Below are 52,214 nucleotides of genomic sequence, written 5' to 3'. Positions count from 1 at the left end.
CTGCGTCACCTCGTGTGGTGCTGGCGAAGAGGGGGAGCGCTTAGCGCTTGATCGGTGTCAGCGAGCCCTTGCCCTTGGGCGTCTCGATCTTCTCGCAGGTGCCCTTCTTCACGAGCTTCCAGGCGTTGCCCTGATAGTCGCGGGTGGAGGTTCCGGCGCAGCTGGTGCCGGGACCGGCGGCGCAGTCGTTCTCGCCAGCCTTGGCGACGCCGTAGCACTTCTCCATCGCGGGCTTGCTCTGGGCGGCGGCGGGGGTCGTGGCGAGGCCGGTGGCGACACCGGCGGTAAGGGCGAGGCCGGCAAGGCTGGCGATCGATTTGCTGTTCATGGCGATACTCTTCCAAATGGTTTTCAGGGTCCGTCCGGTGTCGGGGGCGCCGGAACTGGCCTGTCATTCGGAAGCAAAACCGGACCGGTTACGACTTGTCTGAAAATTCTTTTTTGTAACCGCCGGGGCCACGCCGGCGAACGATCCCTCGTGCACCCCCGCACACCCATCCGCGCCGATGCGCACAAAAATAAGGGATTGAATGCCATGAACACTGCCACCCGCAAGACCGCCGCAACCGCTGCTGCAGCCGCCGCTTTCGCGCTCAGCTCGCTCACCGCCTTTGCTGCCGACGCACCTGCCGGAAGCACCGGTCGCGCGCTGAATGCCGAAGACACCGTCCACTGTTACGGCGTTCACAGCTGCAAGGGCCAGGCCGACTGCGCCACCAGCGAAAATGCCTGCAAGGGCCAGAACGAATGCAAGGGCCACGGCTTCAAGGCCATGAAGGCCGGCGAATGCCTGACCAAGGGCGGCACCATCGGCGACCTCGGCTGACCGTTTTGGCGGCCCGGTGATCGGGACCTTTACCCCCCCTTCGTCCCTCCCGTCGCCGGGCCGCCATCACATCAGATCAAGGAAAGCGCAGGACATGACCTCCATCGCACCCTTTCACGGCTACGGCCTCGGCCTTCGCCGGACACATTACGCCGATTTCCTCGAGGGCGAGGTGCCGGTCGATTTCGTCGAGGTCATATCCGAGAACTACATGGTCGAAGGCGGCAAGCCGCTACGCATCCTCGAAGAGGTGCGTGCGAAGCATCCCGTCATCCTCCACGGCGTGTCGATGTCCGTTGGCTCTGCCAGCGGGCTCGATGACGAGTATCTGGCGAGGCTCAAGACACTCGCCCAACGGATCGATCCGCTCTGGGTCTCCGACCATCTGTGCTGGACGCGCACCAGCGCGCACAACAGCCACGACCTCCTGCCGCTGCCGCTCACGCATGAAGCGCTGGATACGGTGTGCGACAATATCGACCATGCGCAGGAAACGCTCGGGCGTACGATGCTGTTCGAGAACCCGTCCAGCTATCTCACCTTTCCCGAAGACGAGATGAGCGAATGGGACTTCATGGCCGCCATGGCGCGGCGCACGGGCTGTTACATGCTGCTCGACGTGAACAATGTCCACGTCAGTGCGCAGAACCACGGGTTCGACGCGCAGGAATACATTGCCGGCCTGCCGCTGGAACGCGTGCGGCAGATCCATCTGGCCGGCCACACGCCCGCGACGCCTGAACGCGATATCGTGATCGACACGCATGACCGCGAAGTCTGCGAGGCCGTGTGGGAGCTCTACGAATGGACCGTGGCCCGAACCGGCCCGGTTGCCACCATGATCGAGCGCGACGACGGTATCCCGCCACTGGGCGAGTTGCTGGACGAACTCGACCGCGCACGCAGCATTGCAGATCGAAGCCTTGAGGCGCGGGCCGCATGAGCGCTCTCGCAGCCCGCCAGACCGCTTTCATGGAGAGCCTGCTGGATGACGAGCGCGCCTTGCCCGATGGCTGGACGCAGCGCCATGCGGCGGGCCTCGACATTTATCGCAACAATTACCGCAGCGCGCTGGTCGAGGCTTTGCGCGCGACCTTCGAGCGGACCGAGCGGCTGGTCGGCGAAGACACCTTCGCGCGTGCCGCAGCACACCACCTCATCATGCATCCGCCATCGAGCTGGACGCTCGACCTCGCAGGTGCGGGCTTTGCCGAGACCTGCCAGTACCTGTTCCCCAGCGATCCCGAAGTCGCCGAACTGGCATGGCTCGAGTGGTCGATGCACCTGGCTTTCGTGGCGTGCGACGCAAGGCCACTGACCAGCGAAGGCTTCCTGGAATCGGCGGGCGACTTCGACGAGGAAGACTGGGCCGAATTGCGCCTCGCTTTCAAGCCCGGCCTGAAGCTGCGGGACACGGCGCATGATCTCAAGCGCCTGTGGTCTTCTCTGGACATAGCGGGCAAGCTGCCGGAGATCGTCCGGCTGACCGAACCCTCGTCCAACATCGTCTGGCGCGAGGGCGAGAGGCCCGTCTTCATCACTGTGTCGCAGGCGGAAGGCCGCGCGCTGACCGCCATGATGGACGGCGCGAGTTACGGCGAAGTCTGCGAGGCGCTGGTGGCGCAGCAAGGAGCCGAGGGGATCGCGCTTGCGGGCACGATGCTCAGGCGCTGGCTTTGTGAAGGGATGGTCGAAGCTATCGCCTAATAGGCGAAGGTCTGTCCGACCATTTCCTCGCTCATCTTCCAAAGGCGCTCGGCATTGCCCTTGTCGATCGCATAGCTGCGCACACCGCCGCCTGTGTCCTCATTGTCCTCGTCAGCGAAGTGGCAGTCTTCGCAGTAAAGACCTCCCGCGCCTTCCAGTTCATCCGCGGTCGCGACCCAACAGGTCGTCGCCGCGCCTTGCGGGATCGTCTTGAAGGGATCGGGCTTCTCGCCGCGTTCCTCGGCAGCCTTCTGGATGCGCGCCATCAGGTTCTGCATGTCCTCCTCGGTCATGTGGCGACCGAGGTTCGTGTGGATCCCGCCGGGGTGCAGCGCATAAGCGTGGATACCCTTGTCGGCGAGACGCTCTTCAAGGCCGACGGCGAAGAGCACGTTGGCGGTCTTCGACTGGCCGTAACTCTGCCATTTCTCGTAAGGGCGGTTCTCGAAATTGGGATCGTCGAAATCGACCGGGGCGATGTGGTGGCCGCGGCTCGACAAGTTGACGATGCGCGGCTGATCGCCTTTTTCGACCAGTGGCATGAGCAGATTGGTGAGCAGGAAGTGCCCGATGTGATTGGTGCCGAACTGCATTTCGAAACCGTCGGCGGTTTTCGCCTCGTCGCAGGCCATGACGCCTGCATTGTTGATCAAGAGGTCGATCTTCTCGAAGCGGTCATTAGCCTCGGCCGCGGCCTTGCGCACGCTGTCGAGGGAGGCGAGGTCGCACACCAGCGTATCGATTTTTGCGCCCGTACCCTCTGCGATCGCATCGGCCGTTGCCGAAAGCTTGGTGGCATCGCGGCCCGAGAGGATCACATGTGCGCCCTTGGCCGCCATCGCCCGCGCGGTCTCCTGCCCCAGTCCCGAATAGCCGCCGGTCACCAGTACGGTACGACCCTTCAGGTCCTTGTCCGCGAGGACCCCGTCTGCGGTGCTCGAAAATCCGAATTCGCTCATTGGTCGTCACTCCCGTTGTCGTCTGCGGTCTGGTCGGTCCGGTAGCGTTCGAACCAGACGAGGATATTGTCGGCCTTGGCCACCAGCCTCGAGGGGCGCGAGGCAATGCCATGCGGGCTTTCGGGAACGCGCACGAGGACCGTGTCGATCCCGCGTAGCTTCAACGCCTGGTAGAACTGCTCGCTTTCCGTGATCGGAGTGCGCTGGTCCTCTTCGCCGGTCAACAGCATGGTCGGGGTGTTCACATTGCCGACGAGGCTGAGCGGCGAACGCTCCCAGTAATGCATCGGCACCTCCCACGGCAGGCCGGGGAACTGGTGGTAAGTCTGGAAGATGTAACTGTCCGCCGTCAGCGTCTTGCTCAGCCAGTTGATCACCGGCTTGGCGGCTGCTGCCGCATTGAACCGATCGGTCAGGCCGACGAGGTATGCGGTCGCAATGCCCCCTGCTGATCCGCCGGTCACGAAGAGGTTGTCCTCGTCGATGAAGCCCTTGGCGATCATCGCATCGACGCCTGACATGTGGTCGGCGGCATCGTCGGGGCTGGAATATTTGTGTTCGAGTAGCAGGCCGAATTCTTCGCCATAGGACGCACTGCCGCGGTGGTTGGCGTAGAAAACGACATAGCCCTCGGCGACATAGCGTTGGATCTCGGCGGAGAAATGCGGGCCGTATGCCGCGTGCGGTCCGCCGTGGATTTCGAGGATCAGCGGATACTTCTTCGACGGATCGAAGCCCGGTGGTGTCACGTACCAGCCCTGGATCTCGGTCCCGTCGTGCGAGGAGACATAGACGATCTCCTGCACCTGCCCCAGATCGCGGTGAGCGAGCAGGTCCTCATTGAGTGCGGTCAGCTTGCGGGTGCTTCGTCCGGTCCTGGCATAGAGGTCCGCCGGTCGGTCATGCGAACCTTGTGTCCATGCAAGCGCGCCATTCGCATGCACATCGTATGTGCCGCTGGTGTAGGGCCTGCCGAGCGTTGTTCCGCCCAGTCCCTCGGCGACGGTTTCGACGCTGCCGCCCGACGGCGACACGCGGCCGATCTTGCGGATGCCGCGATCGTCATAGGTGAAGTAGATGTGCCGTCCGCCCCAGCGAATATCGCTCACCTCGCGGTCGAGGCCCTCGGTCAGATTGCGTCCGCCCGAACCGTCGAAATCGCGCACGCAGACGTCGACCTGCCACACGGGGCGCTTGACGTTGGGCATGCAGATGAAGGCCACGCTACGCCCGTCCGGGGAGAGCTGCGGCGAGGCTTCGAGACCGCCTCCGCTGGTCACCTGCCGCATCACGCCGCCGTCCAGCCGAACGCGCCAGATATCGCCTTCGACGGTCTGCAATTCCCAGCCCTCGTTGCGATTGGCCGAGACGAGGATCGCGCCGCCGTCACGCGTCCATGCGAGCGGGCCGGAATGGTTGAATTCGCCCGTCGTTAGCTGGCGGGGCGTGCCGCCATCGGCGGGCACCACGAAGACGTGGCTGAAGGTCACGTCGATGAAGCCGGAGCCGTCGCTGCGATAGCGGGCATGGTCGATCACCTTGACCGGAGGCGACCATTTCGCCCCTTCGGGCTTGGGCGGCGCCTTGGCGAGCGGCTTCGTGTCGCCGTCGACACGCGAAGTAAAGGCGATCTGCCGGCCATCGGGCGACCAAGCGAGATTTCCTGCAGAGCTGTCGAGCGCGGCGACCTGCTGGACCTGACCGCTGTCCATCCAGCGGATAAAGATCGCGCTCCGCCCGTCATCGTCGCGCCCGCTATAGGCAATGCGCCTGCCGTCGGGCGACCATTCGCCGCCGCTCGCGCCGTCCAGCACGAGGCGGTTGCTGCTGCCGTCGAGCGCTGCAATCCAGAGCGCGCCCTCGGTCCGGTCGGTCATGATGTTGTTCGAGCGCCGCGTGTAGAGGACATGGCGGCCATCGGGCGAAATGCGCGGATCGTCCGCATATTCGAGGTCGAAAACGTCGAGCGAGGTGAACAGCCTGTCGCTCTCGGCACCTTCGTCCTGTGCGAGCGCTGCCTGTCCCCAAGCGCCCGCTGCAATCGCGAGCGCACCGATCCATGCCTTCATGCATTGTCTCCCTTTGGCGTCGGGGTAGCACAAAGAAAAAGGGGCGCGAGACTTTTCGTCCCGCGCCCCAGTGAACCCCCCATCTCTCCCCTGGGGTTGTTGGCTCTGTGTCAGGCGCCCGGCGGCAGCGGATCGTCGCTCTTGGGCGCGGCCGCCTTGCGGCGCGACGGCTTGGGCGCAGAAGCGCTCCCCCCGCCAAGGTCGCTGTCCATCTGGTCGAGCTTGCGCGCCGCCCACTCACGACCGCCGAGGCCGAAGGCCAGAGCGCCTGCCACTGCGATGCCGCCGATCAGGATCGTCAGCGCGTTGGCCGGGATCATCCCGCCGATGCCGGTGAACTGCAGGCCCATGAAGACGAACAGGATGATCGTAGCCCAGCGGACGATGGTGCCCGCCGTGCTGCTTCCTGCATCGCCCGAGATCAGGCGCGCAAGCAGGTTGGCGATCAAGAAGCCGAAGGCGATGACCACGGCTCCGAAGATCACGCGACCGCCCAATTCGAGCAACTGGTCGAGGATCTGCGTAAGCTCGGGAAAGCCGAGGATGCGCGTCGCAGCGATGGCGAAGAACAGGATGATCGCCACCTGCGCGATGCGGGCGATGATACCGCTCGCAGTCGTGCCTTCGGCAACCAGTCCGCTTTCCGCCAGCGCCCGGTCGACACCGAGGCCCGGCAGCACTTCCTTGGCGATCTGCACCACGAACTTGCTGATCAGGTAGCCGATGCCAAGCAGGATAGCGGCTGCGATAATGTTCGGGATGGCCGCGAAGATCATCCGCAGCATGTCCGAAGCCGGATCGCTGATCGACTGGATCTGCAGCTGTTCGAGCGCCGCAATCGCCACCGGAATGGCGATCAGGACATAGGCGATTGTGCCGATGGTCTTGCTGATCGCGGTATTGCCGGTGACGTTGTCGACACCGCCGCGATTTGCCCATTTGTCGAAATCGACTGCCTGCAGCGTGGTGACCACGAGATCGCGAACGATCCGCGCCACCATCATGCCGATGAAGAAGATCAGGCCCGCCCACAGCAGGTTGGGCAGGAAGTCGACGACATTCTCGAGCAGGCTGTTGATCGGTCCTGCGACCCCGCCGAGTTCGAGAATGTTGAGCACGATGAGCAGGCCGAACAGCCAGATCAGCAAGGACACGATCTTGCCGAGCGATTCACCCAGAGAAGTGCCGTTGCCGGTCCCGCGCTTGAAGAAGTCGACCGTGTCGACAAGCTTGGCAAAGGCCCATTTCGCCGCGCGTGCGGCAAGCCATGTGACGACCAGTGCAACCACTGCGAAAAGGAGCTTCTCTCCAAGCTCCATCGCCAATTGCTGGTCAAAGCGATATCTATCCAGAATCATGAAACCTCTCCCCATTGGTTTCCGTAACGTCAGGGCTATCACGCGTGTCGGATTTAACCAAAACATGCCTTGGGGATTGAGTGGATAACTCAAGGTGCTATCCCGGCGGAATGAGAGGATTTTTCACCCAGCTCGCCGCTGTTTTCGCGCTCGCGATTGCCGCCTGTCCGGTACCGGCCCTTGCCGATAATCACGAAGGGCAATGGTCCATCGCGATCCATGGCGGGGCGGGGACCATCGCGCGCGAGAACATGAGCGCGGAAGCCGAGGCGGAATATCGCGCGGGCTTGCAGGTCGCTCTCGATGCCGGGGCGAAGGTGCTGGCAGACGGCGGCACAGCCATGGATGCAGTCGAGGCGGTGATCCTCATCCTCGAGGACGATCCCAAGTTCAACGCCGGTCGCGGCGCGGTCTACACTTGGGAAGGCAACCACGAACTCGACGCCTCGATCATGGATGGGCGCGACCGGAATGCAGGCGCAGTGGCGGGCGTCACCAATGTCCGCAATCCCATCCTGCTGGCGCGCAAGGTGATGACCGACAGCCCGCATGTCATGCTCTCGGGCGAGGGGGCGGAGACTTTCGCTGCCGAACAGGGCCTCGACCTCGTGCCGGGCGAGTATTTCGATACCGACAGCCGCCGCGAAGCGCTCGAGCGGATGAAGGCTGACAAGCTTTCCGCGATCGATGTCGACATCAAGTTCGGCACGGTCGGCGCCGTCGCGCTCGACACGCATGGCAATCTTGCCGCGGGCACCTCGACCGGCGGCATGACCGGCAAGCGCTGGAACCGCATCGGCGATGCGCCGGTGATCGGGGCGGGCACCTATGCCGACAACCGCAGCTGCGCCGTCTCTGCGACCGGCTGGGGCGAGTACTTCATCCGCGTCGGCGTGGCGCACGAGATCTGCACGCGGCTACGCCATCGTTTCGACATGGATGTCGTCGTGGCCCGTGTGACGACCCCTGTAGATCGCGACGGAAATCCGGAATATTTCGTCCATGCCTCGGAAATGATGCTCGAAGAAAGCGCCGCGCAGGAAGAAGCCGATGCGGTGATGGGCGAGGTGAAGGAACTTGGCGGCGACGGCGGGATCATCCTCGTCACTCCCGAAGGCCATGCGCTTTACAGCTTCAATACCAGCGGCATGTACCGCGGCCGCGCCACTAGCGAAGGTGTCAACGAAGTCGCGATCTACGGCGACGAATAGAGATCACGAGTCGCTGCGCCGCAACAAAGCGGGCTTGCCGATTGAATGTCCTATAACTCAAGGGCTTGTCGCCGCGCTTTGACTCGCGTGGGTGCCGGGTGCAGATTTCGTGCAGCGTTGGGGAATAATCTTACAACTTACGGGCCGCAAAGGCCCTGACGCCTTTCTTGGGTCGCAGCACTCAATGAGAGGATTCCCGCATGAAACATCTTTTGAAAAGTGCCTTGGTGGCTTCCGCGCTGGCCTTCGCCGTCCCGCACGCTGCCGTCGCGCAGGACGAGTACCCGTTGACCGGTGCCGAATGGATCGAGGTTACTGGGATCAGCATCGAAGACGGCGGGGGCTACAAATACGCGACCTGGCTCGCGACAGAATGGCGCAAGCGGATGGACTATGCCGTCTCGCAAGGTTGGATCGAAAGCTACGAGATCTGGTCGAACAGCCATGGTCGCGCTGACGAACCCGACCTCTGGCTGATTACTCGCTTCGATAGTTTCGAAAGCAATGAGGAGTGGGAGGCGCGTAACCGCCAGATGCGTGCATACATGCAGCGCAATATCCAGCAGCTGCAAACCGAAAGCGGCGACCGCGCGAAATATCGAACAGTCTTGGGCGATGTACTGATCAAGCGCCTCGTCTGGCGCGATTGACGCAGCGAAAGTGTGCGGGCGGGGCGTTTGTGCGCTCCGCCCGTGACGCCTATCCCCGCTTCCTTGCCTGCGCATAGCTGCCCAGCAGCCTCACGCCGTTTGTCTGGAATTCCAGTTCTTCAAGCGCAGTGTCGACCCGCGGGTCTCCCGGCGCGCCCTCGATATCGGCGTAGAAGCGTGTCGCGGCGAAGCTGGCGCCCTTCTGGTAGCTTTCCAGCTTGGTCATGTTGACGCCGTTGGTCGCAAAGCAGCCGAGCGCCTTGTAGAGCGCGGCAGGCACGTTCTTCACTTCGAAGATGAAGGTGGTCATCGCGGTTTCCGCCTCGATACCCGCAGGGTCGCGCGGTTCTTTCGCAAGCACGACGAAGCGGGTGGTATTGTCATGTGCGTCCTCGACCTCGTTCTCGATCACGTCGAGCCCGTAGAGCTCGGCAGCCATCGGCGGAGCGATTGCGCAGAATTTCGGATCCTGCATCTCGGCCACATAGGCCGCGGCACCAGCCGTATCGGCATGGGCGAGCGCGACGATACCGCGTTCTTGAAGGAAGTGGCGCGACTGGCCCAGCGCCTGCGGGTGACTGTATGCGGCTTCGAACGGCCCCGACCCGGTCGCCATCAGCGCATGGGTGATGCGCATGAAATGTTCGGCCACGATCGACAGCCCGCTTTCGGGCAACAGGAAGTGGATGTCCGACACGCGGCCATGCTGGCTGTTCTCGATCGGGATCATCGCGCAGCCGGCAAGACCCTGTTTCACCGCGTCGAGCGCGTCCTCGAAACCCATGTAGGGAAGCGGCAGGCATTCGGGATCGAACTGCATCGCAGCTTGGTGCGAGTTCGAGCCCGGTGCGCCGCCAAAGGCGATGGCGCGTGCGGGATGGGTCGCGGCCGCCTGCCGCATGCTGTCGACCATTTCGATCGCGGGTCTTGCAAAAGTACGCATCAAAGCTGCTGCTATCGGCGGCTTTCCGGCACCGCAAGCGTAATTGCGAGCCTTGCACTTGCGCGAGCGCGCCCACGGCACTAGAGCGACGCGCAACCAACAGATCACTCGGATTCTCGCAGGCAATCACGCAATGGACGACCGTTTCAACACCGCATCCGGCTGGGTTCTCTTCTCCGGCATCGTCGCACTCGCCGCCTCAATCGGCGCGGGCATGTATTTCCATGCCGACAGCTACGACTATCCCGAAGACAAGGACTTCGGTTATTTCGTGGAAGCTGAGGAAGAAGAAGGCGGCGCCGACGCAGGGCCCGATCTCGGTACGCTGCTCGCTTCGGCCGATGCTGCTGCCGGCGAGCGTGTCTTTGCCAAGTGCACCGCTTGTCACACGATCGACCAGGGCGGTGCCAACGGCATCGGTCCAAACCTTTACGGCGTGATGGGCAAGGCCATCGGCAGCCACGCTCCGGGCTTCGCCTATTCCTCGGCCCTTTCGGACCACGGTGGCGAATGGACCTGGGAAAACATGGATGCATGGCTCACCAGCCCCCGCGGCTTTGCCAATGGCACCAAGATGAGCTTCGCCGGTCTTTCCAAGGCTGAAGATCGCGCCAATGTCATGGAATTCATGGCGACTTATGGCGGCGCACCGGCCAAGCCGGAACCGGCCGCTCCTGCCGCCGAGGAAGGCGCCGAGGGCGTAGCCGTCGAAGGCGAAGAGCCGAGCGAAGCCGAAGCCGCTGGCGCAATGGGCGCCGACGAACCGGTCGCTTCGGCCAATGCTGCTGGCGACAACGAAGGCGCGACCAAGGTCGACTGATCTTCGTCTGAATGCTGAAACGAAAAACCCCGCCTTCGAGCGGGGTTTTTTGTACCTGCCTTCAGCCCTTGAAGCCCTGGGCGATCACGTACCACTCGCTCGAACCCTTGCGGCTCGCGGGCGGCTTGGCGTGTTTCACTGTCTTGAAGTGCTTCTTGAGCAGGTCGAGCAGGTCCTTGTCGGTTCCGCCGGCGAGCACCTTGGCAAGGAAAGTCCCGCCCTTTTCGAGGTTCTCGATCGCGAACCATGCGCCTGCCTCGACGAGGCCCATCGTGCGCAGGTGATCGGTCTGCTTGTGGCCCACCGTGTTGGCGGCCATGTCGCTCATGACGAGGTCGGCCTTGCCGCCCATGGCTTCCTCGAGCACGCGCGGCGCATCGTCGTCCATGAAATCCATCTGGAAGATCGTGACACCCTCGATCGGCTCGACTTCAAGGAGGTCGATGCCGACGACATGCGCTTTGGGCACGACCTTGCGCGCAACCTGGCTCCACCCGCCCGGCGCAATGCCGAGATCGACGATCCGCTTCGCACCGCGCAGCAGGCCGAATTTCTCGTCCATTTCGATCAGCTTGTAGGCCGCGCGGCTGCGATAGCCGTCGGCCTTGGCTTGCTTCACATAGGGATCGTTGAGTTGCCGCTGCAGCCAGCGGGTAGAGGATTCGCTGCGCTTCTTCGCGGTGCGGACGCGTGTGTCCTTGTCCTTGCCCGATCTAGACATCCTGTTCCCTCATGCGTTGCAGGGCGGCGCGGCTCCGGTCGCCGTCGGCATCCGCTGCCATGAGGCTGCGCAAGATGCCTTCGCGAATGCCGCGGTCGGCCACGCCCAGTGTCTGTGACGGCCAGATGTCGAGAATGCTTTCGAGGATCGCACAGCCCGCCACCACCAGGTTCGCGCGGTCATCGCCGATGCAGGGAAGCTGGCGGCGTTCCGGCCCGCTCATATGCGACAGCTTGACCGAAATCTCGCGCATGTCGCTGCTGTCGACGATCAATCCGTCGACCGCCTGCCGGTCGTATTGCGGAAGTTCGAGATGGAGGCTGGCCAGCGTCGTCACCGTCCCGCTGGTGCCCAGCAGGCGTATAGGATCGGGGCCCTTGGCAAATTCCCGGATGCGCTCTGCAAAGGGGGCGAAGCTGCCGAGCACGGTCTTTCGCATGCGCTTGTACCGGTCGAGCCGCTCTTCCTCGCTGTCATCGGATCCGGTGACCGTATCGGTCAGCGAGACGACGCCCCATGGCACGCTCATCCAGTCGAGGATGCGCGGAACAGCGCCGCTCGGTTCGACGAGCACTAGCTCGGTAGAACCACCACCGATGTCGAAGATCACCGCCGGTCCAGCGCCGTCCTCGAGAAGGACGTGGCAGCCCAGGACGGCGAGCCGCGCTTCTTCCTGTGCGGAGATGATGTCGAGCACGATGCCCGTCTCGCGCTGGACCCGTTCGATGAACTCGGCTCCGTTGGATGCCCTGCGGCATGCCTCGGTCGCGACGGAACGCGCGAGGTGGACATGGCGGCGGCGCAGCTTTTCGGCGCAGACGTGTAGGGCGGCCAGCGTGCGTTCCATCGCTTCGTCCGAAAGCCTGCCGCTGGCGGCGAGACCTTCGCCAAGCCGCACGACGCGGCTGAAGGCATCGATCACGGTGAAGTTCTCGCCCGAGGGACGCGCGATCAGCAGGCGGCAATTGTTGGTGCCCAGATCGAGCGCGGCATAGGCCTGCCGCCGGGCGCGAGGATGGCTTGCTGGTCGGGAATTAGGACGCGGAGCCGCCCCGTTCGGGCGTGCAGCAATCTCGAGCTGCGGGGCTTTTCGGCCCTTGGACCTGGAGGGGCGCTTGTAGCGGAAATCGGCTACCTTGCCGGACGTGCCGCCCCGTTTTTTTTCCTGGCCCCGATTTGTGTCCGGCGGAATGTGATCCGCCATGGGGTATCTTTCATTATTCCTCCCGCGCGAGACTACCTCGCGCGGGGACCTGATGCAGATGCTAGCGGGAGGTTGCGCAAGGGGCAAGCACGGGGTTGACCTTGCGAGCGCGTGAAACTAGATGCGCGGCCTCTGATGCAGGCGTGAGGCGATTCTGGCCCGCCCGCTTCAGCTGATGCCCCGTCGTCTAATGGTAAGACTACGGACTCTGACTCCGTCAATTGAGGTTCGAATCCTCACGGGGCATCCAACACTTCCCCATCTCTGCTCGCTTTCCTCAAGGTGCGCCTGCGCCCTCTATGGCGGCGACGGCGCGTACGAAATCTACGCAGGCGCCGATGCCGATATCGTGGTCGGCGGCTGGGGCAACGACATTCTATTCGGCATGTACGGGAACGACCGGCTCATCGGTGGTGCGGGCAACGACTTGATCATCGGTGGTCGCGGCAATGACTAGATGACAGGCAACGGCAGTTTCGACACCTTCTTCTACAGAGGCGCGCCGATCGGCGGTGAGGCCGATACGATCACCGACTTCACCAGCGGCGAGGACACGATGGAATTCGACGCTGCCTCTTTCGGTTTTACCTCGGGCGGCGAACTCGATCTTTCGGCTTTCCAGCTCGGCATTAGCGCCGACGATGCCGACGACCGTTTCATCTACGACCAGGCCAGCGGTGACTTGTTCTTCGATGCCGGCGGCAATGGGGCAGGGGCACAGTTGCTGATCGCCATCCTGGGTGCAGGAACGGCCTTCGCGGCGGACGATATCTTCCTCTACGAACCTGCCAAGGCGGCAGGTGCAGAGGCGCTGGCGAGCGCGGACATGATCTTGCTCTGACCGGCGCTGCCGGAAATCATCACCCGGCTGGACCACGCACGCCAAAACGCCTAGACAGCACCGCATCCCCGGGGAGCCAGCGTTGGCTGAGAGGGAGGTCTCGCGCCCTCCGACCCGTCGAACCTGAACCGATTAGCATCGGCGGAGGGAGTGGAGCGGCGCCAGTAAACCGCTCTCCGTCCGCCCTATGGAGAGAGCACGCATGGCCGACATCAACAGCAAATTCGACATCGGCGTCACCACCGGACCCATTCGCGGCAGCCGCAAGGTCCATGTCGGCGCGAAGTCGGGCAGCGGCATCCAGGTCGCCATGCGCGAGATCGACCTCGAGGGCGGCGAGCCCGGCGTGCGCGTCTACGACACCTCCGGTCCGTACACCGACCCCGATGCGACCATCGACATCCGGCAGGGTCTCGAACAGAAGCGCCGCGAGTGGATCATGGCGCGCGGCGATGTCGAGGAATATGATGCGCGCGAAGTGAAGCCGGAAGACAACGGACAGCTCGGCCCCGACCGCAGTGGCGGCGTCCCCGGCTTCCCCAATGTCGCCAAGCGCGTCCTGCGCGCCAAGCCCGGCGCGAACGTAAGCCAGATGCACTATGCCCGCCGCGGTATCATCACGCCCGAGATGGAATATGTCGCCGAGCGCGAGAACCTGGGCCGCGAAATGCTGCGCGAGGAAGCCGCCCGCCTGACAGCGCGCAACGATGGCCAGCCCTGGGGCGCCGAGCTGCCCGATTACGTCACCCCCGAATTCGTCCGCGACGAAGTGGCGCGCGGCCGCGCGATCATCCCCAACAACATCAACCACCCAGAAACCGAGCCGATGGCCATCGGGCGCAACTTCCTCGTCAAGATCAACGCCAATATCGGCAACTCCGCCGTAGCATCCGACGTGGCTAGCGAAGTCGACAAGATGGTCTGGTCGATCCGTTGGGGCGCGGACACGGTGATGGACCTTTCCACGGGCCGCAACATCCATGACACGCGCGAATGGATCATCCGCAACAGTCCCGTCCCCATCGGGACCGTGCCGATCTACCAGGCGCTCGAAAAGGTCGGCGGCATTGCCGAGGACCTGACGTGGGAGATCTTCCGCGACACGTTGATCGAACAGGCCGAGCAGGGCGTCGACTATTTCACAATCCACGCCGGCGTGCGCCTGCCCTATGTCCCGATGACCGCGAAGCGCGTCACCGGCATCGTGTCGCGCGGCGGCTCGATCATGGCGAAATGGTGTCTCGCGCATCACAAGGAGAGCTTCCTCTACGAGCGCTTCGACGAGATCACCGAGATCATGAAGGCCTATGATATCGCCTATTCGCTGGGCGACGGCCTGCGCCCCGGCTCCATCGCCGACGCCAATGACGAAGCCCAGTTTGCCGAGCTCTACACGCTGGGCGAGCTCACCAAGCGCGCCTGGGAGCAGGACGTGCAGGTGATGATCGAAGGCCCCGGCCACGTGCCGATGCACAAGATCAAGGAGAACATGGACAAGCAGCTGGAAGCCTGTGGCGAAGCGCCCTTCTACACGCTCGGCCCGCTCGTCACCGACATCGCGCCGGGTTACGACCACATCACCAGCGGCATCGGCGCAGCGCAGATCGGCTGGTACGGCACCGCCATGCTCTGCTACGTCACGCCCAAGGAACACCTCGGCCTGCCCGACCGTGACGATGTGAAGGTGGGCGTGGTGACCTACAAGCTCGCCGCCCACGCCGCCGACCTTGCCAAGGGCCACCCCGCCGCCAAGGTCCGTGACGACGCACTGTCGAAGGCCCGCTTCGAATTCCGTTGGCGCGACCAGTTTAACCTCAGCCTCGACCCCGACACGGCCGAGCAATACCACGACCAGACCCTCCCCGCAGAAGGCGCCAAGACCGCCCACTTCTGCTCGATGTGCGGCCCGAAATTCTGCTCGATGAAGATCACGCAGGAAGTGCGCGACTTCGCGGCAAAGCAGAACTCGGACAGCTATCTGGCGAGCGAGAACATCAAGCGCGAGACCTCAGCCGAAGAGGCCGAGCAAGCGCAGAAAGGCATGGAGGAGATGAGCGAGGTTTACCGCGAGAAGGGCGAGAAGCTGTATTTGCCTGAGGATTAAATCGGATCAATCCATTCCGTGGTAGGAGGCGGAGCTTGCCCCGCAAGGCCGAAATTGTTCTGAATATACAGATGTATGTTCACTCGCGTGGCGATAGACTGCGGACCGGTTGAGATCCCATTTGGAAGGTTCAGGGCAGTTTTCTCGATCATCCCTTTACCCCAAATTTGAGGACGATTATCCCACTCAGGTAGTCGCGTGATCCGTTCTGCGGCTTGTTGGAAATCCCACTGGTTCTCTTTGGAACGTGAGATGATCCAAGTTCCGCGAGTGGGAAAGTCTATCTGAGGCAAAGGGCGATTCCCGCCCCCATCATATCTCCGCGGCTTAGTGCTTGCCCAATCTCCATAATACATCTGGTAATTCCCGAATTGGCCCCGAAGATTTTCGAAAAGCAGACAGCGGCGAAGGCTGCGGGAATGAGCCGCCAGTCGGCCTATGGCCTGCGCGCGCGATTGAATGGGGAGCCGTTCGACCTTGCGTGGAATGCCGCGCTGCGCTGTCGCTTCGATGCGCTGGCGGAGGCCGCGATGGACCGGGCGCTGAACGGGGTGGAGGTGCCGCACTTCTACAAGGGCGAGCTGATCGGCACCTCGCGCCGCTATGACGAGCGGCTGACGGTGGCGCTGCTCGCCATGCAGGAGCGGTTTCGCGGGCCGCGCCACTATGGCTCGCACCCTGCCGCCTTGTTCGAGGCGCAGGACTTCGGCCCCTTGCTAGAGCGCGTGGAGAGCGGTCCCGAGACCTGGCAGGATGAAATCTACGCCCGCATCGAAGACAATCTGCTGGAGGTGGGCGAGGACGGGGATGACGGTTTTGAGGATTGGGAGGCGGATTGATCTTGCCCGCGTGTCAACTTCGCTCGATCCTGCAAAACCGCAGGATTTGTGCGGGTCCCAGCCGGGAAGGGCCGGCCGGTGAGGTGTCAACTGTGTCAACTTCGTCCCAGCTTGACCAGAACAAGGTCGAGCGATTGAAGGTAGTTCGCCCGTGCACGTCTTCCATGATTGAAGAGTGGCCCAAAGGTGCCGATGCTGGCAGAATTGAAGCTCTTACGGTCGTGGCGCAGCACGCGGGCTGCCGCCTGTCTTGACGGCCATCGCATTTGCCAGAACACTCAGCCGTCATGACCCAAACCGAAACCAACCGCTCGCTCATCACCAAGGCCTTCGAAGGTTTGCGCCATGGCGATCCTTCGCATTTCATGCCGCTATTCGGAAAGGATATCGAATGGCGTGTGATGGGATCGTCGGCGTGGTCGAGGCACGCAAAGGGCCTCGCCAATGTCGAGCGCGATCTCGTCGGGCCGCTGTTTGCGCGGTTTGCGGGGCCGTATCTCAACATTCCCGAGTTGATCCTTGCCGATGGCGACCATGTCGTCGTGCTCGCGAAGGGCGATGCCGAGACGGTCGAGGGCAAGCGCTACGACAACGACTATTGCTTCGTCTTCCGGATGAAGGACGGCAAGATCGTGGAAGTGCGCGAATACATGGACACGATCCTCGCCGACGCGGCACTCGGCACGTAGCGCTCCGCTTCGGATTCCGTTTTCAAGGTGAGGTGGTAGCTATCGCCGCGCATGTTCCCATCTAGCTCGGATAAGGAGATTGCCCATGCGCCAGCCCGCCCTTTTCATCGGTCACGGCAGCCCGATGAACACTCTCGAAAGCAATGGCTATACGCAGAGCTGGGCGGCGATCGGGCGGAACCTGCCCAAGCCCAGGGCGATCCTTGCCGTTTCCGCGCACTGGTATTTCGGTGCCACCGCCGTCACCGCGATGGCGCAGCCGCGCACGATCCACGATTTCTACGGCTTCCCGCAGGAGCTTTTCGATGTCGAATATCCCGCGGCGGGCGATCCCGAGCTGGCGGGGCGCATCCAGGAGCTGGTGAAGCCCGAATGGATGGGGCTCGACCGCGACCAGTGGGGGCTCGATCACGGGACGTGGTCGGTGCTCAAGCACATGTATCCCGATGCCGATGTGCCGGTGGTGCAGCTCTCGCTCAACGCCACGCGGCCGATCGAATATCACTTCGAGCTGGGCCGCAAGCTGGCGAAGCTGCGCGAGGAAGGCGTCATGGTGCTGGGCAGCGGCAACGTGGTGCACAACCTGCGCCGCGTGGAATGGGACAAGCCGGATAGTGGGACCGAATGGGGCCGCAGGTTCGACGATGCGGCGGGCGAGCAGCTTCGCAGTGCGCCAGAGGACATCCTCAAGCTGCGCGAACATCCCGATTACGCGATGGCGGTGCCCACGCCCGACCATTTCCTCCCGCTGCTCTACCTCGCCGGTATCGCGGCAGAGGAGGCCTCGAAGGTCGAGACCCTGCTCGAAGGCCATGCGCTCGGATCGATCAGCATGACGAGCTATGGCATCGATGCCCATGTCAGTCTCGCCAAGGAGCCGCATTGCGCGGCGCAGCTGCCCGAGGGCGTGCCGCCCGACCAGAGCAACATCTGACCATGCGCAAACCCGGCGACTTCCGCGGGGCGATGCATTAGGCTGCGCGGCTAGTAGACGATGGCCGACTATCTGATCTTCTTCGCCCTCGTGCTGGGCATCAACCTGCTGCCCGCCTTCGGGCCGCCGACCTGGTCGGTCATCGCGCTCTACGCCTTCAACAGCGACCTCGAGCTTGTCCCGCTGGTGCTGCTCGGCGCGATTGCCGCTGCGACCGGGCGTTTCCTGCTGGCGCATGCGACGCGGCTATTGGGCGCGCGGTACCTGTCGGAAAGGATACAGGCGAACCTCGATGCCGCGCGCGAGGCGCTGGAAAAACGCCGCCGCAACAGCCTGCTCGCGCTCGGCCTCTTTGCGCTGTCGCCGGTCCCGTCGGCGCAACTGTTCGAAGCTGCAGGGCTGACGCGACTGCGCCTCCTGCCATTCACCGCCGCATTCTTTGCAGGCCGCATCGTGAGCTATTCGATCTACGGTTACACAGCGCAGGGCATCCGCTCGACCAGCATGGGCGAGGTCTTGCGCGAAGGGCTGGGCAGCACGTTCGGCATCGCGATCCAGGTGGCGATGCTCGCCGCACTGGTGCTGCTGGCACGCATCGACTGGCGAAAGCGGTTTGGGCTGTAACTTGCGCTTTTCGCCCCTTCCATCCCGTCCGATCGTCCCCATGTCGGTAGGTGAGGGGACAGAAAGAGGAGCGAACCGCTATGCAGGTCCAGTTCAATTCCGACAGCAGCGTCATGGGTACGGACAACGTCGCCGAGCGCATCAAGACAAGCGTACGGGACAAGCTTTCACGGTTCGAAGAGCGGCTGACGCGGCTCGAGGTGCACGTCCACAACGACCACCGCCATACGCACGGGCATGATGACAAGGCCTGCACGATCGAAGCCCGCCCGCGTGGCGGCAAGCCTGTCGGCGTGACCGAGCATGGCTCGACTGTCGACGATGCGGCGCGCAAGGCCGCCAAGACCCTAGCCCAGCGGCTTCAGCGCCACTTCGGCAGGGAATCCAAGCACAGCCACGACCAGCGCCCCGACAAGGTGATGTAAGCAGCAAGAGGAAGGCGGCGCCGCGCGAGTGTGGCGCTGCCCGCCTACTGTTCCTTGTGGTGCCTCCACCACATGATGGCCCACGCCGCTATCGTCAGGGCAAGCAGGCCGATCTTCGGGTTCACCACCTGGTAGTTCAGGAACATGGCTCCGTGCAGCGCGAGATAGATCGCGATCAGCACCAGGCCCGCCTTGCGCCGCGCGGCGAGATAGAGCGCGGCGCCCGAAGCCAGGATCACGCCCATCACGGTTATCAGGCCGAAATAGAACGCAACGCTCCACGCCATGAAGGCCTGCGCTTCGTGCCGCGCGAGGAATGCGCGGGTTTCATCGAGCGCCTCGGCCATTTCGCCTACTGCGGCCCACCAGCCGAGCTCTGCCCCCAGCATGGCACCGCCGACACCGAGGCGGACCAGCCCGAAGGCGAGAAATCCCAGGGCGAGCAGGACGGCGAGGATGCGGAGCCATTTTGGCGCGAGAGGTGAAGTCATGGTGTATTGCTAATCCAATACACCTGCGGGGTCAACTGCCGCGTCCGAGACCCACCATGATGCGGTCGAGCGCCTGCAGGAAGCGCGAGCGGTCGGCCTTGCCGAAGGGCGGCGGACCGCCCCCCACGCCGTCCATGCCCGCGCGCAAGTCTTCCATGATCGCGCGGGTCGCCACTGCCGAACCGATACTGGCGAGATCGAACGGCTTGCCGTTGTGCGCGAGGACCGTAGCCCCGGCCTTGAGGCACCGCTCTGCCAGCAGGATGTCGGCGGTGACCACCACGCTGCGCGGACCGGCATTGTCCGCGATCCAGTCGTCCGCGGCATCGAAGCCGTCGCTAACTACCACGCGCTTCACCCGCTCGCTGACCGGTACCCTGAAAGGCGAATTGCTGACCACGCGGACATGCGCCTTGTAGCGCTGGGCCACGCGATAGATTTCCTCCTTCACGGGGCAGGCATCGGCATCGACGAGAATGGTGACGGGATCGCTCATCCAGCAATCGTTAGGCGTTTCGCCCCGCGCGTGCTACCGCGCCGCTGCTGACGTCGAAATTTGCGACGGACTTCGGATTTTGACGACGCCGCTTGCCGCAGAGCCCAGTGCTCATGGCCCCGGCGAAAACCAGACGACGACTTCCTTTCTTCGGACGATTTTAAGCACGACCGCGAGCGCATGTCGCGCGGCGGCAACTCTACGTTCTCGAAAGGAACATCATATGGCCAAGACCGGCACCGTAAAATTCTTCAACGCCGACAAGGGTTACGGCTTCATCCAGCCCGACGACGGTTCGCCCGACAGTTTCGTGCACATCACCGCTGTGCAGGCTGCAGGCATGCAGACGCTCGATAAGGAACAGCGTCTCAATTACGAAGTCGAGCAGGGACGCAACGGCAAGGAAAGCGCCGTGAACCTGTCGGCTGCGGACTGATCCGCATGCGATAATGCGCACCGGGCCGGGCATCCCGGTTCCGGTGCGCACTTAAATTCCCGATCTTCCAGCGGAGCCATCCACGCATGAGCCAATCCTACGAATTCTACTGCAGCCGCGCCGAGGAGGCAGCTGCGGATGCGAAAGCCGCAACCCTAGCGAATGTACGCGAGCGCGCCCTGAGATCGGAAGCGACATGGCGTGGCCTTGCCGAACAGGCACGGGCGGTTGCAGAGCAGCGCCAGAAGATCGAAGAAAAGAAGGCCGAAGAACGCGCGGCGCTGGAAGCGCAAGTCAACTGATCGGTCTGGAAGGAAACTACCGGCCCTAGCGCGCCGGTCCTCCCCGAAACTTGCGACCCGGCCACCAGTCGGGATCGAACCACTGGCATTGCATGTCGGGGCGCGCATCGGCGAGCGCCATGAACCCTTCGAAGGTCGCTACCGCCTTGGCGCATTCCAGCTTGGTCAGGCTGCGGCAGGTGATGAGGGGTGAGAGGTCTTTGTCCTTGACCGAGGCGCTTACCAGCGAAAGCTCGCGGAAGACGAAGTCGTCGAGCGGATCGAGGCTCTCGATCTTCTGCGTGGTATTGATCGAACCATCGAGCTTCAGCATTTCCAGCCTGTTCTTCAGCGGCAGCATCCAGCGCAAGTCATAGAGGTGCTTGGCATTCTCGATCTCCAGCCTAACCAGTTTGGGCAGACGCGTGATCGGTGCGAAATCCGTGATGTTTCGCGGGGAATCGATCCTGAGGCGCTTCAGCTTCTGGAGGCGGACCAGGCCTTCGAGTGAAGTCGCGGTCGTGGGCCATTGAAGTTCGAGCCATTCGAGATTTTCGAGCTCGCAGATCTCGTCGAGAAAATCCTGGTTTACTGCGTGCGCAACCAGCGTGCGTAGCTTCTTGCGGGTCGAAATGCCGCGAAACGAGTTCTTGTCGCGCGCGTGCATTCCCATTTCCGCTTCAGGCGAAATTCCCAGCTTTGCACTGAACTCGTCCGGTTCGCTCATCGCCACCCTACCTGCCATGTCCAGGCCGGATGTAACACGTAAGCGGTCACCGGCGCGACCCGCTCGATAAGGTCGTCCGATAGGCTTTCGATGGTGCAGAAACCGACCTTCGCCAGCAGATCAACGCCTCGTCGCGACCTCGGCTCGCCTCGACATAATATTGCCGAAATTCGAAACATCCGCAGCGGCCGGGCGTTCGTATCTTGAAGCACCAGCCGGGTGAGCCGGCTGTCGTTATGCTTAAAAATACACGCAAAAGGGAACTACCATGAACAAGCTGACCATTGCGCTCGCCTCTGCCGCATCGCTGGCAATCGCTGCCTGCGGTGAAGCACCGGCCGAAGAAGATTACGACAACACTGCGGACACGACCGTGAATGCCGAAGCGGAAGCAGGCACCATCGTCGAAGTCGCCCAGGGCAACGAAGATTTCTCGACCCTCGTGAGCGCTGTCACTGCAGCCGGACTTGGCGAAACGCTGTCGGGTGAAGGCCCGTTCACCGTCTTTGCACCGACCAATGACGCGTTCGGCAAGATCGACGAAGCCACGCTGACCGAACTGACGACCAACGACACCGAAACGCTGGGTGCGATCCTCCAGTACCACGTCGTCTCGGGTAACGTCGACGCAGCCACGCTGACGCAGGCCATCACCGAAGCCGGTGAAGGCGGTTACACCATCGAGACCGTCGGTGGCGGTACGCTGACGGCCAATGTGGTCGACGGCAACGTCGTCCTGACCGATGCAGCAGGTGGCACCTCGACCGTCACCGCGACCGATGTCGCAGCATCGAACGGCGTGATCCACGTGATCGACACCGTCCTGATGCCGCAGTAATCGCGCCTGATAGACGCCAAAAGAAAGGCGGCCCTTCGCGGGCCGCCTTTTTCTATGGGCACATGTCTATGTGACCGAGCCTATTCGCGGGCAGCCAGGGCAGCGGTCACGTCGATGGTCTTCGCGTTGCCGGTGCTCGGCTCGCGCGGCGAGGCGGGTGCTTGCGGTTCGTTTATCGCGGCAGGTTCGGCAAGCGCCATCGGTGCTTCGGCACGGGTCATGCGCTGGCTTGTACCTGCTGCCGGAGCCGCCTGCTGGCGCTCTTCAAGGCGGACCTGGTATTCGGCGCGGCCACCGGTGAAGGCGAGCAGCGCCTCTTCGCGAGCGAGCCGTTCGGCATCGGCGGATGCGTAGAAATCACCGTATTCGCCTGCGAGTTCGACGCGATCACCGCCGCGCTCTTCCCACCAGACACCGTCGCTCGACCCGCGCATGCGACCGTGAAGTGCAAGCTCGGCTACTTCGATCGTGCCTTCGGGCGTTTTCAGGGGGTAGTGGTCGGGCGGGCGTTCGCCGGTCCGCAGCCCGGCATTGCCGGCGGTCACCATCTGCGCTTCGGGTAGCGTATCGTAGCGATCGCGTTCGAGGATGCGGCTGTCGCCGATTGCGGCGCCGCTGAGGGCGCCTGCCATGGTAATCAGGGCTACCGCACCCGCAATATGGGGGGCGTATTTCATTGTCTGTCTCCGCAAGATGCGTCTTGCTGTCCAAACGCTCGACCGCTCGCAGGCGTTCCTGAGGCTCCGGTGCCCCGGTTTCACCCCTCCTTAACGACGCGCGGTAAAGGCGATGCAATGGTTTGCCGTCACAGTTAATGCCACAGTGAGAAATTGCCGCTATGGAATGCGCGCGAACCCCTCGGCGGGTAAGATTCAGAGTACGGACCAGCGATGCACGAGCTACAGACACTTTTCGCGACCCAGGAGGGTGAACAGGCCTGGGAAGCCGAAATGCGCCAGTCGTTCCACGAGGGCGACCTGGAGAACCTGCGCAAGTATCTGGTGATGTCGCTCGAAGCTCTCGACACGCCTCTCGCGCAGCAGTGCCTCGCGACAAATTCGCGCAGCATCGAGTTCGAAGGCTGGGACGATCTCGCCGACGCGATCGAGATCAACGAAGGTGATCCGATTACCGGCGTAACGATCGCCATCGCCAATGATCCGGACAAGGCCTTCGACAAGGGGCAGGAAATCCGGCCCTACATGCTGCTGGGCATCTATGGCGACGAACCCTTCGCCTTCAGCAAGGCGAATACGCCCCAGCTGCTCGCCGAAGCTGCCAATCCGGAAGGTCCGGCTTGGGCAGGCTATGACGAGGACATCGAGGTGTTCCTCGACTGTGAGGGGCTGGACGCGCTCAACACGGCGCTCGTCTTCCACAAGGAACGCCATTTCTTCCGCGACGAAGCGCCTGAACAGGCACCGCGCCGCTATGTCGAGTTCGTGCTCGCCTGCTGGTGGCGCGCGCTGCTGTTCCATGAGGCGGTCCAGCACACCAGCCGGTCGCGTCCGCTTCCCGGCGGTGTCCCCGTGCTTGCCGGCATGGTCGACATGCGCCCCGAAGTTATGATGGTCCACGGCATCGAATGGCGCGAGACGCTGGGCGCAAATGCCGAAGCGCTTGCCGGCGCCGAAATGCCCGAAATGCTTCCCGAGAGCATGATCAGCCGCAAGGAAGTGGTCGAAGAGAAGGCCCCGACCGGCCTCGATCTTCGCCGCCGCGTGGCCGAAGCCGAACCGGAAGAAGAAGTGCCGGAAAAGAAGAGCCTGGTGGGCAGGCTCTTCCGCAAAGGCTGACCCGGCGACGTTGACAGCCGACCTCGTGCCGCCCACCAGCGGCGCATGGCGGACGGACACACTTCGTGACAGCGGCACTCGATCAGGCAGAACAGGCACTTCGCTCCGGCAAGGTGGCCGAAGCCTGCGCGATCCTTGAAGGCGCGTTGTCGACCCAACTGTCGCAGGGTGAGAAAGCCGAAGCGCTTTCCATGCTCGGCATGGCCCGCCTGTCCGGTGGCGATCCCGCAAATGCATTGGCACCCTTGGCCGAAGCGGTCGCGCTCGATCCGGGCGAGGGCATGTTCCGCTATAATCACGCAATGGGTCTAGAGGCCGTCGGCAAGATAGCCGAGGCGATTGCAGAGCACCGCGAGGCGGTGAGGCTGTCGGGCGGAATGGCGCCTCTCGTGATTGCGCTGGTGCGGGCATTGATCAAGGGCGGAGCCTTCGCCGAGGCGGCCGAGCGGATCGCCCCGATTGCCGCCGCTCCGTCTGCGCCGCTGCAAGTGCGCCAGCTTTATGTCGAGGCGCTGCGCGGAAGCGGCGACCTGCATGGCGCATGGGATGCTATACAGCCCTTGCTGCTTGACGACATCGCCTCCGCCAATGCCGCGCAGCGCTCGGCAGCCTTGCTGGCAGCACGCATCGCGACCGATGCCCAGTATTACGAGAAGGCGGAAGAGCTGGCGGGTGGCCTTGTCGCCGCAGCTCCGGGGGACGCGGCGTCTGCGGCTGTTCTTGCTCCGCTCGTCCTCTGGTCTCAGGGCAGCGAGGCAGCGCGCCAGGTGATTGAGACCGCTATCGAGGAAAGCGGACCCAACCCGGATCTCCTGATCCAGCTGCTCGGCTTCGGAAAGGATGTGCCCGAGAGCGCTACCGACGCCGCTATCAGGCTGGCGGGCGATGAGCGGCTGCACCCGTACCACCGCGCGCAATTGTTCATGGCCCTGGCACAGCACAATGACCGCAAGGGCGATGCGGAACAGGCTTGGAACTATGCGGTCACCGGCAATCGCCTGTCGCCGTCGGGGGCGCGGCGTGACTGGCGCAGGCTGCTCGATGCCCAGCTGTCGATCTATCGTGACACCGCCGCAGTCGAGCAGGCTCAGGAACGCCCGCGCCACTTCTACCTGTGCGGCGCGCCGCGATCGGGCCAGTCGCTGGTGCAGTCCATCCTCGCGGCATCGCCCGCAGTTACTTCGGTCGGCGAGCGCGGGGCGCTGCTGCCCCACTTGCTCGACCCCAGCCAGAAACTTGCGGCGATGCCCCGAGCCGAGCGCGAGCGCTTTTTCTCACAGCTATCCGAGGCCGATAGGCGCGGCTTTGCCCGCCTGGCCGCATCGTCCTGCTGGATCGTCGACAAGAACCCGGTGCAGCTGGTCGTAGCCGGGGCGCTTGCGCGCATTCATCCCGGGGCGGTCTTTGCAGTGAATTTCCGCGATCCGGCCGATGTCGCCGTGTCGATATTCCTTCGCGGATTCTCGCCGTTCTACGATTACGCGACCGATCTTGGCGCGATCATCGACCATCTCGAACTGATCGCCGATGCGGTCGCTGCGTGGAGGGATGAGGGGCTGGAAATCCGCGCACTTTCGCACGAGGCGCTCGTCGCAGATCCCGCAGGCCAATCGCAGGGCCTCTTCGACTGGCTGGGTCTCGAATGGAACCAAGATTACCTCGATCCTACGAGCCGCAAGACACCAGTGCCGACTTTCAGCGCAGCGCAGGTGCGCGAGCCTATCCGCCCGGGCGTTTCGCATGGCAGCGCGCCTTATGCAGCGCACCTCGAACCCCATGCGCGCCAGCTCGATCGTATCCGCGAGAAGCAGGCGGCATTACTCTCGCAGCGCTGAGCTGCTTGCACCCGCGCTGCGTCCCGCTAGGTTCGCTCGCGCAAAGGGAGACCAGCCATAGTCAGCATTCGCGCCCGCCTCGTCGATTTCGCCCTGCCACTGCTCGGCATCAGGAAGTTTTTCGCCGAGCCCGACAAGCTTCTCGGCCGTATCGCGAAACTTCGCGAGCAGAAGCCGATCCGCCCGCGCGGCAAGTGGCACAAGACGTTCGATATCACCGAGGATAACTCTCACGGCTTTCCGGTGGTTACGATTACCCCGAAGGGCGGGGCACAGCCCGGCGCACCGCACCTGATGTACCTCCACGGCGGCGGATATGTCATGGACATCGCGGCGGTGCATTGGGACGCCGTGGCGTGGCTGTGCGAAGAGTTGGGAGCCTCGGCGAGTGTCCCGATCTATCCGCTGGCACCCGAGGTCACGGCCGAACGGACGCTGGCGGCCATGCGGTCGCTCTATGCCGAACTGGCAGAGCGCTATGGCGCGGACAATCTCACCGTCATGGGAGATAGTGCAGGCGGTGGGATGTCGCTCGCGCTTGCGCAGGAGATCGAAGCGGACGGCGGCGATCTTCCGGCAAGTCTCGTGCTTTTCTCGCCCTGGGTCGATGCGACCGCATCGGGCGAGGGGCAGAAGGAAATCGAAAAGCGCGACCGGATGCTGGCGGTCGCCGGACTGGACGCTTGCGGCAAGCTCTATGCCGGTGCGCTTCCTCTCGACGATCACCGCCTCAGCCCGCTGTTCGGCAAGCTCGACGGCCTACCTCCGATGGCGATCTTTTCCGGGACTTCCGACATCCTGCTGGTCGACGGACGGCGGCTGGCCCAGAGGCTGGAGGGGGTCGGCCACAAGGACTACATCTACCGCGAATACGAGCGCATGTTCCACGTCTGGATGCTGCTGCCTGTTCCCGAGGGTCGGAAGGCCCTGCAGGAGACGGTCGCATTCATCAGGAAACATCACGGAGACCGCAGCGAATGATCAGACAAGCCCTCCTAATCGCAGCCGCATCCGTGTCGCTGTCGGCCTGCCAGCCGGGCGAGGGAGAGCCGGGCGCTGGCCCGACCGATGCCTTCGACGCGATCGGAGCTGAAGAAACGATCTACTTCACCGGAACCGAACCATTCTGGGGTGGAGAAATTTCCCGTACCGACGCGCGCTATTCCACGCCTGACAATCCGGAGGGCACCACTTTCAGCGTCGCGAGATTTGCGGGCAATAACGGCCTCGGATTTACAGGTGCTCTCGAGGGCGCGCCGTTCGATCTCACCATCACGCCGGGGGAATGTTCCGACGGGATGAGCGACCGCACCTATCCGTATACCGCGACCCTGCTACTCGGTGGAGAGCAGCGCAACGGCTGTGCTTACACTGACACCCAGGGTTTTGACGGGCCCGAGAACCCGTGAGCGGGAATTCGCCGGTCGGGCGTGGCTGGAAGGCATTCTTCTGGGCCGCTGCCACCTATAATATCGTGATCGGCCTTGATGCTTTCCTCGATGCAAGTTGGGGTTCGCCCGACGCGGTGGGGGCGGTGCTGATCTTCTGCTTCGGCATCGTCTACGCCCTCGTGGCGCACGACCCGAGGCGGTTTGCGCCCGTGCTGGTCGCGGGGATAGTGGGCAAGGGGATGGTGATCGCGATGCTCGCGCCGCAGAACTGGTTCGGGAACGGGGAGGCCGCGATCGGACTTATCGTCGCAGGTGACTTGCTGTTCGCCCTCGGTTTCGCATGGTTCCTGATGACGGAGAGACGCAATGCGTGAGGTCCCTTCACGGGCACGAATGCTCGGGCTTGCCGGTCTGCTGCCGCAGATCGCCTGCCTGCTCGCGGTTTATCTCGGTCCGGCGGAGTGGCGGGAGGCGGCTCTCGTGATCGCTGCGCTCTATGCTGCGCTGATCCTCAGTTTCCTGGGCGGCACATGGTGGGGTCTCGCCGCCGGAGCACCCGCGGCCGAGAGACGGTCCGCGCTCGGCTGGCTGTGGATCGCAGCCGTGCTTCCAAGCCTGGTTGCGTTGGTCTCGCTCGCGCCGTTCGCACTCGGCTACACGGGTGCGGAACCGTCGCTGATGATGCTCGGAGGGGCGCTGCTTGTCTCGCTCGCCGTCGATGGCAGGCTCAGCGGCCTTGCGCCGCGCTGGTGGCTCAGCCTGCGTGTGCCGCTATCGATCGGGCTGGGCGTGCTGACCTTCCTGATCGCGCTCGGCTAGCTTTCGATGCCCGCCTTGGCGAGTTCGGGCCCAAGCCTTCCGGTCAACCAAAGCCACCACATGCGGAAATCCGCAGCGAGGCTCCACAAGGGGTAGGTGAAGGTCGCGGGGCGGTTCTTCTCGACCCCGAAATGCGCGATCCAGGCAAAGAAATAGCCCGCAACCGGCAGCGCGACGAACATCCACCACGTCCCCGTCAGCGCCGCAGCAATCGCGATCACGACGACCAGCGAGGTGCCGAAATAGTGCAGGGCCCGTGTCGCGGGCTTGGAATGCTCCCGCAGGTAGAAGGGCCAGAACTGCGTAAAGTTCGTGTGTTCGCGCATGCTCAGTAGAGACCCGGAAGTTCGCGCTGGACTGCGCTGGGGCGCTCGGGCTGCAGGATCTGCGTGGTGCCGCCGCGCTGTGCGATGGTATCGTCCTTTGCGGTGATGGCCGTACAGCTGCGTCCGGCAAGGAAATCGAGCGCGGTCGCGATCGATGCCTCGTTGGGGTCGCCGAACTGGGTGAAGATGTCGTCATTGGCGCGGCACGTGTTGGGCATCACGCTGGCGAGGCCATCGTAATAGTCACCCTGTCCAGCCGCATTGACAGTGCGGAATGCCACCGCGCGCAGGCGGTCGTCGCAGGCCGAGCGGTCGAAGGCGTACTGGCCGACAGGCTTGCCGTAGGTGTTTGCTCCGACCAGCGCGATGTTGCTGTTGAGATAGGGGATCATCGAATTGGTCACGAGCTCGCTGGCCGAGGCGGTGCCGCCGCGGCCGATCACCGCGAGCTTGGTCACGCCGATCTGCTCGGGAAGGTTCTCGAACAGTTCGGTCGAGTTCTCCGAAGACTTTGATGGGCGAAGCTTGGTTTCGGAGAAGATCTGTCCTTCCAGCCCGTCGCCCAGCAGGTCGCCGAGCAGGTCGGCCACCGAGACCAGGCCGCCGCCATTGTAGCGAAGGTCGAGGATGATCTTGTCGATGCCCTGGTTCTTGAACTGCTGGAACGCGTCACGCAGCTGCGGGCCGGCATCCTGCACGATGAAGGTGCGCAGGTTGATATAGCCCACGTTGTCCGTCCCGTCGTTCAGGACCACCGCGCCATAGCGGTCCGAGACCGGATCGAGCGGATATTCCGCCTTGGTGACGCTGACCGTGCTCTGCACGCCCGTCGGGCTCTGGATGATGAAGTTGCGGGTCACTCCGGGATCGGATGGGCCGAGCGCCTCGCTGACCGCTGCAGGGCCGCCGCTCGCCATCAGGTTCGAAACCGACTGGCCGTTGATCTGCAGCAGTTCGGTGCCGCGGTCGAAGCCTTGCGAGAAGGCGGGAGCGTTTTCGAAAGCCTCGGCAACGAAGACCCGGTTATTGACCGTGTCGTAGGTCAGGCGGATGCCGAAGCCGGCATTGGAGCCGTTGTTGATGAGGTCGGTCTCTTCCTCGATCGAGGTGATGTAGGTGAAGTATCGGTCGCGGTTCTGCGCGCGGGCCGGCGCAACCAGCGCGTCGATATAGCTCTGCAGGTCGGTGTAGTTCGACTTGTTGACGCTGGTATCGAGAAGGCCGGGGAACAGGTACCATTCCTGGAGCACCGACAACGCCCAGTCCTGCCGTTCCGACAGCGAGCAGGTTCCGCCGCCACCCACACCGCCGCCGCCGCTACCGCCGCCGAAGGTTCCACCTCCGGAACTGTCTCCGCCACCACAGGCGGCAAGAGACAGGGCAAGCGTTGCTGAAAGGAATGCGCGACCCGATTTCATAGTTGTTCTCCCCTCTCCGCGCTTGGTTTTCACGGAGCAATTCGGTGGGATAAGACTGCCCAATGAACAGATAGTGAGCAACCGAATTGTCAAATGATGCCCCCTCGGGGGCCCTTTCGGTGGAAAACAGGGCGGTTTGGACGCGAAAACGGTGCAAATTGCCCCCTGCGCCATAGCAATTTGCGGGTCGCTATGCCTAGCTTGCCCACCCAATGCGCAGATTGGCGCGAGAATTTTGGAGTGAAGAATTGAGTACGGGTGTGCCCTCTTGGGTCCAGCAGGCAGTCGGAAGCGCGGTCGCCAAGCCGCTGACCATCGGCGAAGTCGCCGAGGAGAAGGTGCTCGGCAAATCCGGTTTCGCGCTTAGCAGCCCGGCCTTCCGCCATGGCGGCGAACTCGATCCCAGCTTCACCGCAATCGAGGACGATGCAGTCGCGCCTCCGCTTGAATGGACCGCTCCCCCTCCGGGTACGCAGGAGCTGGCACTCGTCGTCGAGGATACGACCGACGGCAAGGTCCACTGGCTCGTCTGGGGCCTCAAGGGCCAGAAGGGCGCGCTGTTCGAAGGCGAAGCTCCGCCGCGCACCGGCAAGAACAGCCAGGGCAACTCCGAATGGCTCCTGCCCGATCCGCCGCTGGGCGTCGAACATACCTACGTATTCCAGCTCTTTGCACTCGACCTGCCGATGACGCTGATGCCCGGCGCGACGCATGAAGAGCTGGTCAAGAACATCAAGGGACACGTCACGGCTGCCGCGATCCTCTCCGCCCGTTTCGAAGGGCACGAGGTCGAGGAGCTGGACGCGGAAGACTTCGATATCGAAGATTAATGATAAGAATAGCCAACTGAAAGGAACCTGAAATGGCTGGCAAGAACAACGCACTGCAGAAGCCGGTGAACCTGTCGCCGGAACTCGAGAACGTGGTCGGCAAGGGCCCCATGACCCGCGCCCAGGTCACTTCGAAAGTGTGGGATCACATCAAGGCGAACAACCTTCAGGATTCGAAGGACAAGCGCATGATCAATCCCGACGACAAGCTCGGCGCAGTCATCGGCAAGGAACAGATTTCCATGTTCAAGATGACCGGTGCCGTCTCGAAGCACATGTCGTAATCATGCGGAGCGGCGGCGCCACGGCCAGTCCGTGACGCCGCCGACCCACAGGGCCAGCCAGACGAGCACGGGCTGCGCGATCATGCGCGGTACGTGATAGGCAAGGCCCAGACCCCCGCTGTCGCGCGCCATGTCCATGGCGAAATGATTGATGTTCGCGGGGAAGACGCAGACTGCGTATAGCGCGAGGCCGATTGCGCCCGCTTTCCTCAAATTCACCGACCAAGGCTGGACCAGCGCTGCTGCGCCTAGCAATTCGGCGATTCCGGTCCACAGCACGACCGCTCCAGGCGCAGGGACCCAGTCCGGCATGATCGCGAGGAAGGGCTCGGGATCGGCGATATGGGCATAACCCGCCAGCGCATAGAAGGCAGCCAGCAGCCAGCACAGCGCGATACGGATCACTCTTCGGTGACCTCGACGCCGTTCCAGAAGGCGATCCGGTCCTTGATCTCGGCGGCCTTTTCCTTGGGCGAGGGATAATACCAGGCAGCGTCGGCGTTGATGGCGCCGCCCGCATTTACCGAGTGGTATTGCGCCGTACCCTTCCATGGGCAGAATGTGGTCTTCTCGCTCGGCGTAAGGGCACTGCGGGCAACGTCGGAGGCGGGAAAATAGTGGTTTCCTTCCACCACGACGGTGTTGTCGCTGCGGGCGATCTCTTCCCCGTTCCACCGGGCTACGACGGTCATGTGCTGTCCCTTTCCATTGCCAGCGCTTTCGCTAGAAGAGCCATCGAAAAGCCCTAGGGTTCCGAACGGGAGAGAATTCGCGTGTCCACCAGCTATCGTTTTGCCGTCCTCGCAGCCTTCGGCCTCGCCGCGTCCCCGCTTGCTGCGCAGGAGACGCCCGAAGAAGTCGCTGCAGCCGCGCTCGAAGCCGCACCTGTCTGGGATGGACACAATGATGTGCCGATCCAGCTACGCGCCCGCTTCGGGAACGAGATCGAGGATTTCGATTTCGTCGATACGCTCGACACCGAGACCGCGCAGCGCAAGGCGATGCACAGCGATATCGTCCGGCTGCGCCAGGGCAGGGTCGGCGCGCAGTGGTGGTCGGTCTATGTCAGCGCATCGCTGGAAGAGCCCGAGGCGGTCCAGATGACGATGGAACAGATCGACGTCACCAAGCGGCTGATCGCTCAGAACCCGGATGCGCTGCAGCTCGCGCTGACCGCAGACGATGTGGAAGAAGCCATTGCCAATGGCAGGATCGCATCACTGATGGGCATGGAAGGCGGCCATTCGATCGGCAACAGCCTCGCCGTGCTGCGCCAGATGTACGATCTGGGCGCGCGCTACATGACCCTGACCCACGGCCGCACACTCGACTGGGCAGATAGCGCGACCGACGCTCCGCGCCATGGCGGATTGAACGAATTCGGCATGGATGTCGTGCGCGAGATGAACCGCATCGGCATGCTGGTGGACCTGAGCCATGTCAGCGAAGAGGCGATGCACGACGCGCTCGACGTCGCCCGCGCACCGGTGATCTTCAGCCATTCGGGCGCGCGCGCCGTGACCGGTCACCTGCGCAATGTTCCCGATAGCGTGCTGGAGCGCCTGCCGGTGAACGGCGGTATCGTGATGGTGGTCGCGCTGCCGTGGTTCATCAACGACGACCTGCGCAACCATGCCGCCAGTCGTGCCGCCGAAAAGGCCCGGCTCGAGGCGCTTTTCGCGGGCCTGCCGGACGAGGTCGAGGCGCGCATGGCGAAGTGGGACGCCGAGAACCGCCAGCCTGTTTCGACGATTTCCGACATGGCCGATCACATCGATCATATCCGCGAAGTGGCTGGGATCGATCACATCGGTATCGGCGGGGACTATGACGGCATGCCGCACGGCCCGGTCGGAATGGAAGATGTCTCAGGTTATCCGGCCCTGTTCGAAGAGCTTGCGCGGCGCGGCTATTCGCAGGCCGATCTGGAAAAGATCTCGATGCGAAACATGCTGCGCGTGATGCGCGAGGCCGAGGCCTATGCTGCCAGCCAGTCGGGTGCAGCACCGATCGAATATCCCGCAGGCGCGGACCGCGATCCCACGGATTGATCGCTAGTCGCAGCCGGGATCAGTCGTCACCGGCCGTTTCGGGCAAGTCGGAGCGGTCGGTGGAGGCCATTTCCTCCAGCTCGTCCTCGGTCATGGATTCGTACATCTGCTTCGAGGCGCCCTGAAGGTCGCTCTTGTCGCTCTCGCCCCGTTTTGCGGACAGGGCCGCTCCTGCAGCCTGCTGCTGAGCCTTGCTGTTTGCCTTGGGCATGCGACTAGTCCTGCGCTTCGAGTTCGCTGCCGCGCTTGAGCACTTCGTCGCCATCTTCCTGCTTTATCAGGTAGGCGGGGTTGTCTCCGTCACCATCCTTGGTGACTTCGGTACCCTGAAGGGTGCGGGTGACCTCGCGTTCGAAACGCTCCTTGATCTGGCCCTTGCCTTCGCCGTTGCCCCAGTTCCATTTGACATATTGGTCGGTCTGGAAACTGTTGGAATTGCTCATGCGACCTCTCCTTCGTGACGGTCAGTTCTCGATAACTTCGATTCCGTCCTCGTATTCGGTCTGATCTTCCAGAGGTGCGACCGGGTCCTGGTCGTTGCCGAGGTCGGTTTGGCTCGGAACGCCGACGATGCTGTCGGTTCCGTCGCCTTCTTCTTCCATCGACTCGATTTCACCGCTGACCGTAGCTTCTTCCTCGACATCGCCCTGCGTCATCGCGGGAATGATCCAGACGATCGACATGAGGATGATGGCGAGCAGCAAGCCGCCGGCAAGGATCCACCGCACGACGCCCTCTTTCGAGCCGCCGCTTGCCTCGGTGTCGGTAATGTGAACTTCGTCGCCTTCTTTGTGCACCGGAAAATACTCCCTAAATCCGCGATCCCGCGTGTTTCAGGCAGTTCTACGGTCCAATCTGGCGAATGTTCCCCTGTCGGGGGGAGGTCACTCAGTCGCGCAGGAGGTCGTTGATCCCGGTTTTCTCGCGGGTCTGGGCATCGACCGTCTTCACGATCACCGCGCAGGCGAGGCCGGGGCCGCCATCCTTGCCGGGCAGCGTGCCGGGCACGACCACCGAATAGGGCGGGAGGTGGCCGCGGATCACTTCGCCGGTGTCGCGATAGACGATCTTGGTCGACTGGGTGATGAAGACGCCCATCGAAACGACGCAGCCTTCGCCCACGATCACTCCTTCGACGATCTCGGAGCGAGCGCCGATAAAGCAGTTGTCACCAATGATGGTCGGGTTGGCCTGCATGGGTTCGAGCACGCCGCCGATGCCTGCACCGGCCGAGATATGGCAGTTCTCGCCGATCTGCGCGCAGGAGCCGATGCTGGCCCAGGTGTCGACCATGGTGCCCTTGCCGACATAGGCGCCGATGTTGACGAAGCTGGGCATCAATACGCAGCCGGGCGCAATGTAGGCGCCTTCGCGCGCGATCGCGCCGGGCACGACACGGAAGCCGGCCTCGCGGAAGCGGGCATCGTCCCATCCGGCAAACTTGCTCGGCACCTTGTCGAAGGCGGGGTGACCGGCGCTGCCGCCGTCCATCACGCGGTTGTCGTTGAGACGGAAGGACAGGAGCACGGCCTTCTTGAGCCACTGATTGACCGTCCAGCCGCCCTTGCCGTCAGGCTCGGCAACGCGGCCCTCGCCGCTGTCGAGCATCGCCAGCGCCGCATTGACCGCTTCGCGCACGTCGCTCGATCGCGGCGTGACGTTGGCGCGGTCTTCCCACGCGGCTTCGATGCGGTTTTCGAGGTCGGCGCTCATGCTGGTCTCCGTTTGAACTTTCGGAGAGGTCGTTAGCAGCGTAGGCGCGCTAGTCCATCCCCGCCGCTTGCGCGAATTCGTAGGCGCGGTCGACCAAGGGCCCGACACGCTCGCTCATCGACTTGGCATGAGCTGAAGACGCGGTGCCGTCGATCACGCGCTTCTTGATGCCCTGCATGATGCCTGCAAGCCGGAAGAGGTTGTAGGCGAAATACCAGTCCATCGGCGGGACAGGATAGCCGGTCTTCGCGACATAGCGTTCCACGGCCTCGTCCTGCGAGGGAATGCCCAGCTTTTCGAGGTCGAGGCCCAGCAGGCCGGCACGCCCGTCATGCGGATTGTGCCAGTTAAGCATGAGATAGCTGAAATCCGCAATCGGATCGCCCAGCGTCGACAGCTCCCAGTCGAGAACCGCGAGGACCTTGTTCTCGTCCTTCGCGAAAATCATGTTGTCGAGGCGGTAATCGCCGTGGACCACGCTGCTTTCATGCTGCGGCGGGATGGTCTGCGGCAGCCATTCGATCAGCCGCTCCATCTTCTCCATGTGCTCGGTTTCGGAGAGCTTGTACTGCTTCGACCAGCGCGCGATCTGGCGCGCGCAATAGTCGGTCGGCTTGCCGTAGTCGCCGAGGCCGATCTCGTCCGGCTTGCGCAAGTGGAGCTCGGCCATGGTGTCGATCATGGCGTTGTAGATTTCGCGGCGTTCTTGCGGAGTGTTGTTCGGCAGCGAACCGTTCCACAGCGAGCGGCCATCAGCGAGGCCCATGACGAAGAACTTCGAGCCGATGACCTTGGGATCTTCGCAAAGGCCGTAGGTCTTCGGCACGGGGAAGCCCGTCGGACCGAGCGCGTGCATGGCCTTGTATTCGCGGTCCACGGCATGCGCGCTCGGCAGCAGTTTGCCGAAGGGCTGGCGGCGCAGGACGTAAGAGCGGTTCGGGGTGTCGATCCGGTAGGTCGGGTTCGACTGGCCGCCCTTGAACTTCGAATAGGAAATCGGGCCTTCGAAACCCTCGACATTGGCTTCGAACCACGCGGTCAGCTTGTCCATGTCGAGCTGGTCGCGTTCGGGCACGTCGATCGTGCCGACCATTTCCTTGTCGAAGTCGATTTCGGGCATGCCTGTTTCGCTCATCAGTCGAACACCACCACGCTGCGGGCGGAATGGCCGCCCTTCATCTTTTCAAAGCCCTCGTTGATCTTCTCGAGCGGGATGCGCTCGGCGATGATCGTGTCGAGATCGAGCAGGCCGCGCATGTAGAAGTCCACGAGGCGCGGCAGGTCGACCGGGAAGTGGTTCATCCCCATGATCGCGCCCTGGAGCTTCTTGCCCGAGAGCAGGTCCATCGCACCGAGACCGACCTTGCAGTCGAGCGGCATCATGCCGAGGATTGTCGCGGTCCCGCCACGGCGAAGGACCTTCACGGCCAGGTCTGCCGAAGCCTGACGGCCGACGGCCTCGATCGCGTGATGCACGCCGCCGCCGGAGATCTTCATCACCTGCTCGACGGCATCTTCGGCCATTGCATCGACCGTGTGCGTCGCGCCGAGGACCTGCGCGAGTTCGCGCTTCTCGGGTAGCGGATCGATGGCGATGACCTTGCCGGCACCGGCAATCTTGGCAGCGTTGATGGTGGCAAGACCCACACCGCCACATCCGACCACGGCGACGGTTTCGCCCGGAACGACGGAGCAGGCGTTGAAGATCGCGCCCGCGCCGGTCGTCACGGCGCAACCGATGACCGCAGCACGGTCGAGCGGCATATCCTTGTCGATCGCGACGCAGGCATGCTCGTGGATCAGCATCTGTTCGCAGAAGGCCGACAGGTTGAGCATCTGGGCAACCGTCTCGCCGCCGTTGCGCGTGATGCGCGGCGCCGCGGTCTGGCCGCGGCGCGTGTCCGCACCCATGCAAAGCGCCATCCGACCGGTGACGCAGAATTCGCAGTGGCCGCAGAAGGCGGAAAGGCAGGAGACGACGTGGTCGCCTACCTTCACGGTCTTCACTTCGCTGCCGACTGCACGCACGACGCCTGCAGCCTCATGGCCCGGAATGGCGGGCAGGGGATGCGGGTAGGTGCCTTCGATGAAGTGCAGGTCCGAATGACAGAGGCCACAGGCCTTGGTGTCGATCAGGACCTCGTGCGGGGCCGGATCGGCGAGTTCAACCTCGCCGATCGTCAGCCCGCCGACCTGCTCAAGAATTGCAGCCTTCGCCATCAGCGCGTCGCTCCCATGTCGCCGGAGCTTAGGTTCGAACTGCCGTCGGTCGGGGCCTTGCCGTCACGCAGCGCGTTGGCGGTCGGACCTTCTTCCGGCATGTGCTTGGCGAATTCCATGCGTGCGATCGAGCGGGCGTGGACCTCGTCCGGACCGTCGGCAAGGCGCAGCGTACGCTGGTGGGCGTAGGCATTGGCGAGACCGTAGTCGTCCGACACGCCGCCGCCGCCATGCGCCTGGATGGCATCGTCGATGATCTTGAGCGCCATGTTGGGCGCCTGCACCTTGATCATTGCGATTTCCTGCTTGGCGGCCTTGTTGCCGACCTTGTCCATCATGTCGGCGGCCTTGAGGCAGAGCAGGCGGGTCATGTCGATGTCGATACGGGCGCGCGCAACGCGCTCTTCCCAGACCGAGTGCTTGTAGATCGGCTTGCCGAATGCCTCACGCTCCTGGAGGCGCTTGCACATCTTGTGCAGCGCTTCCTCGGCGACGCCGATGGTGCGCATGCAGTGATGGATGCGGCCCGGGCCGAGGCGGCCCTGCGCGATCTCGAAACCGCGGCCTTCGCCCAGCAGCATGTTGGTGACCGGAACGCGCACGTCCTTGAGTTCGACTTCCATGTGGCCGTGCGGCGCATCGTCGTAGCCGAAGACGGGCAGGTGGCGGAGAATCTTCACGCCCGGCGCATCCATCGGCATCAGGATCATCGACTGCTGCGCATGGCGGCCGGCCGAGAAATCGGTCTTGCCCATCACGATGGCGACCTTGCAGCGCGGATCGCCCACGCCAGAGGACCACCACTTGCGGCCATTGATGACATATTCGTCACCGTCGCGCTCGATGCGGGTCTCGATATTGGTCGCATCCGACGAAGCCGTGAAAGGCTCGGTCATCAGGAAGGCCGAACGGATTTCGCCGTTCATGAGCGGGGTGAGCCACTTGTCCTTCTGTTCGCGCGTGCCGTAGCGATGGAAGACTTCCATGTTGCCGGTGTCGGGCGCGGAGCAGTTGAAGACTTCGGAAGCAAAGCCGATGCGGCCCATTTCCTCTGCGCACAGCGCATATTCGAGGTTGGTCAGGCCCGGGCCCTCGAAATCGAACGTCTCTTCCACATGGTGGTGGCCGTCGTTGCGCGGCGGCATGAAGAGGTTCCAGATACCTTCGGCCTTGGCCTTTGCCTTGAGGTCCTCGACCACCTGGATGACTTTCCAGCGGTCACCTTCTGCGTCCTGCGCCTTGTAGGTCGGGACGGCGGGGCGGACATGATCCTCGATGAAGTTCTTTACCCGGTCGCGCCAGTATGCTTGCCTCTCGGTGGGCTGGAAATCCATCTTCTAATCCTCTCTCTCTAAATCGGTTGCTTCACGAAACTGGCATAGGTGCCAGCGCCTCGCCAAGCGGATTCTTGCTTCAATTTGTCAGGGAACGATGGTCCCCGCGTCGATGTCCCCGCGTGCCGCAGCGTCAAGCGCCCGCTTGCGGCGTTTGGCCAAAGTCTCGACACGCGCCTCGTGTTCGGCCCGACTGATCGGGAATCGGCCGAGCCAGAAGGCCGCGACGATCGCGAGCACGATGGCAGCAGCGCCGTAATAGGTGATCATGTGCGACAGCACCGATGCATCGACATCGCCCGCACGGGCTCCGTCGGGCAGTTGCGAGGCGGCCACGATCTGGCCGGTCAGGAAGATGCCGAGGCCGGTGGCGCATTTCTGGATCAGCCAATTGCCCGAATAGAACGCGCCTTCCGCGCGCCGGTGGGTTCGCTCTTCGAACGCTTCGACAATTTCGGCGATCATCGAGGTGGCGGAAACCATCATGATCACGCCGAACATGTTGGCGAACAGCAACATGCCGAGAAAGGCGAAAGTCGACACGGCAGTGCCTGTCTCCGGCCAGGCTCCCATCAGTAGCAGGAGGTACGGCGCAAGGCCCAGTACGATGCTGCCGTAAGCGCCGATCGCCGCGCTCTTCGCCTTGCCGAAAGCGCGGTGCATCTGGCCTACCACGAAGAACATCAGCACGACCGACAGGAACAGCGTCAGCGCATAACCCAGCAGTCCGGTAAACCAGTCGGGCCCGCCCGCAATCAGCGGCTGGTCGAGCTGCCAGACGAAGACGTTGAGGTAGTTCGAGATCGAGAACGTCATGCCCTGGTTGACGTAGGCTGCCAACGCACCGGCCGCGAAGAACAGGAAGCTGCGCTCGGAAAACGCGTCGAAAATCTCTTGGAAGGCGTTCTTCAGCGAGAAGGGTGGTGGGCGCCTTTCGGGCCATTGCGCGATCAGGCGGTGCTGGCCCAGCGCCGAGCCCATAACCGACAGCACCATGAGCGCCGCGCCGAAGACGCCGAAGCCGAGATAGCCTTCCTGCTGGAGCAGGCCGTCCGGTCCGGACATGAACACCGTGTAGGCAAGGATCATCATCACGATCCCGCCCAGCCAGCCGGACAGGAACCGGTAACGGAACAGGGTGGTGCGGTCGTCGTAATCCTGCGTGATTTCCGGCACCAGGCTGATCGACGGGACCTCGCAGGCCGACAACAGGATCCGCACACCCACTGCGATGGCGATCAGGCCGAGGAAACCGGGCGCCTCACCGCCGGGCGGATGCCACAGGAGCACCCACATGATCGCCAGCGGAACCGGCGCGATGTAGAGCCACGGCAAACGCCTGCCCCACCTTGTGTAGGTCCGGTCGGAAAGGTTGCCGATGATCGGATCGATGACCGCATCGACGAGCAATGCGATCAGCAGCGCAAGGCTGACGAGCCGCGCATCCATGCCGAGCACCTGGTTGTAGAATATCAGCAGGAAGAAGCTGAACCCCAGGTCCTTGACCCCGAATGCAACTGCACCGGACCCATGGATGATCTTGAGACGCTGGGGCAGGGGACCGGTGACGAAAGCCATTAGCTGCGGCCTTGGGCCTGTTTCTCCATGGCTTCAAGGGCTTCGAACATGCCCGGGGTTTCCGGATCCCAGCTGTGACGAGGTCCGAGCGTTATGCCGCCATCGACGATCATCGATGCGCCGGTCATGAAGCCGGCCGCGTCGCTGGCAAGGAAGGCCACTGCCTCGGCGATGTCGCGCGGCTGCCCGCCACGCATCACCGGCTGGGCATTGGAGGACATCTGCGCGATTGCCGCCTTGGCGGTATCGACCATCTCCTCGGGCACTTCGAGCGATGAGGTGAAGATGTTCGTGTTGATGAAGCCGGGCTGCACCGCGTTCACGCGAATGCCGTGTTGCGCGAGATCGGTCGCTGCGCACTTCGTCAGGTGCAACACGCCTGCCTTGGCTACTGCATAGGCGGTTGGCGAATAGCCCGGGCCGACCGCTGCGACGCTGGACACATTAACGATGCTCGCGCCCTTGCGGCCCTTCATGTGCGGTACCGCATAGCGAATGCCCATCGCCACCGAGCGCAGCAGGAGGTCCATCGTGCGGTCCCATTCGTCGGGCTCGATTTCGTCGATTCCCGGACGTGCGCCGCCCGCGCCGGCATTGTTGAAGACCACGTCGATCCCGCCGGTCTCTTTCGCCGCGCCGTCCATCAGCTTGCGGATGTCTTCGGGCGAGCAGACGTCGCAATGGCGATAGCGGACGTCCCCGGCCGTTTCGCTTTCAAGCTTGCTGCCGCCATCATCGTCGATGTCCGATGCGAACACCGTCGCACCCTCGCTCGCGAAAAGGCGCGTAGCTTCCGCACCGATGCCCGATGCCGCACCGGTGACAATCACCGTCTTGCCGCTGAACCGCATGTCTTTCTCTCCCGGAAATCCTCGGCCTCAAGCTTAGGCGCACTGCCCCTTACGTCAACGCAAACCGCCTGACGCTACGGCATGGCGCGTCGCCGTGATCGCCCTTGCGACTCCTGTGCGAATCACCCTAACGTAAACGTCAACTGGAGAGATATGAGAGAGGAGTCGGTCATGTCCGATCTGGAAGCTTTCCGCGCCGAAACGCGCGAGTGGCTCGAAGCCAATTGCCCCCCCGAAATGCGCCAACCCGTTCGCGATGAACAGGATATCTACTGGGGTGGCCGCAACGCCACCTTCAAGAACGATGCCCAGAAGGCATGGTTCGAAGCCTGCCGCGACAAGGGCTACACCGTGCCCGAATGGCCCAAGGAGTATGGCGGTGCCGGTCTCAGCCCCGCCGAAGGCAAGATCCTGCGCCAGGAAATGTCCCGCATGGGTGCACGCCCGCCGCTGTCGAGCTTCGGCATCTGGATGCTTGGCCCGGCGCTGCTGCACTTCGGCACCGAAGGCCAGAAGAAGCGCTTCCTCAACGAGATCGCCGCTGGCGAAATCCGCTGGTGCCAGGGCTATTCGGAGCCGGGTTCGGGTTCGGACCTCGTCTCGATGCAGACCTTCGGCGAAGACAAGGGCGACCACTGGGTCGTCAACGGCCAGAAGATCTGGACTTCCTATGCCGATGAAGCAGACTGGATTTTCTGCCTCGTCCGCACCGACAAGCAGAACAAGTACCAGGGCATCACCTTCATGCTGTTCGACATGGCGGGCGAAGGCGTCTCGACCAAGCCGATCAAGTTGATCAGCGGCAACAGCCCCTTCTGCGAAACCTTCTTCGACGATGTGAAGGTGCCCAAGAGCTATGGCGAGGACATTCCCGGCTATGTCGGCGAAATCAATCGCGGCTGGGACGTTGCGAAGTACCTGCTCGGCCACGAACGCGAGATGATCTCGGGCGCTGGCGGTGGCGATCGCACGGCAGCTATCGGCGCAGCTATGAAGCGCAATGCCGGCGAACTCGACGCAGTGCTGCGCGCAGAGCTCGCGATGTTCGATGTCGATGCGCTGGCCTACACCGCGATGGGCGAGAAGTTCCTCGACGAGATGAAAGTCGGCAAGGGCCATCCGGCCCAGCCGAACATGATGAAATACGCCGGGACCGAGCTGAACAAGCGCCGTCACGAACTGATGATGGCGGCGGGCGGTAGCCGCGCCCTCGAATGGGAGAGCGACGAGACCAGCGGCGGCAAGCCTGCACGCAACTGGCTGCGCACCAAGGCCAATTCGATCGAGGGCGGTACGAGCGAAGTCATGCTCAACGTCATCTCGAAACGTATCCTCGACCTGCCGGGAGCCTGATCGATGCCTCTTTATTACGACGACGACCAGGCAATGCTGGCCGAGACCGCACAGCAGTTCATGTCCGAAGAGGGCGCGATTGCGAAACAGCTGCGCCACTGGCGCGACCGCGATTGCAAGGACGGCTTCGGCCATGGCCTGTGGAAGCAGTTTGCCGAAATGGGCTTCACCGGCATGCTGGTGGATGAAGACGACGGCGGGCTCGGCATGGGCCATGTGGAAGCCGGCATCGTGCTCGAGAACATCGGGCGCAACCTCACCCCGTCGCCCTTCCTGTCCTCTTCCGTGCTTGCAGCGACTGCGCTCAAGCACGGCAGCGACGATGTCCGTGGCCGCTGGCTGCCGGGCCTGATCGAAGGCGAGAAGGTCTATAGCGTCGCGATCGACGAAGGCGCCAAGCACCGCCCCGAGACCATTGCCTGCAAGGCGGAGAAATCGGGCAACGGCTTCAAGCTGTCGGGCAAGAAAGACTACGTGGTCTATGGCGCTTCGAGCGAGATGATCGTCGTCGCCGCGCGTACTTCGGGCGGTGACAGCGATGCCGACGGCATCACCCTTTTCGCAGTACCGCAGGACGCCAGCGGCATGAGCCACGACAGCGTGCGCCTCGTCGACAGTTCGATGGCGAGCCACGTCACCTTCGACGGTGTCGAGCTCGACGGCGATGCCGTGATCGGCGAGGTCGATGGAGGGCGCGAAGTGCTCAACAATATGCTCATGGCCGGCCGTGTCGGCGCGGCTGCGGAAGGCTGCGGCGTTGCGAGCGGCGCGATGGACATGACCGTCGACTACCTCAAGCAGCGCAAGCAGTTCGGCAAGCTGATCGGTGAATTCCAGGCGCTGCAGCACCGCGCCGCGCATCTCTATTCGGAAGTCGAGATCGCCCGCGCCGTCACCATCAAGGCGGCGCAGCTGCTCGATGGCGGTAGCGAAAAGGCCGACCTCATGGCCAGCGTCGCCAAGGCCAAGGTCGCAAAGGCCGCCGGTCTTGCAGTGAAGGAAGGCGTGCAGATGCACGGCGGTATCGGCATGACCGACGAATACGACATCGGCCTCTATATGAAGCGTGACCGTGCGCTGCAGGAATTCCTCGGCGACATGTATTACCACGCAGGCCGGGTGGCCGAGATGAGCGGCTACTGAGCGGGAGAGAGACAATGACACTTGAAGATATGTTCAGCCTCAAGGGCCGCATCGCCCTCGTGACGGGCGGCAGCCGCGGCATCGGCCGCATGATCGTGGAAGGCTTCCTCGCGGCAGGATGCGAGCGCGTCTACATCACCGCGCGCAAGGGCGGCGAACTGCACGATACCGCAGAGGAACTCGGCGAGCGAGTGATCCCGATCCAGGGTGATATTTCCACGCTCGAAGGGATCGACGAACTGGTCGCGGAAATTTCGGGCCGCGAAGACCATCTCGACATCCTCGTCAACAATGCGGGGTCCGCATGGGGCGCGGATTATCTCGAGTTTCCCGAAGCGGGCTGGGACAAGGTCATGGACCTGAACGTCAAGACCCCCTTCTTCCTGACGCAGAAGCTCCACGGGCTGCTGACTGCCAACGCCAGCCAGGACAAGCCGAGCAAGGTGATCAACATCACCTCGGTCGACGGCCAGCGTATCAATCCGTGGGAGACCTATTCCTACCAGGCGTCCAAGGCCGCGCTGATCCACCTGACGCGCCGCATGGCTGCCCGGCTGGTGAAGGACCATATCTACATGACCAACATCGCGCCCGGCGCTTTCCCTTCGAACATGAACAAGGTCGCGCGCGACATGGAAGCCGAAAGCGCGGCGGGTATCCCGAACAAGCGCGTAGGCGACAAGTACGACATGGGCGGCAGCGCCGTCTATCTCGCGAGCCGCGCGGGCGATTACACGGTCGGCGAAACGCTGACCGTCGACGGCGGTATCGTGAATGCCCATCTGCCGACCCACTTCGCCGATCCGGCGGGCGGTCGCTAAGGCACTCGCTCAGGCGTCCTGCGTGCTGGTCGAAGGCATTCCTGCCTTCGCCAGCGCGTCGGCGCATCCCTGCATCACCGCTGGGTCGCGGTAGAAATCGGGCGTTATAAACCGTTCGATGGTGAAGTCCGGCTCGATCCGCAGCACCTCTGCAACCATCTTGCGCGCACCACCCATGTCTCCACTCATGGCAAGCGCCGAGGCCAGGCCCGAATAGCCGAACAGGAATTGCGGTTCGCGTTCGATAAGCTGGCGGAAAATCTCGATCGATTTATCGTAGCGCTGCGCGTTGCGATAGGCCGTTGCTGCCACGCCCAGCCTCACGGCGCTGGGGATCGGGGCCAGACGCAGTGCTTTTTCGAGGCTGACGATCGACTGGTCGAACCGGCCGAGGAACATCTCAACCCATCCGCGCGCGAACAGTGCCTCGTCTGAACTGGGCGCGCTGCGTACGGCGCGCTGCGCAAAGTCGTACGCCGCGTCCAGATTTCCCGTCAGAACGTGGAAATAGACATTGCCGATGAGCGCCGCTGCATTGTCGGGATCGATGGCGAGTGCCTTTGCGGCATTTTCCTGCATCGCGGGAAGCGCGTCCTGCGGCGCTTCCCACTGGACCAAGAGCGAAGCGGCCCAGGTCGTCGTGAGCCACGCATAGCCGAGCACTGATTCTGGCTCCATCGCTACGAATTCGCTGAACAGTCGCCGGGCTTGGAGCATGGTCTCGGGTTCGAAGCGATGAAACTCGAACAACCCGCGGTAGAAGACGTGCCCTGCCTCTACCGACTTGAAGCGGCTGCGGTTGAGGCGCGCTTGCTCGCCATGAACCAGCTTGACGTCGAGCGCGGTCACGATCTCGCTCGTCAATTCGTCCTGCACGGCGAAGATGTCTTCCAGCGTCCGGTTGAAAGTCTCCGACCAGATGGTCTTTCCGCTCTCCGTTTCGACCAGCGCTGCTGATATGCGCGCGCGATCGCCGGCCCGCCTGATGCTGCCGGTTAGCACTGCCGTGGCACCGAGGCGCCTGCCAATGGCGTCGGGCGGCGTAGGGCTTTCCTTGAATTCGAAGGCCGTGCTGCGAGAGATTACCTGCAATTGCTGGATATGTGACAGCTCGGAGGTCACGTCCTCGATCAGCCCGTCGGCGAAATAGTCGTCGTCCGCTCCTCCACCGGTTTGCCGGAAGGGTAGGATGAGGAGCGTCTTCTCGGTCGCTGCAGTCTGCGCGCTACGGTTGGGGACCGGAATGGCAACCTTGAGGCATTCCGCCACGCCTGCCATCAGCTGGCCCAGCTCGCCTTCGCGGTCGGGCCAGCCGGCAAGGTCGGGTGTGTGGGACGAGCGAAATCCCAGTGGCGGCATGATGTCGTCGATCCGGAAAGGTACCAGCACGTTCCGCTTGAGCCCCACCGCAGCTTCGTCGCGGCACCAGTGCGAAGCAACCGAGTGCTCCGACCATGCGACGAGCACGCACTTGGCCTTGTGCAGCTCATCCTCGATGCAATCGGCAAAGGCCGGGCCGGCAACCAGTTCGCGGTCCCACCACACGCTGCGGTCGCGTGCGCGCAACTCATCGACAAGGGGCGCGAGGCGCGCCTTGTCCTTCGACGAGTAGGACAGGAAGATATCGGCCATTCTGTTATCTCCGGATGGCGACCGGATTTTTACCGATTATTGAAGCATAACGCCTGATAACGCGCAAGCGAGCGCGGCGGCCTAGCTCATCAGTTCACGCACGAAGGGGATCAGGCCGGTCTGGCGCTGGCGCTTCATCCGTTCGGCATCGAGGATTTCGCGCACCTTGGCGAAACACGCATTCACGTCCTCGTTGATCACCACGTAGTCATAGGCGTCCCAGTGACTGATCTCGGCGCGGGCGCGTTCCATACGGGCCTGCACGACTTCCTCGCTGTCGGTGCCGCGGCTGCGCAGGCGTCGTTCTAGTTCGGCGATGCTCGGCGGCAGGATGAATACGCGGACGACGTCCTGCTGGTCCTTCTGGAACAGCTGCTGCGTGCCCTGCCAGTCGATATCGAAAAGGAAGTCCTGGCCTTCCTTCAGCGCGTTACGGATACGGCCCTTCGGCGTGCCGTACCGATGCCCGAAAACATGCGCCCATTCGTAGAAATCGTCTTCCTCGACCATGCGGTCGAATTCTGCATCGTCGACGAAATAGTAGTGCACACCGTCCACCTCGCCGGGCCGCGGAGGGCGGGTGGTGACGCTGACCGAAAGCTTGATCTCGTCATCGGCGCCGAGCAGCATCCGACTGATCGTCGTCTTGCCTGCGCCGCTGGGCGAGGAAAGGATGAACATCAGCCCGCGGCGGGCGAGTTTGTCATTGTCTGGTGCGGATTCGGCCATGCGCGCTGTTGGCGCATGGCGCGCGCGCGATCAAGGGTGCAGCCTCCCGGAATGCTCAGGCGAGCGTATCGCCGTCGGCCTGTCCGCGGATCGTCTTCTCGCCCTTGCGGCGGGCCTTGCGCCGCGACTGGCTGCGGTCGAACAGCGTCTTGCCGACCAGCCCGAGGCCCACGATGAGCGCGCCCGGAACGGACTTGGTGGCGTATTTGGTCACGCCATAGGCCGCCAGCGTGTGCACGATCGAGCGGTTCTCGACCGCTTCCTTGGCGAACTGGCTACCATACTTGCGGCCCAGCAGCGCCTTTTCGACCGTGTGACGTGTCAGGCGGCCAGCGCTGCGCAATATGATCTCGTGAATCAGCAGGTTGGTGGCAGGGTTGGGACTTGGGCCAGGCACGGTGGTTTCGCCCGACACCTCGCGCTCGACGCGTGCCACCGCATCGCTCACCCGGTCGGTGACGTGATTGGCTTTCTCTTCCTTGGCCAGACCCATGTTTGCCCCTGCTTGTCAGCGAGGCATTGCCCCGCGGGTTAGTTCTTGCGGCCGAAATCGACCGTGACGACGTTCGAGCCGTCTTCCGAACCTTCAACGGGTGCAGGCTCGCCCTGTTCCTCGTCATTTCCGGCTTCGTCGGTGGGGGCAGGGGCCATGTCGGCGACCGTTGCCTGGAACTGCAGGCCGAAATCGACCGCCGGATCGACGAATTGCGTGATCGCGGCATAGGGAATGTCGAGCTCTGCCGGGATCTGGTTGAACGACAGGCCGACCGAGAAGCCGTCCTCGCGCACATTCAGGTCCCAGAACTTGTTCTGCAGCACGATCGTCATCTCGTCGGGGAACCGCTCGCGCAGGCTCGCCGGGATCGACACGCCGGGAGCGTGCGTCTTGAAAGTGATGTAGAAATGGTGCGCGCCGGGCAGCTCGCTGCCGCCCTGCTCGATTTCGCCCAGCACCCGGCCGACCACTGCGCGCAGGGCCTCCTGCACGATGGTGTCGTATGGGATCATGCTGTCAGGCGTATCTTCGCTCATGCAATATAAGTGGAACTGCCGGGGCCTGCGGTCAAGCGCTTTAAGCCAGTCTTTACCCTGCAAGAAGCGGCAATTTCTTGCGCGTGCGCGTAAGCCGCCTATAGGCTCCGAGCCATGCGTACAGGCCGTATCGAAAGAAACACCGAAGAAACCAAGATCCTTGTCGAGGTGAACCTCGACGGGAACGGAAGCTATGATGTCTCCACCGGCATCGGTTTCCTCGATCACATGGTCGAACAGTTTTCGAAGCACTCGCTGATCGACGTGACGATGAAGGTCGATGGCGACCTCCATGTCGACCAGCATCACACCACCGAGGACAGCGCGCTGGCACTGGGTCAGGCGCTTGCCGCCGCGCTCGGAGACAAGGGTGGCATCGCGCGTTACGGCAGCGCCTTCTCGCCGATGGACGAGACGCTGGCGCGGGTGGCGCTCGATATTTCGGGTCGTCCCTATCTCGTGTGGAAGGCCGGGTTCAGCCAGGAAAAGCTGGGCGAATGGGACACCGAGCTGATCGAGCACTGGTTCCATTCGGTCGCGCAGACCTGCGGGCTGACGCTGCATATCGAGCTGCTCTACGGCACGAATAACCACCACATCTGCGAAGCGATCTACAAGGGCTTGGCGCGCGCCATGCGCAGCGCGGTCGAAATCGATCCGCGCAAGGGCGGCGCAATCCCGAGCACCAAGGGGCAGCTGGGTGGCTGAGGTTATCGCTCTCGTCGACTATGGCGCGGGCAATCTGCATTCGGTCGAGAACGCGCTGAAGCGGGTAGGAGCCAAGGTAAAGGTTACCGCCGATCCCGACGTGCTGCGTGCTGCGGACCGGATCATCCTTCCCGGGGTGGGAAGCTTCAACGCCTGCGCGGCAGGGCTCCGCGCCGAAAAGGGCGTGATCGAGGCCATGCGAGAGCGGGTGTTCGTGGGCGGTGCGCCGTTTCTCGGCATATGCGTCGGCATGCAGCTGCTCGCCACGCGCGGCCTTGAGCACGGCGTAACGCCCGGACTCGACTGGATCGAGGGCGAGGTGCGGCTGATCAAGCCGACCGATACCAGCGTGAAAGTCCCTCACATGGGCTGGAACGACGTGGCCATGACGCCGCATGCGAAGAACCACGAGGTGATCGAGGAGGGCGAGGCCTATTTCCTCCATTCCTATCACTTCCACGCCAACAGCGGGAAGGACGTACTGGCGATGACCGACCATGGCGGCGGTCTTGTCGCAGCCGTCGGTCGTGACAACATCCTCGGGGTGCAATTCCATCCCGAAAAGAGCCAGAGCTACGGGCTCACCCTTCTTTCCCGCTTCCTGGAGTGGAAACCGTGATCGTCTTCCCCGCAATCGACCTCAAGGCAGGACAGGTGGTTCGCCTCGCCGAGGGCGATATGGACCGCGCCACCGTCTATGGCGATAACCCTGCCGCGCAGGCCAAGCTGTTTGCCGAGGCCGGGGCGGGGCATCTGCATGTGGTCGATCTCGACGGGTCGTTCGCCGGCTCTGCCCAGAACCGCGAGGCAGTCGAGCAGATCGTCGAGACATTTCCCGGCCACGTCCAACTCGGCGGCGGCATCCGCAAGCGCGAAGATGTCGAGGGCTGGTTCGATGCAGGCGTTTCTCGTGTGGTCATGGGCTCGGCAGCGTTGAAGGACCCCGAGTTCGTCAAGGACATGGCGCGCGCCTTCGAGGGCGGCGTGGTCGTCGCGGTGGATGCCAAGGATGGCATGGTCGCGACCGAGGGTTGGGCCGACGTGTCGGACGTGCCCGTGATCGACCTGGCCCGCCGGTTCGAGGATGCGGGCGTCGCCAGCCTTCTCTTCACCGACATTGGGCGCGACGGGTTGCTCAAGGGCGTGAACCTCGACGCAACGGTGGACCTCGCCCGCCAGGTGGACATTCCGGTGATCGCCAGCGGCGGGGTCAAGGGTATCGAAGATATCCACGTGCTCTCGCTTCATGCCAAGGACGGCATCGAAGGCGTGATTACCGGTCGCGCACTCTATGACGGGCGGCTGGACCTTTCCGCCGCGCTCGCAGTGGCGGCACGCGCATGACCGTCCGTATCCGCGTCATTCCCTGTCTCGACGTGGCCGACGGGCGCGTCGTGAAGGGTGTCAACTTCGTCGATCTCAAGGATGCAGGCGATCCGGTCGAGCAGGCGCAAGCCTATGACCGCGCGGGAGCTGACGAGCTTTGCTTCCTCGATATCTCGGCAAGCCACGAAGGGCGCGGGACGCTGCTCGAGATCGTGCAGCGTACTGCTGCTGTCTGCTTCATGCCGCTGACAGTTGGCGGAGGTGTCCGCAGCGTCGAGGATGCACGCGCACTGCTACTCGCAGGGGCCGACAAGGTGGCCGTCAATTCCGCAGCAGTTGCCCGGCCAGAATTGGTGCGCGAGATCGCGGACAAGTTCGGCAGCCAATGCATAGTCGCCAGCGTCGATGCCCGCGCCAAGACCGAGGGCGAGGGCTTTCGCGGCTGGGAAATCTATACCCATGGCGGACGCAAACCGACCGGCATCGATGCCATCGAACATGCGCAGAAGCTCGCCGAACTTGGCGCGGGCGAATTGCTCGTGACCTCGATGGACGGCGACGGGACGAAGCAGGGCTACGACCTCGAACTCACCCGCGCGATTGCCGACAGCGTCTCTGTTCCGGTGATCGCCAGCGGCGGCGTCGGCACGCTGGAACACCTCGTCGAGGGCGTGACGCAGGGCCATGCCAGCGCCGTGCTTGCCGCATCGATCTTCCACTTCGGCCAGCACTCCATCGGCGAAGCGCACCGCGCCTTGCGCGCGGCAGGCTTGCCTGCGCGCGGCTGATCGCCCTAGGACCGCTTTCATGGATACGTTGACCCGCCTCGAGGCCACCATCGCCCAACGCATGTTCGCCTCGCCGGACGAGAGCTACGTCGCCGCGCTCAAGGCGAAGGGCCTCGGCAAGATGGCGCAAAAGGTTGGCGAGGAAGCAGTCGAAACGGTGATCGCCGCCATGTCCGGCACGCGCGAGGAACTGGTTTCGGAGAGCGCCGACCTGCTGATGCACCTTCTGGTCCTGCTGCAGGTCAAGGACGTGCCGCTGGCCGATGTCATGGCCGAACTCGACCGGCGCGAAGGCACTTCGGGTCTCGAAGAAAAAGCGAGCAGGGGCGAATAATCATGCCGATCGATCCGACGCTGCCGTACGACGACAACAACATCTTCGCGAAAATCCTGCGCGGCGAGATCCCCTCGACCAAGGTCTACGAGGACGAGTGGGCCTTTGCCTTCGAGGACATCAATCCGCAGGCCGAAGTGCACACGCTGGTGATTCCCAAGGGCCGCTATGTCAGCTGGGACGATTTCAGCGCGAAGGCCGGTGCAGAGGAGATCGCGGGCTTTATCCGCGCCGTCGGCAAGGTCGCGCGGGACAAGGGGCTGGTGGAACCCGGCTATCGCATGATGGCCAATATCGGCGCACATGGCGGGCAGGAAGTGCCGCACCTGCATGTCCATATTTTCGGCGGTCAGTTCCTCGGGCCGATGATCGCACGATAATTTCGCCGCACGCAGGACTCGTTTCACCGCCGTTCATGTCCTGGAGCCGAAAGGCGGCTTTGCAGTGAATCTTCGCTGCGCTAGAGCGCCAAGCCGAATGTCACTGCCCAATTCTCCCGACGGTATCATCCAAGGCGACCGGCACCTGTATGCCGTGCGTGTCTATTACGAGGACACGGACCTTTCGGGCATCACCTATCACGCAAACTACCTGCGCTGGTTCGAGCGCGCCCGTTCGGACCTCTTGCGCCGCTTGGAAATCGACCAGCGTAGCGCGATCGAGGCGGGTGAGGGCGCCTATGCCGTGTCCGAAATCATCCTCAAATACCTCCGCCCGGCCAAGCTCGACGACGATGTCCTGATCGAGACGAGTTGCACCGAGCTCAAGGCCGCATCCTGCCGGATGCACCAGCGCGCGATGCGCGGAGATGAATTGCTTGCCGAGGCACACTTGCGCGTCGGTTTCGTTTCACCAAGCGGCAGGCCCATTCGCCAGCCCGAAGAATGGCGCGAGGCATTCGCGCGCTTCGTCAATTCGAGCGGAGATCAATGACCAACCTCCCCCTGCTTTCCGTCGGTGCGCCCACTAGGCTCGATCCGATCCAGCTGTTCCTCGATGCCGATATCGTGGTCCAGGCCGTCATGTTCGGCCTGATCCTCGCCAGCATCTGGGTCTGGACGATCATTGTTTCCTTCAGCCTGCGCATGCGCAAGCTCAACGGGGCGACGCGCGATTACGAAAGCGAGTTCTGGCAGGCCGAAAGCTTCGACCGCTTCATGTCCGAGCGCGGCAATCGCGACATTCCCTCTGCCCGCGTTGCGCAGGCGGGTGTGGCCGAGTGGCGGCGTTCCTCGCGCGGCGAGATCCGCGACCGCGAAGCCGTTCGCGAGCGGATTACGACGGCGATGGAAAGCCAGGTCGCGCAGGAAGCGGACGACATTGCGGTGCGCCTGAACTTCCTCGCCACCGTCGGCGCGGTAGCCCCCTTCGTCGGCCTGTTCGGCACGGTCTGGGGGATCATGAACAGCTTCTTCCAGATCGGCGCGCAGGAAAGCTCCTCGCTCGCCGTCGTTGCGCCGGGCATTTCCGAGGCGCTGTTCGCAACCGCCATCGGCCTGTTTGCGGCTATCCCGGCAGTTATCGCCTACAACCGCTTCAGCCATTCCGTCGAACGTTTCGAGAGCCGCCTGCACCGCTTCTCCGACAAGCTCAACGCGAGCTTCAGCCGCCAGCTGGAGCAGCGCTAAGATGGCGATGGCGCTGGGATCCGGCAAAGGGACACGCAGGCTCCGCGGACGCGGTGGCCGCCGCCCCATGTCCGAAATCAA

68 protein-coding genes, 1 tRNA gene and 1 riboswitch (1 of these 70 only partly in view) are annotated in these 52,214 nt (G+C 63.3%); of the genes, 39 read left to right on the top strand and 30 right to left on the bottom strand.

What is annotated here, in order from left to right; translation table 11 throughout:
- Positions 1 to 40 precede the first annotated feature (40 nt).
- Positions 41 to 328, bottom strand: a complete 288-nt coding sequence (locus K3165_RS12065) for a BufA1 family periplasmic bufferin-type metallophore (protein ID WP_221549146.1) — start codon at positions 326 to 328, stop codon at positions 41 to 43.
- 207 nt (positions 329 to 535) lie between these two features.
- Here K3165_RS12065 and bufA2 point away from each other — a divergent pair, with 207 nt between their 5' ends.
- The 3 genes from bufA2 (at position 536) to K3165_RS12050 (ending at position 2,533) form a co-directional block, all read left to right on the top strand.
- Positions 536 to 826 carry a BufA2 family periplasmic bufferin-type metallophore gene (gene bufA2 / locus K3165_RS12060; protein ID WP_221549145.1) on the top strand — a complete coding sequence of 97 codons (291 nt, stop codon included), beginning with the start codon at positions 536 to 538 and terminating at the stop codon, positions 824 to 826.
- Between the two features lie 94 nt (positions 827 to 920).
- Positions 921 to 1,769 carry an MNIO family bufferin maturase gene (gene bufB / locus K3165_RS12055; RefSeq protein ID WP_221549144.1) on the top strand — a complete coding sequence of 283 codons (849 nt, stop codon included), beginning with the start codon at positions 921 to 923 and terminating at the stop codon, positions 1,767 to 1,769.
- On the top strand, positions 1,766 to 2,533 hold the full coding sequence (locus K3165_RS12050; protein ID WP_221549143.1) for an HvfC/BufC N-terminal domain-containing protein: 768 nt from the start codon (positions 1,766 to 1,768) through the stop codon (positions 2,531 to 2,533). Before bufB ends, K3165_RS12050 begins: the two co-directional genes overlap by 4 nt.
- Here K3165_RS12050 and K3165_RS12045 read toward each other — a convergent pair.
- The 3 genes from K3165_RS12045 to K3165_RS12035 form a co-directional block, all read right to left on the bottom strand.
- On the bottom strand, positions 2,530 to 3,492 hold the full coding sequence (locus K3165_RS12045) for an SDR family NAD(P)-dependent oxidoreductase (protein ID WP_221549142.1): 963 nt from the start codon (positions 3,490 to 3,492) through the stop codon (positions 2,530 to 2,532). The two genes, K3165_RS12050 and K3165_RS12045, sit on opposite strands and share 4 nt — an antisense overlap.
- A complete protein-coding gene (locus K3165_RS12040) occupies positions 3,489 to 5,561 on the bottom strand; it encodes a S9 family peptidase (protein WP_221549141.1) in 2,073 nt (690 codons plus the stop codon). The genes K3165_RS12045 and K3165_RS12040 overlap by 4 nt, the downstream gene beginning before the upstream one ends.
- Positions 5,562 to 5,671: 110 nt before the next feature.
- Positions 5,672 to 6,919, bottom strand: coding sequence for a mechanosensitive ion channel (locus tag K3165_RS12035; protein WP_221549140.1), 1,248 nt, complete (start codon positions 6,917 to 6,919; stop codon positions 5,672 to 5,674).
- A 110-nt stretch (positions 6,920 to 7,029) separates the two neighbouring features.
- Between K3165_RS12035 and K3165_RS12030 the strand changes: the two genes are divergently transcribed.
- On the top strand, positions 7,030 to 8,130 hold the full coding sequence (locus K3165_RS12030) for an isoaspartyl peptidase/L-asparaginase family protein (RefSeq protein WP_221549139.1): 1,101 nt from the start codon (positions 7,030 to 7,032) through the stop codon (positions 8,128 to 8,130).
- Positions 8,131 to 8,330: 200 nt separating this feature from the next.
- Complete coding sequence (locus tag K3165_RS12025) at positions 8,331 to 8,780, top strand: hypothetical protein (RefSeq protein WP_221549138.1); 450 nt, start codon at positions 8,331 to 8,333, stop codon at positions 8,778 to 8,780.
- Positions 8,781 to 8,829: 49 nt separating this feature from the next.
- Here K3165_RS12025 and K3165_RS12020 read toward each other — a convergent pair whose 3' ends face one another.
- Positions 8,830 to 9,723 carry a prephenate dehydratase gene (locus K3165_RS12020; protein ID WP_221549137.1) on the bottom strand — a complete coding sequence of 298 codons (894 nt, stop codon included), beginning with the start codon at positions 9,721 to 9,723 and terminating at the stop codon, positions 8,830 to 8,832.
- Between the two features lie 133 nt (positions 9,724 to 9,856).
- Here K3165_RS12020 and K3165_RS12015 point away from each other — a divergent pair, with 133 nt between their 5' ends.
- Entirely contained in the window at positions 9,857 to 10,543 is a 687-nt protein-coding gene (locus K3165_RS12015; RefSeq protein WP_221549136.1) for a c-type cytochrome, read from the top strand.
- Positions 10,544 to 10,604: 61 nt separating this feature from the next.
- Here the strand turns inward: K3165_RS12015 and K3165_RS12010 are convergent, their stop codons facing one another.
- Both K3165_RS12010 and K3165_RS12005 read right to left on the bottom strand, forming a co-directional pair.
- Positions 10,605 to 11,264, bottom strand: coding sequence for an RlmE family RNA methyltransferase (locus tag K3165_RS12010; RefSeq protein ID WP_221549135.1), 660 nt, complete (start codon positions 11,262 to 11,264; stop codon positions 10,605 to 10,607).
- Positions 11,257 to 12,468, bottom strand: coding sequence for a Ppx/GppA phosphatase family protein (locus K3165_RS12005; RefSeq protein ID WP_221549134.1), 1,212 nt, complete (start codon positions 12,466 to 12,468; stop codon positions 11,257 to 11,259). Before K3165_RS12005 ends, K3165_RS12010 begins: the two co-directional genes overlap by 8 nt.
- A gap of 176 nt (positions 12,469 to 12,644) precedes the next feature.
- On the opposite strand from K3165_RS12005, the gene K3165_RS12000 reads away from it, so the two are divergent.
- From K3165_RS12000 to thiC, 4 genes are all read left to right on the top strand, one after another.
- Positions 12,645 to 12,718 (top strand) — tRNA-Gln (locus K3165_RS12000).
- The gene (locus K3165_RS14235; protein ID WP_425594410.1) at positions 12,677 to 12,925 is read left to right on the top strand and encodes a hypothetical protein; all 249 of its coding nucleotides are present in this window, start codon (positions 12,677 to 12,679) and stop codon (positions 12,923 to 12,925) included. Before K3165_RS12000 ends, K3165_RS14235 begins: the two co-directional genes overlap by 42 nt.
- Complete coding sequence (locus K3165_RS11990) at positions 12,926 to 13,309, top strand: hypothetical protein (RefSeq protein ID WP_221549132.1); 384 nt, start codon at positions 12,926 to 12,928, stop codon at positions 13,307 to 13,309. It begins immediately after the preceding gene.
- Between the two features lie 59 nt (positions 13,310 to 13,368).
- A riboswitch (TPP riboswitch) is annotated at positions 13,369 to 13,477 on the top strand.
- Between the two features lie 34 nt (positions 13,478 to 13,511).
- A complete protein-coding gene (thiC, locus tag K3165_RS11985; RefSeq protein ID WP_221549131.1) occupies positions 13,512 to 15,413 on the top strand; it encodes a phosphomethylpyrimidine synthase ThiC in 1,902 nt (633 codons plus the stop codon).
- On the opposite strand, the gene K3165_RS14230 is transcribed toward thiC, so the two are convergent.
- Positions 15,410 to 15,769, bottom strand: coding sequence for a beta family protein (locus tag K3165_RS14230; protein ID WP_221549130.1), 360 nt, complete (start codon positions 15,767 to 15,769; stop codon positions 15,410 to 15,412). The two genes, thiC and K3165_RS14230, sit on opposite strands and share 4 nt — an antisense overlap.
- 15 nt (positions 15,770 to 15,784) lie before the next feature.
- On the opposite strand from K3165_RS14230, the gene K3165_RS11975 reads away from it, so the two are divergent.
- The 5 genes from K3165_RS11975 to K3165_RS11955 all read left to right on the top strand — a co-directional run bounded on the left by K3165_RS11975 (position 15,785) and on the right by K3165_RS11955 (position 18,924).
- Entirely contained in the window at positions 15,785 to 16,252 is a 468-nt protein-coding gene (locus K3165_RS11975) for a hypothetical protein (protein WP_221549129.1), read from the top strand.
- Positions 16,253 to 16,539: 287 nt separating this feature from the next.
- Entirely contained in the window at positions 16,540 to 16,941 is a 402-nt protein-coding gene (locus K3165_RS11970) for a nuclear transport factor 2 family protein (RefSeq protein WP_221549128.1), read from the top strand.
- Between the two features lie 85 nt (positions 16,942 to 17,026).
- A complete protein-coding gene (gene ygiD / locus K3165_RS11965) occupies positions 17,027 to 17,875 on the top strand; it encodes a 4,5-DOPA-extradiol-dioxygenase (RefSeq protein ID WP_221549127.1) in 849 nt (282 codons plus the stop codon).
- A gap of 60 nt (positions 17,876 to 17,935) precedes the next feature.
- Positions 17,936 to 18,499: a hypothetical protein gene (locus tag K3165_RS11960; RefSeq protein WP_221549126.1), complete on the top strand. Its 564-nt coding sequence runs from the start codon at positions 17,936 to 17,938 to the stop codon at positions 18,497 to 18,499.
- A gap of 80 nt (positions 18,500 to 18,579) precedes the next feature.
- Entirely contained in the window at positions 18,580 to 18,924 is a 345-nt protein-coding gene (locus tag K3165_RS11955; RefSeq protein ID WP_221549125.1) for an HPF/RaiA family ribosome-associated protein, read from the top strand.
- 44 nt (positions 18,925 to 18,968) lie between these two features.
- Here the strand turns inward: K3165_RS11955 and K3165_RS11950 are convergent, their stop codons facing one another.
- Positions 18,969 to 19,415 carry a hypothetical protein gene (locus tag K3165_RS11950; RefSeq protein ID WP_221549124.1) on the bottom strand — a complete coding sequence of 149 codons (447 nt, stop codon included), beginning with the start codon at positions 19,413 to 19,415 and terminating at the stop codon, positions 18,969 to 18,971.
- A gap of 31 nt (positions 19,416 to 19,446) precedes the next feature.
- On the bottom strand, positions 19,447 to 19,911 hold the full coding sequence (locus tag K3165_RS11945; protein ID WP_221549123.1) for a YaiI/YqxD family protein: 465 nt from the start codon (positions 19,909 to 19,911) through the stop codon (positions 19,447 to 19,449).
- A gap of 223 nt (positions 19,912 to 20,134) precedes the next feature.
- Between K3165_RS11945 and K3165_RS11940 the strand changes: the two genes are divergently transcribed.
- Together K3165_RS11940 and K3165_RS11935 are read left to right on the top strand one after the other, a co-directional pair.
- Positions 20,135 to 20,347, top strand: a complete 213-nt coding sequence (locus K3165_RS11940) for a cold-shock protein (protein ID WP_221549122.1) — start codon at positions 20,135 to 20,137, stop codon at positions 20,345 to 20,347.
- 86 nt (positions 20,348 to 20,433) lie between these two features.
- Positions 20,434 to 20,649: a hypothetical protein gene (locus K3165_RS11935; protein WP_221549121.1), complete on the top strand. Its 216-nt coding sequence runs from the start codon at positions 20,434 to 20,436 to the stop codon at positions 20,647 to 20,649.
- Between the two features lie 25 nt (positions 20,650 to 20,674).
- Here the strand turns inward: K3165_RS11935 and K3165_RS11930 are convergent, their stop codons facing one another.
- Positions 20,675 to 21,355, bottom strand: a complete 681-nt coding sequence (locus K3165_RS11930; RefSeq protein WP_221549120.1) for a leucine-rich repeat domain-containing protein — start codon at positions 21,353 to 21,355, stop codon at positions 20,675 to 20,677.
- A gap of 268 nt (positions 21,356 to 21,623) precedes the next feature.
- Between K3165_RS11930 and K3165_RS11925 the strand changes: the two genes are divergently transcribed.
- Entirely contained in the window at positions 21,624 to 22,193 is a 570-nt protein-coding gene (locus tag K3165_RS11925) for a fasciclin domain-containing protein (protein ID WP_221549119.1), read from the top strand.
- 80 nt (positions 22,194 to 22,273) lie between these two features.
- On the opposite strand, the gene K3165_RS11920 is transcribed toward K3165_RS11925, so the two are convergent.
- Complete coding sequence (locus K3165_RS11920) at positions 22,274 to 22,870, bottom strand: hypothetical protein (RefSeq protein WP_221549118.1); 597 nt, start codon at positions 22,868 to 22,870, stop codon at positions 22,274 to 22,276.
- A gap of 213 nt (positions 22,871 to 23,083) precedes the next feature.
- Here K3165_RS11920 and K3165_RS11915 point away from each other — a divergent pair, with 213 nt between their 5' ends.
- The gene (locus K3165_RS11915; protein WP_221549117.1) at positions 23,084 to 23,989 is read left to right on the top strand and encodes a hypothetical protein; all 906 of its coding nucleotides are present in this window, start codon (positions 23,084 to 23,086) and stop codon (positions 23,987 to 23,989) included.
- Between the two features lie 65 nt (positions 23,990 to 24,054).
- On the top strand, positions 24,055 to 25,824 hold the full coding sequence (locus K3165_RS14205; protein ID WP_221549116.1) for a tetratricopeptide repeat-containing sulfotransferase family protein: 1,770 nt from the start codon (positions 24,055 to 24,057) through the stop codon (positions 25,822 to 25,824).
- Here K3165_RS14205 and K3165_RS14035 read toward each other — a convergent pair.
- The gene (locus tag K3165_RS14035; protein WP_247714127.1) at positions 25,807 to 26,058 is read right to left on the bottom strand and encodes a hypothetical protein; all 252 of its coding nucleotides are present in this window, start codon (positions 26,056 to 26,058) and stop codon (positions 25,807 to 25,809) included. The two genes, K3165_RS14205 and K3165_RS14035, sit on opposite strands and share 18 nt — an antisense overlap.
- Positions 26,059 to 26,067: 9 nt before the next feature.
- On the opposite strand from K3165_RS14035, the gene K3165_RS11905 reads away from it, so the two are divergent.
- Genes K3165_RS11905 through K3165_RS11890 form a run of 4 tightly spaced genes read left to right on the top strand, consistent with a single transcriptional unit; the run spans position 26,068 to position 28,034 of the window.
- Positions 26,068 to 26,805, top strand: coding sequence for an alpha/beta hydrolase (locus K3165_RS11905; RefSeq protein WP_345721070.1), 738 nt, complete (start codon positions 26,068 to 26,070; stop codon positions 26,803 to 26,805).
- Positions 26,802 to 27,233 carry a COG3650 family protein gene (locus tag K3165_RS11900; RefSeq protein ID WP_221549115.1) on the top strand — a complete coding sequence of 144 codons (432 nt, stop codon included), beginning with the start codon at positions 26,802 to 26,804 and terminating at the stop codon, positions 27,231 to 27,233. Before K3165_RS11905 ends, K3165_RS11900 begins: the two co-directional genes overlap by 4 nt.
- A complete protein-coding gene (locus K3165_RS11895) occupies positions 27,230 to 27,589 on the top strand; it encodes a hypothetical protein (protein ID WP_221549114.1) in 360 nt (119 codons plus the stop codon). Before K3165_RS11900 ends, K3165_RS11895 begins: the two co-directional genes overlap by 4 nt.
- Positions 27,582 to 28,034: a DUF3429 domain-containing protein gene (locus K3165_RS11890; protein ID WP_221549113.1), complete on the top strand. Its 453-nt coding sequence runs from the start codon at positions 27,582 to 27,584 to the stop codon at positions 28,032 to 28,034. The genes K3165_RS11895 and K3165_RS11890 overlap by 8 nt, the downstream gene beginning before the upstream one ends.
- On the opposite strand, the gene K3165_RS11885 is transcribed toward K3165_RS11890, so the two are convergent.
- Entirely contained in the window at positions 28,031 to 28,360 is a 330-nt protein-coding gene (locus K3165_RS11885; protein ID WP_221549112.1) for an Mpo1-like protein, read from the bottom strand. The two genes, K3165_RS11890 and K3165_RS11885, sit on opposite strands and share 4 nt — an antisense overlap.
- A gap of 2 nt (positions 28,361 to 28,362) precedes the next feature.
- Positions 28,363 to 29,778 (bottom strand): S41 family peptidase, encoded by a 1,416-nt coding sequence (locus K3165_RS11880; RefSeq protein WP_221549111.1) that lies wholly within the window; start codon positions 29,776 to 29,778, stop codon positions 28,363 to 28,365.
- Between the two features lie 248 nt (positions 29,779 to 30,026).
- Between K3165_RS11880 and K3165_RS11875 the strand changes: the two genes are divergently transcribed.
- On the top strand, positions 30,027 to 30,608 hold the full coding sequence (locus tag K3165_RS11875; protein WP_247714126.1) for a YbhB/YbcL family Raf kinase inhibitor-like protein: 582 nt from the start codon (positions 30,027 to 30,029) through the stop codon (positions 30,606 to 30,608).
- Between the two features lie 32 nt (positions 30,609 to 30,640).
- Positions 30,641 to 30,892: an SWIB/MDM2 domain-containing protein gene (locus K3165_RS11870; RefSeq protein WP_040966059.1), complete on the top strand. Its 252-nt coding sequence runs from the start codon at positions 30,641 to 30,643 to the stop codon at positions 30,890 to 30,892.
- Here K3165_RS11870 and K3165_RS11865 read toward each other — a convergent pair whose 3' ends face one another.
- The gene (locus tag K3165_RS11865) at positions 30,893 to 31,297 is read right to left on the bottom strand and encodes a DoxX family protein (RefSeq protein ID WP_221549109.1); all 405 of its coding nucleotides are present in this window, start codon (positions 31,295 to 31,297) and stop codon (positions 30,893 to 30,895) included.
- Complete coding sequence (locus K3165_RS11860; protein ID WP_221549108.1) at positions 31,294 to 31,584, bottom strand: DUF427 domain-containing protein; 291 nt, start codon at positions 31,582 to 31,584, stop codon at positions 31,294 to 31,296. The genes K3165_RS11865 and K3165_RS11860 overlap by 4 nt, the downstream gene beginning before the upstream one ends.
- An 81-nt stretch (positions 31,585 to 31,665) precedes the next feature.
- On the opposite strand from K3165_RS11860, the gene K3165_RS11855 reads away from it, so the two are divergent.
- The gene (locus K3165_RS11855) at positions 31,666 to 32,943 is read left to right on the top strand and encodes a dipeptidase (protein WP_425594406.1); all 1,278 of its coding nucleotides are present in this window, start codon (positions 31,666 to 31,668) and stop codon (positions 32,941 to 32,943) included.
- Positions 32,944 to 32,962: 19 nt separating this feature from the next.
- Here K3165_RS11855 and K3165_RS11850 read toward each other — a convergent pair whose 3' ends face one another.
- The 9 genes from K3165_RS11850 to K3165_RS11810 all read right to left on the bottom strand — a co-directional run bounded on the left by K3165_RS11850 (position 32,963) and on the right by K3165_RS11810 (position 40,639).
- On the bottom strand, positions 32,963 to 33,154 hold the full coding sequence (locus K3165_RS11850) for a DUF3008 family protein (RefSeq protein WP_221549107.1): 192 nt from the start codon (positions 33,152 to 33,154) through the stop codon (positions 32,963 to 32,965).
- 4 nt (positions 33,155 to 33,158) lie between these two features.
- Entirely contained in the window at positions 33,159 to 33,386 is a 228-nt protein-coding gene (locus K3165_RS11845) for a hypervirulence associated TUDOR domain-containing protein (RefSeq protein ID WP_221427627.1), read from the bottom strand.
- Positions 33,387 to 33,407: 21 nt separating this feature from the next.
- Positions 33,408 to 33,740, bottom strand: a complete 333-nt coding sequence (locus K3165_RS11840; protein ID WP_221549106.1) for a hypothetical protein — start codon at positions 33,738 to 33,740, stop codon at positions 33,408 to 33,410.
- Positions 33,741 to 33,831: 91 nt separating this feature from the next.
- Positions 33,832 to 34,656 carry a 2,3,4,5-tetrahydropyridine-2,6-dicarboxylate N-succinyltransferase gene (gene dapD / locus K3165_RS11835; protein ID WP_221549105.1) on the bottom strand — a complete coding sequence of 275 codons (825 nt, stop codon included), beginning with the start codon at positions 34,654 to 34,656 and terminating at the stop codon, positions 33,832 to 33,834.
- Between the two features lie 49 nt (positions 34,657 to 34,705).
- Positions 34,706 to 35,791 (bottom strand): phosphotransferase family protein, encoded by a 1,086-nt coding sequence (locus K3165_RS11830; protein ID WP_247714125.1) that lies wholly within the window; start codon positions 35,789 to 35,791, stop codon positions 34,706 to 34,708.
- Entirely contained in the window at positions 35,791 to 36,876 is a 1,086-nt protein-coding gene (locus K3165_RS11825) for a Zn-dependent alcohol dehydrogenase (protein WP_221549104.1), read from the bottom strand. The genes K3165_RS11830 and K3165_RS11825 overlap by 1 nt, the downstream gene beginning before the upstream one ends.
- Positions 36,876 to 38,210, bottom strand: a complete 1,335-nt coding sequence (locus K3165_RS11820) for an acyl-CoA dehydrogenase family protein (RefSeq protein WP_221549103.1) — start codon at positions 38,208 to 38,210, stop codon at positions 36,876 to 36,878. Before K3165_RS11820 ends, K3165_RS11825 begins: the two co-directional genes overlap by 1 nt.
- Positions 38,211 to 38,297: 87 nt before the next feature.
- Positions 38,298 to 39,788: an MFS transporter gene (locus K3165_RS11815; RefSeq protein ID WP_221549102.1), complete on the bottom strand. Its 1,491-nt coding sequence runs from the start codon at positions 39,786 to 39,788 to the stop codon at positions 38,298 to 38,300.
- Positions 39,788 to 40,639: an SDR family NAD(P)-dependent oxidoreductase gene (locus K3165_RS11810; protein ID WP_221549101.1), complete on the bottom strand. Its 852-nt coding sequence runs from the start codon at positions 40,637 to 40,639 to the stop codon at positions 39,788 to 39,790. Before K3165_RS11810 ends, K3165_RS11815 begins: the two co-directional genes overlap by 1 nt.
- Before the next feature lie 171 nt (positions 40,640 to 40,810).
- Here K3165_RS11810 and K3165_RS11805 point away from each other — a divergent pair, with 171 nt between their 5' ends.
- From K3165_RS11805 to K3165_RS11795, 3 genes are read left to right on the top strand one after another with little or no spacing between them, the layout of a single operon-like run.
- Positions 40,811 to 41,992 (top strand): acyl-CoA dehydrogenase family protein, encoded by a 1,182-nt coding sequence (locus tag K3165_RS11805; protein WP_221549100.1) that lies wholly within the window; start codon positions 40,811 to 40,813, stop codon positions 41,990 to 41,992.
- A gap of 3 nt (positions 41,993 to 41,995) precedes the next feature.
- Positions 41,996 to 43,135, top strand: coding sequence for an acyl-CoA dehydrogenase family protein (locus tag K3165_RS11800; protein WP_221549099.1), 1,140 nt, complete (start codon positions 41,996 to 41,998; stop codon positions 43,133 to 43,135).
- A gap of 14 nt (positions 43,136 to 43,149) precedes the next feature.
- Positions 43,150 to 43,956 carry an SDR family oxidoreductase gene (locus tag K3165_RS11795; RefSeq protein WP_221549098.1) on the top strand — a complete coding sequence of 269 codons (807 nt, stop codon included), beginning with the start codon at positions 43,150 to 43,152 and terminating at the stop codon, positions 43,954 to 43,956.
- A 9-nt stretch (positions 43,957 to 43,965) separates the two neighbouring features.
- Here the strand turns inward: K3165_RS11795 and K3165_RS11790 are convergent, their stop codons facing one another.
- The 4 genes from K3165_RS11790 to K3165_RS11775 form a co-directional block, all read right to left on the bottom strand.
- Positions 43,966 to 45,588 carry a TIR domain-containing protein gene (locus K3165_RS11790; RefSeq protein ID WP_221549097.1) on the bottom strand — a complete coding sequence of 541 codons (1,623 nt, stop codon included), beginning with the start codon at positions 45,586 to 45,588 and terminating at the stop codon, positions 43,966 to 43,968.
- Between the two features lie 81 nt (positions 45,589 to 45,669).
- The gene (gene gmk, locus K3165_RS11785; RefSeq protein WP_221549096.1) at positions 45,670 to 46,317 is read right to left on the bottom strand and encodes a guanylate kinase; all 648 of its coding nucleotides are present in this window, start codon (positions 46,315 to 46,317) and stop codon (positions 45,670 to 45,672) included.
- Between the two features lie 55 nt (positions 46,318 to 46,372).
- Entirely contained in the window at positions 46,373 to 46,810 is a 438-nt protein-coding gene (locus K3165_RS11780; RefSeq protein ID WP_221549095.1) for a hypothetical protein, read from the bottom strand.
- Between the two features lie 38 nt (positions 46,811 to 46,848).
- Positions 46,849 to 47,349 carry an SspB family protein gene (locus K3165_RS11775; protein ID WP_221549094.1) on the bottom strand — a complete coding sequence of 167 codons (501 nt, stop codon included), beginning with the start codon at positions 47,347 to 47,349 and terminating at the stop codon, positions 46,849 to 46,851.
- A 114-nt stretch (positions 47,350 to 47,463) separates the two neighbouring features.
- Here K3165_RS11775 and hisB point away from each other — a divergent pair, with 114 nt between their 5' ends.
- From hisB to K3165_RS11730, 9 genes are all read left to right on the top strand, one after another.
- The gene (gene hisB / locus K3165_RS11770; protein WP_221549093.1) at positions 47,464 to 48,057 is read left to right on the top strand and encodes an imidazoleglycerol-phosphate dehydratase HisB; all 594 of its coding nucleotides are present in this window, start codon (positions 47,464 to 47,466) and stop codon (positions 48,055 to 48,057) included.
- Positions 48,050 to 48,676 (top strand): imidazole glycerol phosphate synthase subunit HisH, encoded by a 627-nt coding sequence (gene hisH / locus K3165_RS11765; protein ID WP_221549092.1) that lies wholly within the window; start codon positions 48,050 to 48,052, stop codon positions 48,674 to 48,676. Before hisB ends, hisH begins: the two co-directional genes overlap by 8 nt.
- Positions 48,673 to 49,401, top strand: a complete 729-nt coding sequence (hisA, locus tag K3165_RS11760) for a 1-(5-phosphoribosyl)-5-[(5-phosphoribosylamino)methylideneamino]imidazole-4-carboxamide isomerase (RefSeq protein ID WP_221549091.1) — start codon at positions 48,673 to 48,675, stop codon at positions 49,399 to 49,401. The genes hisH and hisA overlap by 4 nt, the downstream gene beginning before the upstream one ends.
- On the top strand, positions 49,398 to 50,171 hold the full coding sequence (gene hisF / locus K3165_RS11755; RefSeq protein ID WP_221549090.1) for an imidazole glycerol phosphate synthase subunit HisF: 774 nt from the start codon (positions 49,398 to 49,400) through the stop codon (positions 50,169 to 50,171). Before hisA ends, hisF begins: the two co-directional genes overlap by 4 nt.
- A 19-nt stretch (positions 50,172 to 50,190) precedes the next feature.
- A complete protein-coding gene (locus K3165_RS11750) occupies positions 50,191 to 50,505 on the top strand; it encodes a phosphoribosyl-ATP diphosphatase (protein WP_221549089.1) in 315 nt (104 codons plus the stop codon).
- A 2-nt stretch (positions 50,506 to 50,507) separates the two neighbouring features.
- Entirely contained in the window at positions 50,508 to 50,885 is a 378-nt protein-coding gene (locus K3165_RS11745) for a histidine triad nucleotide-binding protein (RefSeq protein WP_221549088.1), read from the top strand.
- Between the two features lie 97 nt (positions 50,886 to 50,982).
- Positions 50,983 to 51,438, top strand: a complete 456-nt coding sequence (locus K3165_RS11740) for a YbgC/FadM family acyl-CoA thioesterase (RefSeq protein ID WP_221549087.1) — start codon at positions 50,983 to 50,985, stop codon at positions 51,436 to 51,438.
- Entirely contained in the window at positions 51,435 to 52,133 is a 699-nt protein-coding gene (gene tolQ, locus K3165_RS11735; protein WP_221549086.1) for a protein TolQ, read from the top strand. The genes K3165_RS11740 and tolQ overlap by 4 nt, the downstream gene beginning before the upstream one ends.
- A gap of 1 nt (position 52,134) precedes the next feature.
- Positions 52,135 to 52,214, top strand: partial view of an ExbD/TolR family protein gene (locus tag K3165_RS11730; RefSeq protein WP_221549085.1) — the beginning only. 400 nt of this gene lie beyond the right edge of the window; 80 of the gene's 480 nt are visible here — the first part of the coding sequence; its start codon is at positions 52,135 to 52,137; the stop codon falls past the right edge of the window.

This window comes from Qipengyuania xiamenensis, assembly GCF_019711495.1.
Taxonomy (GTDB): domain Bacteria; phylum Pseudomonadota; class Alphaproteobacteria; order Sphingomonadales; family Sphingomonadaceae; genus Qipengyuania; species Qipengyuania xiamenensis.
This window is presented reverse-complemented; position numbering and strand designations above follow the sequence as displayed.

What these genes read in the sequence shown, in the direction of transcription:
- K3165_RS12065 (WP_221549146.1), bottom strand. Translation starts at nt 328, where the DNA reads ATGAACAGCAAATCGATCGCCAGCCTTGCCGGCCTCGCCCTTACCGCC.
- bufA2 (WP_221549145.1), top strand. Translation starts at nt 536, where the DNA reads ATGAACACTGCCACCCGCAAGACCGCCGCAACCGCTGCTGCAGCCGCC.
- bufB (WP_221549144.1), top strand. Translation starts at nt 921, where the DNA reads ATGACCTCCATCGCACCCTTTCACGGCTACGGCCTCGGCCTTCGCCGG.
- K3165_RS12050 (WP_221549143.1), top strand. Translation starts at nt 1,766, where the DNA reads ATGAGCGCTCTCGCAGCCCGCCAGACCGCTTTCATGGAGAGCCTGCTG.
- K3165_RS12045 (WP_221549142.1), bottom strand. Translation starts at nt 3,492, where the DNA reads ATGAGCGAATTCGGATTTTCGAGCACCGCAGACGGGGTCCTCGCGGAC.
- K3165_RS12040 (WP_221549141.1), bottom strand. Translation starts at nt 5,561, where the DNA reads ATGAAGGCATGGATCGGTGCGCTCGCGATTGCAGCGGGCGCTTGGGGA.
- K3165_RS12035 (WP_221549140.1), bottom strand. Translation starts at nt 6,919, where the DNA reads ATGATTCTGGATAGATATCGCTTTGACCAGCAATTGGCGATGGAGCTT.
- K3165_RS12030 (WP_221549139.1), top strand. Translation starts at nt 7,030, where the DNA reads ATGAGAGGATTTTTCACCCAGCTCGCCGCTGTTTTCGCGCTCGCGATT.
- K3165_RS12025 (WP_221549138.1), top strand. Translation starts at nt 8,331, where the DNA reads ATGAAACATCTTTTGAAAAGTGCCTTGGTGGCTTCCGCGCTGGCCTTC.
- K3165_RS12020 (WP_221549137.1), bottom strand. Translation starts at nt 9,723, where the DNA reads ATGCGTACTTTTGCAAGACCCGCGATCGAAATGGTCGACAGCATGCGG.
- K3165_RS12015 (WP_221549136.1), top strand. Translation starts at nt 9,857, where the DNA reads ATGGACGACCGTTTCAACACCGCATCCGGCTGGGTTCTCTTCTCCGGC.
- K3165_RS12010 (WP_221549135.1), bottom strand. Translation starts at nt 11,264, where the DNA reads ATGTCTAGATCGGGCAAGGACAAGGACACACGCGTCCGCACCGCGAAG.
- K3165_RS12005 (WP_221549134.1), bottom strand. Translation starts at nt 12,468, where the DNA reads ATGGCGGATCACATTCCGCCGGACACAAATCGGGGCCAGGAAAAAAAA.
- K3165_RS11990 (WP_221549132.1), top strand. Translation starts at nt 12,926, where the DNA reads ATGACAGGCAACGGCAGTTTCGACACCTTCTTCTACAGAGGCGCGCCG.
- thiC (WP_221549131.1), top strand. Translation starts at nt 13,512, where the DNA reads ATGGCCGACATCAACAGCAAATTCGACATCGGCGTCACCACCGGACCC.
- K3165_RS14230 (WP_221549130.1), bottom strand. Translation starts at nt 15,769, where the DNA reads ATGTATTATGGAGATTGGGCAAGCACTAAGCCGCGGAGATATGATGGG.
- K3165_RS11970 (WP_221549128.1), top strand. Translation starts at nt 16,540, where the DNA reads ATGACCCAAACCGAAACCAACCGCTCGCTCATCACCAAGGCCTTCGAA.
- ygiD (WP_221549127.1), top strand. Translation starts at nt 17,027, where the DNA reads ATGCGCCAGCCCGCCCTTTTCATCGGTCACGGCAGCCCGATGAACACT.
- K3165_RS11960 (WP_221549126.1), top strand. Translation starts at nt 17,936, where the DNA reads ATGGCCGACTATCTGATCTTCTTCGCCCTCGTGCTGGGCATCAACCTG.
- K3165_RS11955 (WP_221549125.1), top strand. Translation starts at nt 18,580, where the DNA reads ATGCAGGTCCAGTTCAATTCCGACAGCAGCGTCATGGGTACGGACAAC.
- K3165_RS11950 (WP_221549124.1), bottom strand. Translation starts at nt 19,415, where the DNA reads ATGACTTCACCTCTCGCGCCAAAATGGCTCCGCATCCTCGCCGTCCTG.
- K3165_RS11945 (WP_221549123.1), bottom strand. Translation starts at nt 19,911, where the DNA reads ATGAGCGATCCCGTCACCATTCTCGTCGATGCCGATGCCTGCCCCGTG.
- K3165_RS11940 (WP_221549122.1), top strand. Translation starts at nt 20,135, where the DNA reads ATGGCCAAGACCGGCACCGTAAAATTCTTCAACGCCGACAAGGGTTAC.
- K3165_RS11935 (WP_221549121.1), top strand. Translation starts at nt 20,434, where the DNA reads ATGAGCCAATCCTACGAATTCTACTGCAGCCGCGCCGAGGAGGCAGCT.
- K3165_RS11930 (WP_221549120.1), bottom strand. Translation starts at nt 21,355, where the DNA reads ATGAGCGAACCGGACGAGTTCAGTGCAAAGCTGGGAATTTCGCCTGAA.
- K3165_RS11925 (WP_221549119.1), top strand. Translation starts at nt 21,624, where the DNA reads ATGAACAAGCTGACCATTGCGCTCGCCTCTGCCGCATCGCTGGCAATC.
- K3165_RS11920 (WP_221549118.1), bottom strand. Translation starts at nt 22,870, where the DNA reads ATGAAATACGCCCCCCATATTGCGGGTGCGGTAGCCCTGATTACCATG.
- K3165_RS11915 (WP_221549117.1), top strand. Translation starts at nt 23,084, where the DNA reads ATGCACGAGCTACAGACACTTTTCGCGACCCAGGAGGGTGAACAGGCC.
- K3165_RS11900 (WP_221549115.1), top strand. Translation starts at nt 26,802, where the DNA reads ATGATCAGACAAGCCCTCCTAATCGCAGCCGCATCCGTGTCGCTGTCG.
- K3165_RS11890 (WP_221549113.1), top strand. Translation starts at nt 27,582, where the DNA reads ATGCGTGAGGTCCCTTCACGGGCACGAATGCTCGGGCTTGCCGGTCTG.
- K3165_RS11885 (WP_221549112.1), bottom strand. Translation starts at nt 28,360, where the DNA reads ATGCGCGAACACACGAACTTTACGCAGTTCTGGCCCTTCTACCTGCGG.
- K3165_RS11880 (WP_221549111.1), bottom strand. Translation starts at nt 29,778, where the DNA reads ATGAAATCGGGTCGCGCATTCCTTTCAGCAACGCTTGCCCTGTCTCTT.
- K3165_RS11870 (WP_040966059.1), top strand. Translation starts at nt 30,641, where the DNA reads ATGGCTGGCAAGAACAACGCACTGCAGAAGCCGGTGAACCTGTCGCCG.
- K3165_RS11860 (WP_221549108.1), bottom strand. Translation starts at nt 31,584, where the DNA reads ATGACCGTCGTAGCCCGGTGGAACGGGGAAGAGATCGCCCGCAGCGAC.
- K3165_RS11850 (WP_221549107.1), bottom strand. Translation starts at nt 33,154, where the DNA reads ATGCCCAAGGCAAACAGCAAGGCTCAGCAGCAGGCTGCAGGAGCGGCC.
- K3165_RS11845 (WP_221427627.1), bottom strand. Translation starts at nt 33,386, where the DNA reads ATGAGCAATTCCAACAGTTTCCAGACCGACCAATATGTCAAATGGAAC.
- dapD (WP_221549105.1), bottom strand. Translation starts at nt 34,656, where the DNA reads ATGAGCGCCGACCTCGAAAACCGCATCGAAGCCGCGTGGGAAGACCGC.
- K3165_RS11830 (WP_247714125.1), bottom strand. Translation starts at nt 35,791, where the DNA reads ATGAGCGAAACAGGCATGCCCGAAATCGACTTCGACAAGGAAATGGTC.
- K3165_RS11825 (WP_221549104.1), bottom strand. Translation starts at nt 36,876, where the DNA reads ATGGCGAAGGCTGCAATTCTTGAGCAGGTCGGCGGGCTGACGATCGGC.
- K3165_RS11820 (WP_221549103.1), bottom strand. Translation starts at nt 38,210, where the DNA reads ATGGATTTCCAGCCCACCGAGAGGCAAGCATACTGGCGCGACCGGGTA.
- K3165_RS11815 (WP_221549102.1), bottom strand. Translation starts at nt 39,788, where the DNA reads ATGGCTTTCGTCACCGGTCCCCTGCCCCAGCGTCTCAAGATCATCCAT.
- K3165_RS11810 (WP_221549101.1), bottom strand. Translation starts at nt 40,639, where the DNA reads ATGCGGTTCAGCGGCAAGACGGTGATTGTCACCGGTGCGGCATCGGGC.
- K3165_RS11805 (WP_221549100.1), top strand. Translation starts at nt 40,811, where the DNA reads ATGTCCGATCTGGAAGCTTTCCGCGCCGAAACGCGCGAGTGGCTCGAA.
- K3165_RS11800 (WP_221549099.1), top strand. Translation starts at nt 41,996, where the DNA reads ATGCCTCTTTATTACGACGACGACCAGGCAATGCTGGCCGAGACCGCA.
- K3165_RS11795 (WP_221549098.1), top strand. Translation starts at nt 43,150, where the DNA reads ATGACACTTGAAGATATGTTCAGCCTCAAGGGCCGCATCGCCCTCGTG.
- K3165_RS11790 (WP_221549097.1), bottom strand. Translation starts at nt 45,588, where the DNA reads ATGGCCGATATCTTCCTGTCCTACTCGTCGAAGGACAAGGCGCGCCTC.
- gmk (WP_221549096.1), bottom strand. Translation starts at nt 46,317, where the DNA reads ATGGCCGAATCCGCACCAGACAATGACAAACTCGCCCGCCGCGGGCTG.
- K3165_RS11780 (WP_221549095.1), bottom strand. Translation starts at nt 46,810, where the DNA reads ATGGGTCTGGCCAAGGAAGAGAAAGCCAATCACGTCACCGACCGGGTG.
- K3165_RS11775 (WP_221549094.1), bottom strand. Translation starts at nt 47,349, where the DNA reads ATGAGCGAAGATACGCCTGACAGCATGATCCCATACGACACCATCGTG.
- hisB (WP_221549093.1), top strand. Translation starts at nt 47,464, where the DNA reads ATGCGTACAGGCCGTATCGAAAGAAACACCGAAGAAACCAAGATCCTT.
- hisF (WP_221549090.1), top strand. Translation starts at nt 49,398, where the DNA reads ATGACCGTCCGTATCCGCGTCATTCCCTGTCTCGACGTGGCCGACGGG.
- K3165_RS11750 (WP_221549089.1), top strand. Translation starts at nt 50,191, where the DNA reads ATGGATACGTTGACCCGCCTCGAGGCCACCATCGCCCAACGCATGTTC.
- K3165_RS11745 (WP_221549088.1), top strand. Translation starts at nt 50,508, where the DNA reads ATGCCGATCGATCCGACGCTGCCGTACGACGACAACAACATCTTCGCG.
- K3165_RS11740 (WP_221549087.1), top strand. Translation starts at nt 50,983, where the DNA reads ATGTCACTGCCCAATTCTCCCGACGGTATCATCCAAGGCGACCGGCAC.
- tolQ (WP_221549086.1), top strand. Translation starts at nt 51,435, where the DNA reads ATGACCAACCTCCCCCTGCTTTCCGTCGGTGCGCCCACTAGGCTCGAT.